We start from the raw sequence: 57671 nt of genomic DNA, 5'->3' as shown, positions 1-57671 counted from the left end.
CGGATGGATTTAAACATAGTGGAACACAATCTACACTGTAAAAACCGCGTTTAAGTACATTTATTTTAAAATAAAAAATCGGTTGACCGGTACGTTTGGCGATTTTTTCAATCCCCAATTGCACCGAACTTGGCTGATGCATAAAAGTAGTCCAGTAATGCGATTCATCTTTTGAAGGTGCCTGATCGTTTCCAAAACTAAATATACTTGGCTTACCTTTGCTGGCCTGCAAAGCACGCATGGTTTGGCGCATGGCAATGAGTTTATTTCCGAACCTGCCCCTAACTTTTTTAAACCAGCTATCGAATACCGGATTGGTTAGAGGTTTATAGATTGGATAATGATCTGCCTGAAAATTGAGCCCGATGCCCAGCGTGCCCCACTCCCAGTTACCATAATGTGCTGCGCAGATCAATACGCTTTCCCCGCGGTCTAAATAAGCCTGAACCTGAGCCTTATTTTTAAAAATGAAACGTTTTTCTACTTCTTCTTTAGAAATGCTGTTCATTTTTACAATCTCAAATATCAGTGAAGCCAGGTAACGGTAAAAACGTTTTTCGATATTAACGATTTCTTTTATTGGTTTATCAGGAAGGGCATTTATTAGATTTTCCCTCACCACTTTCCGGCGGTAGCCGAAAACAAAATAAAGCAGCAGATAAGCTCCATCGGCCAGAATGTATAAAACAGATAGTGGAAACAGAGATAATACGCCTAAAAAAAATATTCCCAAACGGGAAATCCCCTTTTTAATCATACCAGAATTAGTTGAATCGCTAAATTAAAAAGCAACTCAAAAAACTATGCCACAAGAATGTTAGATTTTAATTTTAGACAAATGGATTAGCCTTTAAGCTATCGCATCCATAATATTTCGATCATGTGTAACCACCTTCTGAACTTTCTGTTCTGGTTTGTATTTCCACCTGCGGTGGCTCCACAACCAATAAGCCGGCGCTTCTTTGATCATATCTTCCAAAAAGCGGGTATGCATTTCTGTAATTTCAAATTCAGCAGTTTCTGCCGGGTTTAAACAGATCGGTACACAATCCACCTCGTAATAGCCTCTTTTTAAATGATTTATTTTTAGGTAAAAAACAGGACGGTTGGTTTTTTTGGCAATTTTTTCTACACCCAGCTGGATTGATGATTCCTGGTTTAAAAACATGGTCCAGTAGTTCGACTCATCTTTTGAAGGCGCCTGATCGCTACCAAAAGTAAACATGGTAGCTTCATTTTTACTCGCCTGGATGGCCCTTAAAGTTTGGCGCATGGATACCATATGGTTACCAAATTTGCTCCTCATATTCAGGAACCAGTTATCGAAAGCTTCGCTGCTTAAAGGTTTATAAATGGGATAATGCTGGCCCGAAAAGTTTAAACCTATGGCCATGCAAACCCACTCGTAATTGCCATAATGTGACGAACAGAAGATTACGCTTTCATTATTTTTAAGGTAAGCTTCAACCAGATCGACATTTTTGAATCTGACTCTTTTATTAAGCTCCTTTTTAGAAATGCTTTTCATTTTAATCACTTCGATAAAAAGCGAAGTCAAAAATTTATAGAATCGTTTTTCTATCCCAAAAATTTCGGCAGTGCTTTTTTCAGGAAAGGCATTGGTCAGATTTTCTTTGACTACTTTTCTACGGTAGCCAAAAACATAAAAAATCAATACATAAAAAGCATCTGCCAATCTATATAAAAGAAATAGCGGCAAAAGAGAGAGCACATTTAATAAAAATATACCCACCTTGGATAACCCTTTATTAATCATGATTTGGGATGATTGGTTTGCTTGTTAAGCTGCAAAATTAAAAGCTGCAGGAAAATTAATTGCCATCCAATTGTTAATTTTTTACTCCTGTAAGTTTTATGAAAAAGTATTGACACAAAAGCATCGTTCTGATTAATCATCAAATTGAAAAGCAATAAATTACCCTAAAATCTTATGAGGATTTTATCACTACCTGATGTTCCAACTAATCTTTATTTTAAGAGTTGACAACTTCCAGGCCCTGTTTGTTAACCCGAATAAAACCATCTAAACGCAAAAAGCCCCGATTTACACCGGGGCTTTATTAATCTGTATGAAGTTATGGGTTTAAGCGAACTGCTTTCCTTTAACTTTACGCTCTTGTTCTGTTAAAAAGATTTTACGTAAACGCATACTTGCAGGTGTAACCTCGATATACTCATCAGCCTGGATATACTCCATAGCCTCTTCTAAAGAGAATTTAATTGCAGGTGCAATACGGGTATTATCATCTGTACCAGAAGCACGCATATTGGTTAAAGCTTTACCTTTTACCACGTTTACTACTAAATCGTTATCACGGATGTGCTCACCCATAATCTGACCTTCGTAAACATCAGTTCCCGGATCGATGAAGAAACGACCTCTATCTTGTAACTTATCGATTGAATAAGCTGTAGTTTGTCCTTTTTCCATTGAAACCAATACTCCATTTAAACGACCAGGGATTGTACCTTTCCAAGGCTCGTAAGCTTTGAAACGGTGCGCCATAATCGCCTCACCTGCTGTAGCAGTTAAAACGTTGTTACGTAAACCAATGATACCACGTGCCGGGATTTCGAACTCTAAGTGTTGTAAATCGCCTTTTGGCTCCATAATTAACAACTCACCTTTACGCTGGGTTACCAATTCGATTACTTTACCAGAAACTTCTGCAGGAACATCAACGATCAGTGTTTCGATCGGCTCATGTTTTTTACCATCGATTTCTTTAACGATTACCTGAGGCTGACCTACCTGAATCTCGTAACCTTCACGACGCATCGTTTCGATTAGTACAGATAAATGGAGAATACCACGACCGTAAACCAACCAGGCATCAGGAGAAGCTGTTTCTACAACTTTCAAAGCGAGGTTTTTCTCAGTTTCTTTAATTAAACGCTCTTTAATACGTTGAGAAGTTACTAATTTACCTTCTTTACCGAAAAACGGAGAGTTGTTGATGGTGAACAACATGTTCATTGTTGGCTCATCAATACTGATAACCGGTAATTGTTCTGGTGCTTCAAAATCAGCGATAGTATCACCAATATCAAAACCATCAATACCTACAACAGCACAAATATCACCCGAACTTACTTCTGTGGTACGGATTTTTCCTAAACCTTCGAAAGTATAAAGTTCTTTTACCCTTGTTTTAACGATTTTGCCATCGCGTTTAATTAAAGTTACCGGCTGGTTTTCTTTAATGGTACCACGGTGAACACGACCAATTGCAATACGACCTACGAAAGATGAATAATCTAACGAAGTAATCTGCATTTGTAAAGTACCTTCGTTAATTGGTGCCGGCGGGATGTTGGCCACAACCGCATCCAATAAAGCAAAAATATCTGTAGTTGGTTTTTGCCAGTCGGTACTCATCCATCCTTGTTTAGATGAACCGTAAATTACCGGGAAATCCAATTGCTCTTCAGTTGCTTCAAGGTTAAAGAACAATTCGAAAATCTGCTCATAAACCTCTTCAGGGCGACAGTTTTCTTTATCCACTTTGTTTACCACCACAATTGGTTTTAAACCAAGGGCTAAAGCTTTTTGCGTTACGAAACGTGTTTGAGGCATTGCACCTTCAAAAGCATCGCAAAGTAAAAGTACACCATCTGCCATTTTCAAAACACGCTCTACCTCACCGCCGAAATCCGCGTGACCAGGAGTGTCAATAATGTTAATTTTTACGTCTTTGTACTGAACAGATACGTTTTTAGAAACAATCGTGATACCACGCTCGCGCTCTAAATCGTTGTTATCCAATATCAAATCTCCTGTTTGTTCGTTGTCACGAAAAATAGAACAAGAGTGTAAAATCTTATCAACCAACGTGGTTTTACCGTGGTCAACGTGTGCTATAATAGCTATATTTCTAATCTTTTGCATAAAATGCGCCTCAAATTTGGCGCAAAGATAGTGTTTTGAAATGGAATTTCTACTATATAACTCACTATTTAATGCTATGATAATGTTGCAATTATCTCATTTTTAAACAGAAAGGCGAAGCGCATCATTTTTCAGGTTAATAACTGATTTGAAAAGGATGCCCTGTATAAAACATAATATTTAAATTAGCCAAAAGAAAATGTAAAATCAGAACGCATCTCCTATTCCAAACCCAGATGAAAATCGAGACCCATACTATAAATAATATCAACATTGCCGAAATTATTTCGGAGGAAGTGATCATTAACAATACTGAAGATGGCCTCGATTTATTAGGAAATTTATATTATCAGGGTTTTGATAAAATTATGATTAATAAACAAAATATTACGCCTGATTTTTTCGACCTGAAAAACGGAATTGCAGGAGAAATTCTTCAAAAATTTTCAAATTACCGGGTTAGCCTTGCCATTATTGGCGATTTTAGTGCATTCGAAAGCAAAAGCATTAAAGATTTTATTTACGAGAGTAATAAAGGCAAACACATCAATTTCCTGGCATCAATAGCCGAGGCCTTGCAAAAATTTGCTGGTTAAGCCATTTGACCATGAACTTTGTCACACTGAGCCTATTGAAATGCTTTAAGTTTTGTTATGATAGGTCTTTCGACAAGCTACCATTAACAGCCTCCAATAATAAAGCGTCGTCATCTCGACTGAAACGCAGTGGAATGGAGAGATCTGTCTCGAGATAGATTTCTCGACTTCGCTGCACTCCGCTCGAAATGACGGTATTTTTTGAGTATACGCATTACCCCCCCGTCATTCATATTGATTCGCAACAAATTCAAGCTCAGGATGACAATTCTTTATAAGATTACATTTAAAGATCTCTATTCAACCAATCCTGATATGAAATAACCCCTAAATCAGGCCTGGCCTCACCTTCCAGAATCGCAATAAATTCCAGCGCATGCCCATCAGGATCGTTAAAATAAATGGCTACAGCTGGCATCCAGGCAAAAACCATAGGATCGTGATCGCCGCTTTTAAGAAAATTATAGGGCTGGAGGCTATTAGCTTCTAAAAACTGGACTGATTTATTCAGCACATCTTCCACATCACAACGGAAGGCAAAGTGCCTGATATCGATTTCTGCTTTTGGCTTTTCCCAGATCCCCAGCATGGCTTCCTGTGGCTTACCGATCCAGAAAAAAGCAACCCTCCGCCCCTCTTCATAATGGCATTGTGTTAAGCCCAAAACATTGCTATAAAAATCGACAGATCTTTCCAGGTCCTCTACGTAAATGTGTGTTTCAAATAATCCCTTTATCATGTTATGAAAGTAGGCATAACTAACTGCTGCAAAAAATCATGTTTTTTGATATACTTATCGATAAAATTGATAACCTCACATTAATTTTATTTTCTAGCTTTATTGAATTACGCAATTTTATATAGTAATTATGATAGTTAAAGCCATCGCATTAAGAATGGTAATCGGTTTTGTTCTTGTTGTTTCACCTGTTTATGTTTTTTCTCAAAAAGCATTCGAATACGAATATTATACAGGAAAAACCAAAGATATGACCATTAAACTTTCATTGGCAGACGGATATATTGCAGCCAGTGAAATTAGAACCGTCACTTTTAAGAACAAAAAAGCTTCGCGGTTTTTAACGGAAACAGGTTACGAACAGGCCGACCGGAAAATGAAGTTTTACCACTATTCCGCAGCAAAGAAGGAATTTCCGGATTATTTTATCATAGAAAACATCAGGGATACCTATGAGCAAATACCTAAAGAAATGCGCGGTAAATATTATTTCAAAAATGAGGTAATTCCTTTCACCCTAAAAATTTCTGCAAGCCACCATTAGGGTTACCATTCGTTATTGACTGTATTAATAATTGTTGATTGATAATCATTTATATTAAACAGCATGACTAAAAAGATTCTTCGCTATACCCGTAATTCACTTTTTACACTTATTGGCCTTATCCTCCTCTATTTTCTCTGCGCTTTTTGTTTCTCCCGCATAACAGTCAATAAAAACCCGGTAAACAAACAGGAGATTCCAATCTATATCATGACAAATGGGGTACATACCGACATCGTGGTTCAGGCTGTGAATACAGAAATGAACTGGACGAAAGCAATCAGTTATCAAAACACTTTAGAAGCTGACAGCACTTATCAATACCTGGCCATGGGCTGGGGCGATAAAAAGTTCTACCTCGAAACACCAGAGTTTTCGGATTTAAAATTGAGTAACGGTTTAAGGGCAATCTCGGGACTGAGTACATCGGCCATGCATACCACTTATTACAAGTACATTAAAGAAGATGCGAACTGTAAAAAAATCATGATCAGCAAGGCACAGTATCTTTTATTAATCGGTTATATTTTGAACAGTTTTACGAAAGATGAATCAGGGCGCTTAATAAACGTTAAATCTAACATTCATTACGATATTGGCGATGCTTTTTATGAAGCCAATGGCAGCTATAGTATTTTTAAAACCTGTAACACCTGGGCCAACGGCGCTTTAAAAAGTTGCGGGCAACGAAGTTGCCTATGGACCATTTTTGATACGGGTATTTTTTTGAAGTATGAGTAGAAGTGCTCGTCCTTCTCGACTAGAGCGCAGCTCCCCTCGTACCGTCATTTCGAGCGGAGTGCAACGTAGCCGAGAACCACGTAAGTGCTCAGCGAAGCTAAATCTATCGAGACAGATTTCAGTGGTTCGTCACCTTGATCCGATAGCTCTCAGATTTATTTCAGGGTCTTCATGCAAGATTAGATCTCTCCGCTCCACTGCGTTCCGGTCTAGATGACGTTATCTATTTACTAAACCTCGAACGCCCAATCTAAAAAAGCAGGCATCACACTTTCCCAGGTGGGTACATCATGTTTACCACCAACTCTTTCGTAATAAAAAACATTTTCGGGTTTTTTATAACCTTTCTTAAGGAGTATTTTAACAATATCAATCGTATCATCAATTGAATCGATGATCATATTTTTATTCCGGTCGGCCTTTTCATCTTCTGTACCGGTCATTAACCAGAATTTCATCTCCGGTTTGGTGGCGGTATTTTCAATTTTTGCATGCATAATGCGGTCGGCATCGGTATAACCATCTGCCAGGTCTTTTTTTCTCCACCAAAATGCACCAGAAAAAACACCAATGGCATCAAAAGCGGCAGGATTGTTCCAGGCGATATCAAAAGCAGATAAACCACCTAGAGAGAAACCTGCAAAACCAACCTTACCGGTTATGGGCATCGCAATTTTCTTTTTAACAAAAGGCAGTAATTCTTTAATCACAAAATCATTGTAAAGCTGGGCTTTCGCGCCGCGACCTTTAAAATCGGGTACTTCTGCAACGCCATACTCCATCAGCCGCTCTTCTGATGCCTTAATGGCCACAACAATTAACCTGTGATTTCTTTTGCCATGATGTGCATCTTCCAAAATCCGCCTGAAGTTCATTTTGGCTACATCCTGTCCGTCGTTTAAGAATAAAAGTTCTATTTTCTCATTCCCTAAAATACCTTCAGGTGTATAAATATCTATTTCTACATCGTGCTTTAAATAAGACGATGGTATTTTAAAGTTGCTGATATTAACTTTTACCGATAAAATTGTTGTGTACATCATAATCAAATCCCTATCACATGGCAATCGCCTCGAAATTTCGGGGCAAAGGTACAAATCTCGCTAAACTATTAATTACCAAAGCCTAATTTTTACACTGCGCTTTGATTTTACATCAATTTAGGGCTTAAACAATTCTTTTTACAGATTTAAATTTATACCTTAAGTCATTCAATTTTTATTATGGTTAAAGAAGAACATAAGAAATGGTACAGCCCGAATTTAAGTGGCGAAATCGACATGCTCATCTTTGGTCACGGTGGTATCCCTATTCTGCTGTTCCCAACAAGCATGGGGCGATATTTTGAAAATAAGGATTTCAATTTAATAGATTCTGTTGAGGGGTTTATTAATGAAGGAAAAATTAAGATCTATTGTCCTGATGGCGTTGATAAATTGAGCTGGTACAACAAAAGTATCCATCCCGCAGACCGTGTCAAAAACCACATCTGGTACGACAAATACCTGCTTGAAGAAGTTGCGCCTCTGGCCCGTCAGGAAACCGGCCACAGCAAAATTATTACTGCGGGTTGTAGTTTCGGAGGTTATCACGCCGCAAATTTCGCTTTCAGGCATCCCTGGCTGGTGAGTCACATGTTTAGCATGAGCGGGGCTTTTGACATTTCGGGCCAGCTGGATGGTTTTTACAATGACGATGTGTATTTCAATAACCCCGTAGATTATCTGTTAAACAACAGTAACCCTGAACTGCATTACATGAAAATCGTATTGGGAACAACCGACCGCGACATGTGCCGGCCGGACAATGAGCGTTTATCAGATATCCTCAGTAGAAAAGGCATCGACCACTGGCTTGATATCAGGCAAAATGCCGACCACGACTGGCCGATCTGGAGAGAGATGTTCCCCAATTATATTGCACAGCTTTAGTTTAGTCCTGCATCCCGAGTACTAAATCCAAAGTCAATTTAAACTATAATCACCAAACAATTAAACGATTAACCAGTTAAACAATTAAACTAACATAGTACCAATGAAAAAAATAGGGATTTTATTCGGACAGGAGCGTTCTTTTCCTGAAGCCGTTATCGAAAGAATCAATCAAAAAGCAGTAGATGGTATTACCGCTGAAGCGGTTAAAATCGACAAAATATTTCAGAATGCACCTTTAGGTTATTCGGTTATTATCGACCGCATTTCGCAGGATGTGCCTTTCTACCGTGCATCTTTAAAAAATGCCGCCATTACCGGAACGGCCGTAATTAACAATCCATTTTGGTGGAGTGCTGATGAGAAATTTTTCAATAATGCACTGGCCGAACAAATTGGTGTGCCTGTACCAAAAACGGCTTTAATACCTTCAAGAGAACACCCTACCGGAACCACAGGTGAATCTTTTTCTAACTTAACAATGCCGTTAGATTGGGACGCCATTTTCGAATATACCGGTTTCCCGGCCTATATGAAACCTTACGATGGCGGGGGCTGGCGAGATGTTTATAAACTACATAACAAAGAAGATTTTTTTGATAAACACAGCGGCACACAACAACTGGTGATGCTCTTGCAGGAAGAAATCATTTTCGAAGAATATTTCAGGTGTTATTGCATTGGCGGCAAACATGTACGCATTATGCAGTACGATCCGCGCAACCCGCACCATTTACGTTATGCAACGGAGGGTAAATCGCCTGATCCAAAGCTGCTAAAAACGGTTGAGGAATATACCCTGAAATTATGCCAATATTTAGGCTACGACTTTAACACAGTAGAATTTGCCGTGCGTGATGGCGTGCCTATTGCAATCGATTTTTGTAATCCGGCGCCTGATGCAGATATTAATAGCGTTGGACAGGAGAATTTTGACTGGGTAGTAGAAACCACAGCAAATTATGCAATCGAAAGGGCAAAAGCACAAAAAGACGGTCAGGATAATTTAACCTGGGGTCAATACATAAAAGCTTCTGTTGGCGGTACGCCATTAATTGCGAAAATTGCACCGAAAGCAGCCAAAACGGCAACAATAAAAAAAGTGACCACAACCGAAAAAGCGCCTGCAAAGCCTAAAGAAGCGGCAGCAAAAAAATAATTGGGATTTAAATTCTAATCAATATTAACATGAATGAGTTTACGCTGGGCATAGAAGAAGAATACATGGTAATTGATCCCGTTACCAGAGAGCTTACTTCGCATGACCAAAAAATTGTAGAAGCCGCACAAAAAATCCATAAAGACCAGGTAAAGGCAGAAATGCACCAGGCCGTAGTTGAAGTGGGCACCGGCATCTGCAAAACCACCACCGAAGCCCGTAAAGAAATTTCGCAGTTGCGTTATACTGTATCGCAACTTGCCGGAGAACAGGGGCTGAGAATCGGCGCGGCTGGTACCCACCCCTTTTCGCACTGGGAAAAACAGTTAATTACTGAACATCCCCGGTATAACGAAATTGTTAACGAACTGCAGGAAGCAGCCCGTTCTAACCTGATTTTCGGACTGCATGTACATGTGGGCTTCCAATCGCGCGAGCTGGCCATTCATATTGCCAATCAGGTGAGGTATTTTTTACCACACGTTTTTGCTTTATCAACTAATTCTCCTTTTTGGGAATCGCGGAATACAGGTTACAAATCTTTCCGGACTAAAATTTTCGATAAATTTCCTCGTACAGGTATTCCTGATATTTTTAACAGCATCGAGGATTACGATAACTATGTAAAACTGCTCATCAAAACCAATTGCATGGATAATGCAAAGAAAATCTGGTGGGATATCCGTGTACATCCATTTTTCGATACCGTAGAATTTAGAATTTGCGATTGCCCGATGCTGATTGATGAAACCATGGCTTTTACGGCATTATTTCAGGCATTATGTGCTAAACTTTATAAACTGCGACTGCAGAATATGGAGTTTATCTCTTATTCAAGAGCTTTGATCAACGAAAATAAATGGCGTGCTGCCCGTTATGGAATTGATGGTAATTTAATCGATTTCGGTAAAGAAATGGAAATAAACTGCCGCAACCTTATTTTAGAATTACTCGATTTTGTAGATGATGTAGTTGATGATTTAGGTTGCCGTGATGACATTAATTATGTGCACAAAATCCTAGAGCATGGAACCGGCGCCGACAGGCAGTTGGCTGTTTACCAGCAAACTGGTAACTTTGAGGCCGTGGTAGATTACATTACCACTCAAACACTTATAGGCGCAAAGTAATTTAAAATGGATAAAAGAAGCTTAAAGGTGGCCGTTATCGATATGAATAATGGCGCACCCAATCAGGGCATGCGGGGGATTCAGGAAATTTTATCCCGTTTCAGAAATGAAAACAATATCGGTTTAACCTTTGATATTTTCGATTTAAGGCAAAAAGGTGAAATACCGGGTATTGAGTATGATGCTTATATTTCGAGCGGCGGTCCGGGGAGCCCGATTGAAAGTAAAGGGGAAAAATGGGAGAATGATTTTTTTAACCTCTTAGATCAGATTGAAGCTTTTAATCATGAAAATGAAGACAGAAAAAAATATGCTTTTTTAATATGTCATTCTTTTCAACTGGCCTGTAGAAAATACGAATTGGGCAATGTCACCGAAAGACGATCAAACGCTTTTGGGATTTTCCCGATTACACTGACTGAAGACGGAGAAAAAGATGAAATTTTTAACGGCATCACCAACCCGTTTTTTTCTGTTGATAGCCGCGATTGGCAGGTAATTGAACCCGATTTTGCAGCTTTTGAACGAAAAGGCGCAAAACTTTTAGCCATTGAAAAAGAGCGTAAACATGTTGATCTGGAACGCTGCATGATGTCGATTCGTTTTTCTGATGAAATTATAGGTACACAGTTTCATCCCGAGGCAGACCCGGTAGGCATGAAAATGTATTTGCTCCAGGACGAAAAGAAAAAAGCCATTAGCGATATGCACGGGGAGCAGAAATACCTCGATATGTTAAACAGTTTAGACGATCCGGCAAGGATTGTACTCACACAAAGTATTATTTTACCTAATTTCCTGCAGAAAGCAATCGGAAACCTGCAGGAGGTGTAAACAAATAGCCGTCATTGCGAGGCACGAAGCAATCTTTCTTTCACCAACTCGTCATTTCGACTGGAGCACAGCGGAATGGAGAAATCTATTAAACCATTCTATGATAAACGTAAATAGATTTCTCCACTACGGTCGAAATGACGGTTCTGTTTTGACTAATAAATTGTAAACTAAATACAACTATGGTACCTGCACAGCGTCAAAAATACAACCAACAATTTACTAAAGAAAAGTACAAGACTTTTTTAAACCAGCTTGGCTTAGGCTATCCTCAAATTCCTTTCAGGGTGGCCGAAACACCGGTTTTCGTCCCGAAGGCATTAAAAGAGAAGTTGATTGCGGCTGGAGAAGAAATCATCAAACTGATTAAACAACCCAACTTTAAGGCCCTTACCGAAAAAGCAATTCCAACAGATTGGCATGTTCCAAACGAAAATGAACAACCGCATTTTTTAACCTTCGATTTTGGTATCTGTAAAGATAAAAACGGAGAACTTACCCCAATGCTGATCGAAATGCAGGGCTTCCCTTCGTTATATGGTTTTCAGCACCATTTAGCTAAAACTTTTAAATCCAGTTTTGAGATAGACGACTCCGTGAACTATTTTTTAAATGGTTTTAATGAAGAAAAATATGTGGGGCTGTTAAAGGAAGTGATTATTGGTAAACACCGGCCAGAAGAGGTGGCTTTGATCGATGTAGATGCACTGAATCAAAAAACAGCGATCGATTTTTTCGTCACCCAAAAATTATTAGGCATTAAGATTTTAGCATTAGAAGATATCAAAAAAGTAGGTAAACAGTTATTTTACGAAGAAAACGGTAAACAGATTCAGTTAAAAAGGATTTATAACCGTTTAATCTTTGATGAAGTTGCCGATAATACTGAGATTTTCAAAAACAGTTTCGATCCACGCCAAGAACTTGATATTGAATGGGTAACGCACCCCAACTGGTTCTACCGGATCAGCAAATACACCATGCCATTTTTAAAAAGTGAATTTGTACCCGAAACCCGTTTTCTGAACGAAGTAAAAACCATCCCGGCCGATTTAGAAAACTATGTATTAAAGCCATTATTTTCTTTCGCCGGCATGGGTGTAATTATTGATGTAACCGAGGCAGATCTAACCAATATCAAAGATCCCGAGAACTGGATTTTGCAGCGAAAAGTAAATTACGAACCCGCTGTTCAGGCGCCGGATGGTGGAGTAAAAGCAGAAATCAGGATGATGTATTTATGGCCTGACGGCGGTGAACCACAGCTCTGTATTAACCTGGCCAGATTAAGCAGGGGCAAAATGATCGGTGTGCGTTATAATGCCAATTTCGATTGGGTTGGTGGTACGATTGGTTTTATGGAGGAATAATTCTCCTTTCTTAACCACAGAGCACACAGAAAAAAGGCACAGAGATTAACAAAATAATCTTTCCGTATTTTCTGTGAATTCGTAGCAAAACAAAAAACTATACTAAAAATCTTCAATAACCATTCAGCCACGCAGACACGGATGGCACGGAAAACAATGCCTAAGTAATATCCCTCCGTGTTTTCTATGAATCGTGGCAAAACATCTCTAAACCCGCTCAGTGTACTCCGCGTAAAACTCGGTTTTCTCTGTGGTAAAATACGCAGTAATAATTTACATTCAACTGAACACCAAAACACCAAAAGCCCTTATATTTGTATTATGGATATTCAAACGATTTTAGTCTTTTTACTTTTTGCGGTAGCATTGGTATATGTTGGCCGTTTGGTTTTTAAATCTTTACAGGTAAAAAAAGATGGTTGCGGTGGAAATTGCAAATGTGGCGTAGATTTTTCCGATATTAAGCCCGTAAAAAAATAATATCCCATCTTTATGATCCATCAGTTTAAGGAATACTTTCAATCAAAAATAGAATTAACTGATGAGCAATTCGAGAGCATTTCATCTTCGCTAAAGGTTAAGAAGTTTGAAAAAAACGAGATCGTACAGTTTAAAGGAGATATTTTAAAATATGGTTTTTTTGTTGGCAAAGGACTCCTGAGATCTTATTCTATCGATTCGAAAGGCAAAGAACATATTATTCAGTTCGCACCCGAAAACTGGTTTGTTTCAGATCGTAACCAGATGCATAACGAACCTTCAGATTTTTTTATTGAAGCGATTGAAGCCACCGAAGCGGTTATCGTTCCGGATAATTTTATGAGTGAAGCTTCCCGTAAAGTTCCTTGCCTGCTAGCTTTAAACGTAACCATGCTCCATAATTCTATTCGCTTTATGCAAAAAAGAATCAATATGCTTTTAAGCGCCACAGCTGAAGAAAGATACCTTGATTTTATTAAACTTTACCCCAACCTTACCCTTCGCGTACCACAATGGATGATTGCATCTTACCTGGGCATTACACCCGAATCACTCAGTCGCGTAAGAAAAGAACTCGCCAATAAACATTTCAGACCGTAGAAAATTTGAATGAGTGAATTTGGAATAATTGAATGTTTTAATAAAATCTAACATTTCAACCTCAAAACAAATTAACGAATGTGTGAGTTTTGAATGAATGAATGGGTTCGCGAAGTTCAACATTCCAACTTTTCAACCTTCCAACCTTAAAACAAATTAACGAATGTGTGAGTTTTGAATGAATGAATGGGTTCGTGAAGTTCAACATTCCAACTTTTCAACCTTCCAACCTCAAAACAAATTAATGATTGAATTTTGAATGAACGAATTGTTTCAACATTCAATCAATCTATCCTTTATTCATTCAATCAATTTATCTTTCATTCAATCAATTTATCTTTCATTCATTCAATCCCTCCTTCATTCATTCAATCCCTCTCTCATCCAATCATTTCCAATTACTTACCATACATCAATTCTCAATCAAACCCCGCGCTGTACATTTGTATTGTAAATATTAAACATCTCAAAAAACAAAACATATGGCAACTACAAAATGGACATTAGATCCAACCCACAGCGAATTACAATTTAAAGTAAAACACTTAATGATTACCACTGTAACCGGTAGTTTAAAATCTTTTTCGGCAGAATTAACCTCAGAAGGTGATGAATTTGAAAATGCTGAAATTTCTTTCAAAGGTGATATCGGTTCCATCGACACAGGAAATACCGATCGTGATAACCACTTAAAAAGCGGCGATTTCTTTGATGCTGAAAAATTTGCACACATCGAATTTAAATCAAGCTCAGTAGAAAAAGATGGTGGCGATTATACCGTGAAAGGTGATTTAACCATTAAAGGCGAAACCAAACCTGTAAAATTAACAGCTGAATTTGGTGGTATTGCTACTGATCCATGGGGAAATACCAAAGCTGGTTTTACTTTAAGCGGAAAAATTAACCGTTCTGATTTCGGCTTAACCTGGAATGCTGCTTTAGAAACCGGTGGTGTAATGGTAAGTGAAGAAGTTCGCATTTTAGGCGAATTGCAGTTTGTCAAACAAGCATAGAGCATAGGGAATTTAAGCATGGGGTTATTACTCCATGTTCCATGCACCATGCCTCATTTAACTTGAAGGTAATGGAAACAAAACAAATAAAAGCCGTACTTAAAGCACCTGCACCGTATATGGTTGGTGATGGTTTTAGGGTACACAACTTTTTTCCAAGTGGTTATGAAATTGAGATGAGTCCATTTTTTTTATTGGATTATGGCTCAAAAATCGAATTTTCTGCAAGGAAAAATCCGAGGGGCGTTGGTGTTCATCCGCACCGCGGTTTCGAAACCGTAACTATTGCCTACCACGGTGCCGTTGCGCATCATGATAGCTCAGGCAATAGCGGGGTGATTTATCCGGGTGATGTACAGTGGATGACCGCTGCAAGCGGCGTATTGCATAAAGAATACCATGAAGAAAATTATAGCCTTACAGGTGGTCCTTTTCAAATGGTTCAGCTTTGGATCAATCTGCCTGCAAAAGATAAAATGAGTAAAGCGAAATATCAGGCTATTAAACAGGCCGATATGGCACATTTTGATTTACCTGAAAACGGAGGAAAAATCGAAATCATTGCAGGCAATTATCAAAACATAAAGGGCAATGCAACCACCTTTACTCCCATTGAGCTCTACAACGCGAGGTTAAATAAAGGCGGAGAAGCTGTTTTTAACTTTCCGGAAAATTTCAACACCGGATTTATGGTAATTGAAGGAACGGTGAAAATTAACGGATCTGAAACTGTAACAGCCGATAATTTTATTTATTTCGAACACAAGGGCGAAGATATTAAGGTAGAAGCATTAGAAAATAGTGTTCTGCTAATGTTGAGCGGTCAACCTATTAATGAGCTTGTTGCGCAATACGGACCATTCTTAATGAATACTGAGGCCGAAATCCACCAGGCTATTGAAGATTATAATCAAGGTAGGTTTGGTTATTTAGAGGAGTAATCACAGCAAACGTCCTGCTGAACTTGTTTCAGCATCTACAGAAATTTAAAATATCCAGCCGGCATTTTTAATAAAATTTGCCGGCTTTTTTGTGTCTGCTTAAAAATACAACCAAAAATAGTATCTTAGAATAAACTAACGATCACTCATCCCAGCCGTTTCATTTCATCATTCATCCAATCTTCATATTCGTTAGTGACTTTTGATCATAAATCAGAACAGAAAAATGTCCGGAAAACAAATATTTCAAACTGAGACTAAAAGAAGATGGAATACCTTTACCTGGATAAGCCGCACCTTCTTTTTAGTTTTCATCGTCGCAATCATCTGCGTAGTGTACACCCTATCATCGGTACAGGCACCTAATTTACCTTTTATTGATACGAATACCCCTTTAACCCAAAAACAGTTAGATAAGTTAAAGAAATCGCAACAGTATAAGGATTTTACGATTGAAAAATCGAAACTTCAAAAAATCAAAAAAGACCGTGACCACCGAATTTTAACCCATCGTGGCAATAGCAAGCGCATTAATATGGCTTTTTATGTTAGCTGGGCAGGAAGCAAAGATGCATCCATATCAGATTTAAAACGCAATATCAGTCATTTGGATATGGTGGCAACAGAATCGTTCTTTTTAAACGGTGATTCTATTGTTGATAAAGTAGATACAGCTGCATTGAAAGTAATCCATAACGGCAAAAAATCAGCTATCGCGGTGGTTTCAAATTACAATAAAGATCATTGGGATGGTGCGGCGGTAAGGCGCCTGTTAAACGATCAGCCAGCACAGCAAAAATTAATTTACGACCTGATTGCAATCACCAAAAAATATGGATATAGTGGTATCAACATAGATTTTGAAGAGCTTAACCTTGAAAACAGCGATAGCTTTAACAATTTCATGAAAAACCTTTATACCCAGTTTCATGCAGAAAAACTGATTGTTTCTCAGGATATTTCTCCCGAAAACGACGATTATAAACCAGAAATCCTTCAAAATTATAACGATTACATTGTGTTAATGGCTTACGATCAGCATACCGATCAAAGTAATGCCGGTGATATTTCGCATCAGGAATGGGTAGAAGAAAAGCTGGATGATATCTGTAGCAAAGTCGATGCAGATAAGGTAATCCTGGCCCTGGCCTGCTACGGTTACGATTGGCCACAAAACAGCATTGGCAAGCCCGTTACCTACGAAGACGCCATGATAAAAGCGGTTAATTACAAGAGCAAAATTAATTATAACCCCGAATCTGCTAATCTGAATTATAGCTATAATGATGGAAGCGGCATTAAACATGAAGTATATTTTACCGATGCAGCTACTTATTTTAACTTAATCCGCAAGGCAGATGACTGGGACATTGCAGGTATTGCCTTATGGCGCTTAGGATCGGAAGACAAACGTTTATGGTCTTTCATCTCCAACGACCTTAGTTTGGATACTTTAAAGAAAAAACCTTTCGATTTACGGAAAATTGCGTCACTAAACATGGGCGGCATTTCTTACCTGGGCGATGGCGAAATATTAGATTTAATTTCTACCCCTACCCCGGGCAGCGTAAAATTTACTTTAAATAAGGATAATTTTTCTATTGCCGATCAAAAATACATCCGCCTGCCTGAGCAATATGTAATTAAAAGATTTGGAGAAGCAGATAAAAAAATCGCTTTAACCTTTGATGACGGTCCCGATCCGGTTTATACCCCACAGGTATTAAGCATTCTAAAAAAAGAAAAAGTGCCCGGCTGTTTCTTCGTGGTGGGTATTATGGCCGAGCAAAATATGGAACTGTTAAGGCAGGAATACAATGATGGTTATGAAATTGGGAATCATACTTTTTTCCATCCCGACATGTCGGCTATTGGCCCACGACGCGTAAAATTTGAGCTTAATGCCACACGACGCCTGATTGAAGCCGTTACAGGCCACAGTACCATCCTGTTCCGTGCACCGTTTAATGCTGATGCCGAACCTCAGAACATTTCTGAAATTTTACCGGTTGCACAAAGCCGTAAAGAGAATTACATCAATATCGGCGAATATATCGACCCTGAAGATTGGGAACCTGGAAAAACTGCCGATCAGATTTTTAATGAAGTGGTAAAACAGCATGAAAATGGAAACATCCTTTTGTTGCACGATGCAGGAGGAAACCGCGAGGCTACTGTTGCTGCTCTACCAAGAATTATTAAATTTTTCAAATCAAAAGGCTACACATTTACCACCGTAGGCGATTTAATGGGTAAAAAAAGATCAGAATTAATGCCTGCAGTTAAATCTACTGCCAATAGCGGCTTTACAGGTTCGGGAGATTATTTCTTCATTAATTTCTTTTACTACGGAAACATGGTTTTAAACATCATCTTCTCTGTAGCCATAGTACTGGCCATTTTAAGAACCATTTTCATTGCCTATCTGGCCATCAGGCAGCGAAAAAGAGCAAAACGCAACATCGGAAAACTAATTGCAAATCCTTCAGAGAAAGTGAGTATCATTATTCCCGCTTACAATGAAGAGGTTACCGCTGTACAAACCATTAACAGCCTGCTAAAAACGACTTATCCTGATTTCGAACTGATTTTTGTGGATGATGGATCAAAAGATAAAACTTTCGAAATTATTAACGAAAATTTTGGCAATCATCCGCAGGTAAAGGTTTTCAGAAAAGAAAATGGAGGTAAAGCTTCAGCTTTGAATTTTGGTATTTCAAAGGCCTCTGCAGAATTTGTAATCTGTATTGATGCCGATACCCAGTTAAAAAATGATGCCGTTACCGAATTGATGCGTTATTTCTACAGTGAAAAAATTGCTGCCGTAGCCGGAACAGTTAAAGTTGGAAATGCAAAAAATATCATTACTAAATGGCAGTCTATCGAGTACATTACGGCTCAGAATATGGATAGGCGGGCATTCGATCTCTTAAATACCATTACCGTGGTTCCGGGGGCAATCGGTGCTTTCAGAAAAAATGTGATCATCGAAATCGGTGGTTTTACTGTTGATACCCTTGCTGAAGATTGCGATTTAACCATGCGCATTTTAAAAGCAGGTTATAAAGTTAAAAACTGCGATACTGCCATAGCTTATACAGAAGCACCGGAAACCGTAAATATGCTCTTGAAACAACGTTTCCGCTGGAGTTTTGGGGTAATGCAAAGTTTCTGGAAAAACAGAAAAACGCTGCTTAACAAGAAATATGGCTATTTTGGAATGGTAGGAATGCCAAATATTTTAATTTATCAGATCATTTTACCATTATTTTCACCATTGGCCGATCTTTTTATGCTGATTTCTTTAATCAGCGGCTTATTTTCGTTAAGTGCCATTAATAACTTAACCTTAACGGGCTTTTCGGGCATTTTAAGCCTGCATAACGGTTTTGGTCAGGTGCTGTTTTATTACATCATCTTCATTGTGGTAGATATGTTTTTCGCGGCCATTGCCTTTCGCATGGAAAAAGAAAAATACACGAATTTACTTTACATTTTTCCACAACGTTTTTTCTGGAGACAGTTGATGTACGTGGTGTTATTCCGTTCGTTCAGGAAAGCAATTAAAGGAGAACTGGAAACCTGGGGAACGATAAAAAGGACAGGTAATGTGAAAGAACAGGTGAGCTAATATTTAAATGAGAAGTCAGGTTAAATAGCCAATATGTTATAAAACCTGACTTCTTTTTATTTATTTATCTGCTAATTTTTCTCTATCAAACAAACCGCATAAGCAACTACGCCTTCTTCTCTACCAATGAAACCCATTTGCTCATTAGTGGTTGCTTTAATCGAAATATCTTCTGTAGAAATACCAATTGCATCAGCAATGTTCTGTTGCATGGCAGGAATGTGAGGATTAATTTTTGGTGCTTCCAAACAAAGCATTGCATCAATATTACCAATCTGCCATCCTTTTTCGGCCAATAACTTAACGGTTTCTTTTAATAAAATTAGGCTACTGATGCCTTTCCAGCGATCATCGGTATTTTTAAAATGGAAGCCGATATCGCGTAAATTGGCGGCACCTAAAAGGGCATCGCAAATGGCATGAAGCAGCACATCGGCATCAGAATGTCCATACGCACCTTTGTGGTGATCTAAAGTAACCCCGCCAACCACGAAAGGATGCTGATCTTTTAACTGATGTACATCGAACCCGAAACCTACTCTAATTTTCATGGAAATCTTGATTAATTGTTTAAATGCGTTAATCAGTAAATGCAGCTTAACAAGCTAAATTACCTTTTAACAATCTTTTTGTCGCCAAAGTTAAACAATAGACCAAAACGAAGGGTATTTGCAAGCGGGCTTGTTTGCGCATTTGCAATTAAATATGAGAAATCGATATTGAAAACGTTGTATTTTAAGCCTAAACCCAGGGTAAAATAGCGGCTATCGCCTTTCATCGGACTTTGGTAGTTGTAGCCTGCCCTAACAGCAAATTGTTGATTATACCAATATTCCACACCCGTTGATATTCCAACTTCTTTCAATTCTTCTTTAAAGCCACCAGGTGCATCGCTAAATGAACCAAAAATACCAGATGGTACCGAACGGTTAGGATCTTTACCGCTCACAATATTATTGTTCGAATCGTATATAGGTTGTGTAGGTACCAGCAGTTTATTAAAATCGAGTGCAAATGTCAGGGTACTAAAATCGTCCATGGTGAAGGTAGATGCCCCTCCCAATTTAAAATTGGTTGGCAAAAAGAAATTCTCTCCGCCATCAGAATAGCTCATTTTTGTTCCGATATTCGAAATATTGGCGCCCGCCGAAAGAATGGTCTGTTTGCCAAAAAGCGTTGTCGATGTTTTATATAATCCGGAGATATCAACCGCTACCGCATTTCCGCTGTGCACCTGCCCTGAAGAAGAAAATTGTCCGGATGCCAGGTTTGAATTGATGTACCTTAAGGACGTTCCCAAAGAAAACTCCTCACCAAAACTACGGGCAAAAGAAACGTCGAAAGCGAGTTCGCTTGGATTTGCAATTCCTAAATCCTGTTGATTGATATCGGTAAGCTGAATTGAACCCAATGAGAAATACCTCAATGAAGCACCAATGGTATTACGGTCGTCTAACTTATAAAAACCACTTAAATAAGCAAGGTTAATATCGGGCACCAGGCTTTTTAACCATGGACTATAGGAAACAGAAAAACCATAGGGTTTATCCAGAAAAGCAAGTTTTGAAGCATTTATACTGGCAGAATTTACATCTCCTGCAACGGCTACGCCGGCATCACCCATTGCTCCGGCACGGGCATCGGGGGTAATAAGCAGAAATGGAACTGCAGTTATGATATTGTTTAACTCACTGCCATTGGGTTGTGTATTATTGCCTATAACCACTTGGGCATTTGTTTTACCAAACACCAAGGCCATTGAGAGTGCAGAAAAAGCAAGTTTACTGATGTACTTGAAATTCATCCTTTAAAGGTACGTAATTTTAGATCCTGGTGTTTAGCAATAAATGAGATATACTCTGTAACGTAAAACCAAAACTTATATTTTACCAAATTACGAATTCTAATATTATTTACTAATTAAACCTACGATTTTTACATAGGGGTGTGACAGCCTAAATCATAAGCAACAAATTTATAGCCACTTAGCCAATTAATAAACTCATTTCGATCTTTATTAATAAATTTATTGTTTCAATTCAGGAGTGGTATTACCAAATCCATAAACCAAATATGGTTAATTTATTCGCAATCTTATAACTGTTCTCAAATTATGTTATTTATCAGTAATTTGTAATGCCCGCTAAAACTGCTTAAAGGTATTAACCTGATAGGATAAAGATTTATTAAACCAAACGGATACAGCACAAATGCTACGGCCATTTTCATCATCCGTCAAAAGCGATCTTCACCTTATTAATTATATTTATATGGCTTATTTATAATTATTTAGCTAAAATTTCGTTTAAAAAACACATAGACACAATACGATATAAAATAATACGTTTAGGCTTAAAAATATAATCGATATTTTATTGTCACATAATTTATATATTCATTTAAAATTTGTTTAATTTTATCGTCTGAATTGCCTGTTGGCGATATTTCCAATGTATTATATGAAAAAACTATTACTATATTCTTTTGCCTGTTTATCATTAGCCGCCCTGCTTTCGAGTTGTAGCTCAAAAAGCGGGAACAGTTCTAGTAAAACGGGTATTCCTTATGCAGACAGGAAAAGCAAAAATAACCAGTCTGGCGCTTTTGCTGTAGCTACCAAATACAAAAGAGCACCGGGACCAGGTCTAATCCCGATTGAAGGCGGGGTTTTGGTAGTTGGTGGTAGTGCCATCGAAGTACCTGGTGTTGAGCCAAATATCTACAACTATAAAAGGCAGGTTACCGTTCCGTCTTTTTACATGGATGAAACTGAAGTATCGAATACCGATTGGCTGGAATACTTACACTGGATCAGGTATAATTTCCCTGAAGACCGTGAATATTACTATAATGAACTTCCTGATACTTTAGTTTGGCGCCAGGCATTATCATATAACGAACCTTACGTAGACAACTATTTAAGGCACCCGGCTTACCGTGATTATCCTGTGGTAGGTGTTTCATGGGAGCAGGCTTCACGCTATTGCGAATGGAGAACATCCAGAGCGAACGAATTCATTTTACGCGAAAAAGGAATTTTAACTGATTATAAAACGCTGGCCGGCAACGGAAGAGGAAACAATAACAACGCAACTGCGGCCGCTACGCCAAAACCAACAAACCCTTTTAATACTGATGCCTATTTAAACAACCAGTATGATGATAAAGGTAAAAATGCACCTATTGATTACAACACCAAAGCAGGTGCAGCTACTTCAACCGCTGGAGGAACAGCAGCTGCAGGAGGTAGAAATAATCAGCCAAGGAGAACTGCGACACTAGAAGATGGTGTAATTATGCAGCCTTACCGTTTACCAACTGAGGCTGAGTGGGAATACGCTGCTTTAGGCTTAATTGGCAATACAGAATACGAAAACGTTAGCCAGAATAAAATTTACCCATGGAACGGGTTAGGTGTGAGTTCGGCTAAAAAGAAAACCAGGGGTATGATCCAGGCCAACTTTAAAAGGGCTCCCGGAGATTATATGGGTGTTGGTGGTTCACTGAATGATAAGGGAGATTTAACTGTTCCGGTTATTCAATATGCGCCAAACGATTTTGGCTTGTACAACATGGCCGGGAACGTAAACGAATGGGTTAATGATGTTTACAGAACAGCTACATTTACTGATGCTGATGCTTTTAATCCATACCGTGGTAACTACTTCACTAATAAAAAGTTAGAAGATTCGCAAAGTGGAAAAATTGCTTTAGATAAGTATGGCAATCCGATCAAGGAAAATGCTTATTCAGGAAGAAAACAAACCTGGGCAGAAAAACAGGCACAAGCTAAACGTTCTGATTCGATTTCGAAATCTACAGATCCGCAAGCTGCAGTACCTGCAACTTCTTATCAGGCCGATCAAAGGGGTTATCGTGATAACCAAAAAACTCTGCTGAACGAAGAAGGTGTAACCTTGGTAAATGATAAATCGAGGGTTTATAAAGGCGGCTCATGGAATGATATGGCTTACTGGTTAAATCCGGCAACACGTCGTTTTATGCAACAGGACGAATCATCTGCTGAAGTAGGCTTCCGTTGTGCCATGACTATGCTTGGTGCGCCAGAGATCAGTACTGCAGGAAAAAGAAACTTTAAAAATCCGCCTCAGAGACCTTACAGGGTGAGCAGAGGTAAATAAATTAAAAAGGTCCCGAAGTTATCGGGACCTTTTTTTATGTGTTGTATTAAACCAGATTCTTCATCTCGTCTGAAACGCAGTGGAATGCCTGCCCTTACAGGTGGGGAGAGATCTAGCTCAAGTTAGATTTAGCTTCGCTGAGCACTTACGTGGTTCTCGGCTACGCTTCACTCCGCTCGAAATGACGTATGGCCTATTTAAACTGCACCAATATCTGATTCTTCTCTACCTTATCTCCCTGTTTAACCAGTACCTTTTTAATTACTCCATCTGTTGAAGATTTTAAAATATTCTCCATTTTCATCGCCTCTAGGATCAGGAGATTATCTCCTTTTTTCACTTCAGCATTTTCCTCTGCCAGTACTTTTAAAACTAAGCCCGGCATAGGTGCTTTAATTTCGGAAACTTTATTAGAAGTTAAATTATCCAGTCCTAATTGCTTTAGTAAAACATCAAACTGATCTTCTATGCTGATTTGATAAATGTTTCCATTGACCTTTATTTTGCAGGTTTTTTCGGCTCTGCTTATTTCAACCAGTTCTGTATTAAAAGATCTGCTCTGATATAAAACATGGGTATTCGAATTGCCCAATGTACTTAAATCAAGTTGAACGGCCTCCCCATTTACAAAAAGGGCTGAATCCTTTTGCTCAATTTCGAATAAAAACTGATCGTTTACTTTTACTTTGTGCATGGCTTATTGAGTTAAGGCATATTGAACAAGATTTGCGCCCATTTTAAGCGCTTTTGTCCGCGTTTCTTGCGTATCTTCTGGATAAGTACCAAAGTCTTCCCAACCGTTCCCTAAATCGCATTCGTAGGTATAATAACAAACTACTCTACCCTTATAAATCAGGGCAAATCCTTGCGGACGTTTATTATCGTGCTCATGAATTTTTGGCAAACCTGCAGGAAACTTAAATTTCTGGTTATAAATGGCATGATTGGCAGGTAATTCAACAAAGCTCAGTTCAGGGAATACCTTTTTCATTTGTGGCCTGATAAATTTATCAAGACCATAGTTATCATCAATATGGAGAAAACCGCCACCGGCAAGATATTGTCTTAAATTTTTCACTTCCTGATCGCTGAAAACCACATTTCCATGCCCCGTCATATAAATAAAAGGGTAATTAAAAATTTCTTTCGATCCCACTTCTACAATACTTTCTTCGGGATAAAAATTAGTTTTGAGGTTGGTGTTGCAGTACGAAATTAGATTAGGCAGCGCTGTGCGGTCTGCATACCAATCGCCACCACCACTGTATTTTAATTTCGCCATCCGATAGGTAGGTGGAAAAGCGCTAAAAGACCAAAGCAAAAAGCTGAAAGCAAATAAACCCAAGCTAAAAGCTAAAAGCCTCGCTCCTTTTGAAAACTGAAAAGTGGAAATTGAAAACTTCAAACTGACTATCGGTTAAGGTAATTGATTTCAAAACAAACAGCTAATGCAGCAGTTTCAGTGCGCAGCCTGTTATCACCTAAAGTTAGTGCTTTAAAGCCTTTGTTCAAAGCTAAATTAACTTCTTCTGGTGTGAAATCTCCTTCGGGACCTATAAGTATAAGGTATTTTTGATGTGGTGCTACCAATTTTGAGATATATTGTTTCTCTCCATTATCAATGCAATGGGCAATTAGTTGTTCGCCTTCGAAAGGCTCTTTTAAAAAAGCATCGAAAGAAATGGCATCATTTAATTTAGGATGGTAAGCTTTTATCGATTGTTTTACTGCAGAAGTAATCACTTTGTTTAAGCGATCTTCCTTTACCACCCTGCGTTCAGACCGATCGGTAATAATTGGGGTAATTTCATCAATTCCCAATTCGGTGGCTTTCTCTAAAAACCATTCAATCCGATCGATATTTTTGGTTGGCGCAACTGCAATGTGCAGATAATGATTTCGTTTGTGAAATTCCTTTTCAACCTGTAAAATTTTTAAAGCAACTTTTTTGGGGTTATCGGAAGTAATTTCTGCCGTGTAAAAACCACCTTTACCATCAACCAGGTTTATTATGGAACCTATACCAAGCCGAAGTACCCTAACGCAATGTTTGCTTTCTTCTTCGTTAAGGGTATAAGTATTTTGGGTGATATCTGGCGTGTAAAAAATATGCATCGTTGAAATTAGTGATTATCAACCATATCTGCTTTATTGATCACCAGTTCTAACTTGATGGTTTCGATATTCTGCTCTGTTTTTTTAAGAATTGTAAACAGGTAACCATATGATTCGTTGCTTTCGCCAACTTCCGGAATACGTTCAAAAACATGAGAAACCAATCCACCTACAGTATCAAAATCTTCATCTTCGGGTAAATCGTGTGGCAAATGTTCGTTTACATCATAAACCGTTGCAAATGCATTTACGATAAATTCATTATCAGAAACTTTTTCTACCAATGGTTTTTCCTCATCGTATTCATCCTGAATTTCACCAACAAGTTCCTCTACAATATCTTCAAGGGTAACCATACCGGCCGTTCCGCCAAACTCATCCAAAACAATGGCAATCTGTATGCGATTACTTTGCAGTTCGCTCATCAGATCGTTAATTTTTTTGGTTTCCGTTACGAAATATGGTTTACGGATAATATCATTAACTGTCCAGGTTTGATTGCCGGCAGCCACTAATGGCAGGATATCTTTTGCGTGGATAATACCCACAATTTTATCCATTACATCGTCGTAAACAGGTAAACGCGAATAGCCTTCTTTAATAATGGTATCGATTACTTCTTCTTTTGGTGAAGTTAATTCGATACCGGAGATTTTGGTTCGCGGTACCATGATATTTTTTACCACGCGCTCGTTAAAATCGAACACATTTTTAATCAGTTCGTGCTCATTGTTATCCAATGCACCACTTTCTTTACCCTGATCGAGCAAGTACTGCAATTCTTCAGTACTGTGGATTGATTCATGCCCCGCCGAAGTATCGATACCAAAAGGTTTTAAAATAATAGCCGCCAAACTGTTCAAAGTCCAGATAAACGGACGGAATACCACATAAAATAACTGTAGTGGTATAGAAACAAAAAGTGTGGTGGCTACCGGCCTTTGTATCGCAAATGATTTTGGAGCCAATTCGCCAAACACAATGTGCATGATGGTGATTAAAGAGAAAGCCACAATGGTTGATGCGGTATGGATCGAAGCATCGCTTAAACCCCACTGCAAACTATCGAAAAGATTTTTAAAGATAGTATGCATAACGCCTTCACCCACCCAACCTAAGCCAAGTGATGCAAGCGTTATGCCTAGCTGTGTGGCGGCAAGGTATCCATCAAGATTATGGATAATCCCTTTGGCCATTTTACCTACACGGCTGCCTGATTTTGCTTTAATTTCTATTTGTGATGCACGAACTTTTACAATGGCAAACTCTGCTGCCACAAAAAATCCATTTAACAGTACCAAAAACAAGGCGAAGAACAAACGCCAGCCAACCGAACCTGTATCCGGCTCCTGTAAGGCTGCCAAAACTACATTTGCTGGGGGTAATATTGTACTTAACGCTGAATTTAAAAACAAACAGACCGTGGGTAAATCCATTAAGCTAATTCTCTAAATGTTGTGTTATAAAGTTCTATGCTTTCTTTAATTACTTTATGTGCATAACGAACACCAAGTAAATGTTCGATGGTTACATTTTTATCTTCTAATGCTTTATAATCCTGAAAGAAACGAACAATTTCTTTCATTTGGTGTGGAGGCAACTCATCTAAATCGTTGATGTAGTTTACCGACATATCGTGAGCGGCAACAGCGATAATTTTATCGTCCTGTTCTCCATTGTCAACCATATGCATTACACCAACTACCTTCGCTTCGATTAAGGTCATCGGATATACATCCACTGAACAAAGTACTAAAATATCTAACGGATCTTTATCATCGCAATAAGTTTGCGGAATAAAGCCATAATTTGCCGGATACATTACTGATGAAAAAAGAACCCTGTCTAATTTAATCAGACCTGATTCTTTATCTATTTCGTATTTTGCTTTTGAACCTTTTGGAATTTCAATAATTGCGTTTACAATTTCCGGAACGTTGTGTCCAGGGGATACGCTATGCCACGCGTGATGATCGTCTTTTGCCATTTTTAATTTAAATCTGTTTTATCCTCTTCAGGACCTTTCACTACTTTACTTTTTACAAAGGTAATTAATAAAGGTATAGTTGTAATAAGGATAAAGCCAATAATAATATATAATAAATAATCGGTAATTTCTTTTTCGAACCTTCTGCCTAAAAAATAACCCAGTAAAGTCAGGGAACAAATCCAAAGCACACCGCCAACAATGTTGTAAAGGGCGAACTTTTTAAAGTCCAGTTTTACCACACCAGCAAAAATCGGTGCAAAAGTTCTTACAATCGGTACAAACCTGCCCATTATTAATGCAAAGGCACCTTGTTTGTTATAATAATCTTCAGCAGCCTTTAAATAGCGTTTCTTAAAAAAGAAACTGTCTTTTCTGGTGTACAATACGGGTCCTGTTTTTCGTCCGAACCAGTAACCGGTAAAATTGCCTGAAACTGCTGCTACACATAAACCTGCCAAAAGCACGGCAATATTAACATCCAGCTTGCCGGTTGCTACAAACATACCAGCCAAAAACAGCAAATAATCGCCAGGGAGAAAAAAACCAAAGAACAGGCCTGTTTCTGCATAGATTACGAACATGACGAGATAGAAACCGCCCTCCCTCAATAATTTTTCGGGGTCAAGTAGTTGATGCAGGTTATTCCAAAAATCGTGCATATTCAATTATTCGTAAAACTACAAATAATTATTAAACAACAGCATACCTATATCAGGTTTAAAATAATTGCAGGGTAAATACCTAAAATAAGTGTGATTACTACTGAAACCAATAATACAACTTTATACTGTACCGGAGTAGAAAGCTCTGTTTCTGCACCCTCTTTAAACCAAACGGCCACAATTACCTTAAAATAATAATAAAAACCAACCAGGGCGTTTAAAATGGCAAATGCAACCAATAAAGTCTGATACTCGGTCATTACATTTAAGAACATCAGGTATTTCCCGATGAAACCTGCGGTTAATGGAATACCAGCTAAAGAAAGCATGGCAACAGTAAGTGATAAAGCTACTAATGGATTTTTCTTACCCAAACCATTAAAACTTTCGAAGCTATCGCTACCGGTTTTCTGTTTAACGAGGATCAATACGGCAAAGGCGATGATTGATGCAAAAGTGTAAGCAGCAGCATAAACCAACACATTGCTGCCCGAATTTTTGGTTAATACGATCAAAGAAAACAACAAGTAACCCGCATGAGAGATACTTGAATAAGCCAGCATGCGTTTGAAATTCTTTTGGAACAGGGCGGTTACATTACCAATAAATAAGGTTAAGCAAACAATAACGATTAAAGGTGCAACCCAGAAATCGTGAAGTGGCGCAAGTGCACCGGCAAACAACCTTAAAAAGGCAGCAAAACCAGCAGTTTTAACTACAGTACTCATAAAAGTAGTGATCAAAGATGGAGAACCTTCATACACATCTGGTGTCCAGAAGTGGAAAGGAGCAGCACCAACCTTAAAGCAAAGGCCAATCATCATCAGGATCACTCCCGGATAAAATATCGGCGAGACTGAAGTGGTGTTGTTAACCAGGTAGGCCTGGATTTTATCTAAATCAAATGATCCTGTTGCGCCATAAATCAGCGTGATACCAAACAACAAAAAGCCTGTTGAAAAAGCACCCATCAGGAAATATTTCAAAGAAGCTTCGTTAGAGGCAAAATCCTTTTTACGGATACCCGCAAGGATATATAAACTCACCGACATGATTTCCAAACCAACAAATAGCATGGCCATGTTTTTATAAGATACCATCATAATCATCCCCGCAAGTGCGAAAAGGATTAAGGTATAATATTCGGCTATGTTATCGCTTTTGGCGTGGAAATAGTTTTGCGTTAATAAAAAGATTAAAAGTGTACCCACAATGCAAACACCTGAAAATGCGAGGGCAAAATTATCAGTCTGCATCATTCCGAAATGAACAGCATTGCCGTTCCAGGCGCAGAAAGTAAATCCCAGTGCAGTAAGTAAGCCAACAACGGTAAGTGGTAGTAATGCTTTATTTGCCTTAAACAAACCTGCATAAAGCACTATAAAAGCTGTTATACTAATGGTTATAATAATATTCATTGCTTAATTTACTGTGTTTAATTTTTGATTTACCTGTTCTAATAAATGTTGTACAGATGCCTCTGTTAAGTGCAAAATTGGTTTCGGATAAACACCCATAACAATAATTAATGCACAAATGGTATAAAGAACCAATTTTTCCGTTCCTCTAATATCGGTGAAAGTGATGGTTAAACTGTTGGTTTGGCCAAGCATTACATTCTGGTACATGCGTAACATGTAAACGGCACCAAAGATGATGGTTAAACCGGCTATGGCGGCTGCCCAGATACCGTAATTGTAAACGCCCATTAATAATAAGAATTCACCTATAAATCCGTTTGTTCCTGGTAAAGCCACAGTTCCTAAAACGATAATCAGGAATGCAATGGCCAGTTGAGGCGCTACTTTGGCAATTCCGCCCAGCTCTTCAATTTTATTTGTTTTTACGCGACTGAAGATGATATCCAGAACGAAGAACAAACCTACTACGTTAATACCGTGACTTAACATCTGCACCATTGCACCTTGCATCCCCTGTTGGTTAAACGCAAAAATACCTGCTGATATTAATCCAACGTGGGCGATGGATGAATAAGCGACCAAACGTTTGGCATCTTTTTGTGTAAAAGCAATTAGCGACGCATAAACAATACCAATGATTGACAAAATGATGGCCAGCTGTCCCCAATCATGAACGCCTGCCGGTACAATTGGCAATAACCATCTGATTACGCCATAAATACCCATTTTCAACATGATACCTGATAACAACATGGTTCCTTGTGCAGGAGCTGCTGTATAAGTATCGGGCTGCCAAGTGTGGAATGGAAAAATCGGCATTTTGATGGCAAAAGCAATAAGGAATGCCCAGAAAATCCATCCTTGTTGTGCACTATCTAGGTTTAAAGCGTAGAATGCCTGAATATCGAAATTGTGTGCCGGGTTTTGAAGGTACAGGTAAATGATACCCATCAACATAAATAATGAACCCGCAATAGTGTACACAAAAAATTTCATGTTAATGCGGATCCGGTCCTTTCCTCCCCAGATGGCACAGATAAAGTAAATCGGGATTAATGCGGCTTCCCATCCGATGTAGAATAAGAAAGCATCTAAAGCAGTAAATACCAATAATAAACCCGTTTGCATGAACAAAATCAGTGCATAAAATGCAGCCGGATTTTTATAATCATGTTTGTAACTTGATAAAATGATAATCGGAACCAATAAATTGGTAAGCAGTACCACAAGCATGCTAATGCCATCGATACCCGCATGGAAATTGATGCCTAAGTCAGCAATCCATGGCAAATTAACCTCAAACTGGGTATTTGCATTAGGAATGAAATTACAGGCGACAACCAAAGTCAACACCAAAGAAACCACCGAAAATATGGTAGAAACTATTTTAGCCGACTTACCAGTAAATGCTGTAATGATTGCACCTACAAGCGGAAGAAATATAAGTAGTAAAAGTTGTTCCATTATTTAATTTTGAACCCTTTTTATATGTAATAAAATGTATATGCAAGCAATGCGATGATACCGAATACCATCATAAATATATAGAAACCTACGTTTCCACTTTGTAACAAACGCACACCTTTACTGGCTTCGTTTGTGCTCCATCCCAATCCGTTCACAATTCCATCGATAAATTTGTTATCGATAATCCTGTAAAAGAATTTCGATAATGCATCTAAAGGTTTTGTGATGATGAAATCGTAAATTTCATCCAGGTAGAATTTATTGTATGATAATTTCGCCAGTGCAGAACGTGGTGCTTCATCAGCAACAGGAACGCGTGCCCCTTTTACATACCGGCCATAGGCATAAAGTAAAGCAATGATAGCAGCAACCACCGAAGTAGCCATTAAAGCTAATTCCGTTGAATGGCTTAAATCCAGTTCGTGTTGTGCAACGCCTGCTCCAGATAACCAATGAGCCAACCACTCGCCTCCGCCAAAAATATGCGGGAAGTTGATTGCTCCACCAATTGCGGCAAGAACTGCTAAAATAATTAAAGGCAAGGTCATCGCTGTTGGCGATTCGTGTACATGGCTTTCTTCGTGGTGTGTGCCGCGGTATTTTCCGGAGAAAGTTAAAAACATCATTCTGAACATATAAAATGCCGTTAAGAATGCAGTTAATACTCCAACTCCCCATAAAATCGGGCTAGCCTGGAAAGCGTGAGCCAAAATTTCGTCTTTAGAGAAGAAACCAGAGAATGGTGGTAAACCTGCAATGGCAATGGTACCGATCATCATGGTTAAGAAAGTAACCGGAAGTTTTTTCCTCAATCCACCCATGTGGCGCATATCCTGCTCGTGGTGCATGGCATGAATAACCGAACCTGCTCCTAAGAATAATAATGCTTTAAAGAATGCGTGGGTTAATACATGAAAGAATGAACCTGTATAAGCACCAACGCCAAGACCTAAAAACATATATCCCAATTGAGATACAGTTGAATAAGCCAAAACTTTTTTAATATCAGTTTGGGTTAGGGCAATAATTGCAGCAATTAAAGCTGTTGCTGCTCCAATAATTGCAATAATGTGCTGGGTAAGTGGCGCAAGATCGAATAATATGCTCGAACGGGCAATCATATAAATACCAGCGGTTACCATGGTTGCCGCGTGAATTAAAGCTGAAACAGGCGTTGGTCCGGCCATTGCATCGGGTAACCAGGTAAATAATGGTAATTGCGCCGATTTACCGCAGGCACCGATAAACAATAAAATGGTGATTAAAACTAAAGTATCATTTCCCGGTAACAGGTTAGCTGCCTGAGGGAAAACTTTAGCAAACTCTACACTGCCAAAAGTAGTGAAGATTAAAAATACGCCTAATAAAAAGCCTAAATCGCCGATGCGGTTCATTACAAAAGCTTTTTTAGCAGCTGATGCATAAGCACTGTTGGTAAACCAGAAACCAATTAACAGGTACGAGCATAAACCTACACCTTCCCAACCGATAAACATCACAATGTAGTTTGAGCCCAACACCAATAATAGCATGAAGAATACAAACAAGTTCAAGTAAGCGAAAAACTTACCAAAACCAGCATCATCGTGCATGTAACTGGTAGAATATAAATGGATCAGGAAACCAATTCCGGTAATGATCAATAACATGATCGAACTTAAAGGATCTACCAGGAAAGATAACGGGATGTGCAATGTACCTGCACTGATCCAATCGAATAAAAATACTTCGTGAGCTTTTTGTGTGTCGCCTTGTAAACTAAAGAAAATAACTACGCTGATGATAAAGGAAGCCAGGATTACCCCACTCCCGATGATGCCAACAAGTCCTTTAGATAAAGAGTTTCTGCTTAGTCCATTAATTACAAACCCTAAAAAAGGAAGTAACGGAACCAACCAAATCAATTGTTCTATTGTCATTCTTATTATATATTTACCACTTAAGGCGATTTAAAACATTAATATCTATCGATTTCGTATTGCGGTAAACCATTACGATGATGGCTAATCCTACTGCAACTTCTGCAGCTGCCAAAGCCATAATGAAGAATACGAAAACCTGTCCTGATGGGTCGTTGCTGTGAACCGAAAACGCGGTTAAAAGTAAATTAACGGCATTAAGCATCAGCTCAACCGACATAAAAATTACGATGGCATTTCTGCGGGTAAGTACACCAATTACGCCAATAGAAAAAATAATGGCACTTAAATAGATGTAGTGGTTTAGCGGAACGCCTGCTGCTTGTGTGAATAAATTTTCCATTATGCTTCTACCTCATCTCTTTTAGATAATAAAACGGCTCCTACCATTGCTGCCAATAGTAATAGAGATGATAATTCGAATGGTAATAAAAATGGCCCAAAAAGCTCTTTACCTAAATTTTCTACCAAACCTAATCCCGGGTTTTTCAAAATCAACGGACTGTTAATGCTGGCCGATTTTAAAGAACCAATTAAAGTTATTACCAAACAACCTCCGGCAATTAAGCCGACTATTTTAATTAGTGGAGATTTACTTGGCTCAGTTTCATTATTCAGGTTAAGCAACATCAGTACAAAAAGGAAGAGTACCATTATTGCCCCCATGTAAACGATAAAGTTTACTACTGCCAAAAACTGTGCATTTAACAACACATAATGAACAGTGAAAGTGAAAAAGGTAAGAATTAAGTACAATACGCTATGGATCGGATTTTTTGCAAAAATCACCAGCAGCGAAAAGATGATACTTAATGTGGCTACGAAATAGAATACTTGTGTACTCATTAATTTGTTATTTTTATACTCCCCGTTTATTGCGGGGCACGAAGCAATCTTATTAGTTTTACGTCTATCGCATTAGGATTGCTTCGTTCCTCGCCATGACGGACTGATCTAATTATTTTTTCATTTCTAATGGAGCTTCTACCAGCTTATCTTTTCCGTAAATAAAATCTTTACGTAAATAATCGGCCGGAACAATCGGTCCATCCAGGTAAATTGCCTCTTTAGGGCAGGCTTCCTCACATAATCCACAGAAAATGCAACGCAACATGTTGATTTCGTATGTTGCAGCGTATTTTTCTTCGCGGTATAAATCTTTTTCTTCAGGCTTACGTTCTGCAGCAATCATGGTGATGGCCTCTGCAGGACAAGATAAGGCGCACAAACCGCAGGCAGTACAACGCTCTTTTCCGTTTTCATCGCGTTTAAGCGAGTGCATACCCCTAAAGTTTGTAGAGAATTCGCGTTCTACCTCAGGATATCTTATTGTAGCCTCTTTTTTAAATAAGTGACTGATGGTAATGCCCATGCCTTTAACAATTGCCGGCAGGTACATCCGTTCCATAAAGCTCAACGGCTTTTGTTCCAGTACTTTTTTCTTATTACTTAATGATTCCATAATTAAAACTTCTCAATAATCGCAATCACAACACCTGTTATTATAATATTGGCAATGGCCAAAGGGATTAAACCTTTCCAACCTAAATTCATCAATTGATCGTAACGGAAACGAGGGATTGTCCAGCGTACCCACATGAAGAAAAAGATGAACATTACAATTTTCAAAAAGAATACCCCGGTACCTATCAGTGGTGCCCAGGTTGGGCCCAAGTGTGCCGCAACGTAATCCATCCCAGGATAGTTATAACCGCCCCAATATAAGGCTGCCATTACTGCTGAGGATACAAACATGTTGATATATTCCGCAAACAGGTAAAAACCCAATTTCATTGACGAATATTCCGTATGATAACCACCGATTAATTCAGTTTCACATTCCGGTAAATCGAATGGCGCACGGTTGGTTTCGGCGAAAGAACAAACCATAAAGATTAGAAATCCAAGTGGCTGATATAATACATTCCATCTCCAGCCATGTTGCTGATCAACGATTTCCTTTAAGCTTAAAGTGTTGGTCATTAAAAGCAAAGCGATGATCGATAATCCCATCGCAATTTCATAACTGATATTCTGTGAAGCTGCACGGATGGCACTTAACAAAGAATATTTGTTATTGGATGCCCAGCCACCGATCATTACACCATAAACACCTAAAGAAACTACACCAAAGATGTACAAAACACCTACATTGATATCTGCAACCTGTAAAGAAACTGTTTTACCTGCAATTAAAACCGGGCTGCCCCAAGGAATAACAGCTGTACCAATACAGGCACAAAGCAGTGCCAAACCAGGACCTGCGATAAATAAAAACCGGTTAGATGAAGTTGGAATAATTTCTTCCTTCATAAACATCTTTACACCATCGGCCAAAGGCTGTAAAATACCAAAGGGGCCGGCTCTATCTGGTCCTAAACGATCTTGTAAATATGCAGCTACTTTACGTTCTGCATAAGTAGAATACATGGCAATAACTAAACTGATGCCGAAAATTACAGCTACCACGATAAATTTTTCTATAACAAAAGCGCTATCCATTAGTATTTAACTGTTTTATGTAATTCAATTTCATTTGCAGCCTGTAAAGCCTCATTTGGCTGAATTACATGCAAAGGTTTTAATGTTTCGTAGTGGTTTGATGCAATTACCGAAGTATCATCAATATGGGTTGGGTGTTCGATTACCCAATCAGCAGTTGCTTTTTTATCAAAGCGGCAGGTATTACAGATAAATTCTTCAACCTCACCAAACTGATCTTTACGTGCTGTAACACGCAAAACATCTGCGCCTTTATACCAAAGGGTTACTTTACCGTTGCATTTTTCGTGATCGCAATCGCGGTGAGCATCAACTGGTTTGGTAAACCAAACACGGTTTTTAAAACGGAAAGTTTTATCTGTTAAGGCACCAACAGGACAAACATCGATAACATTTCCAGAGAAATCATTATCAACAGCTTGTTGAATATACGTTGAAATTTCAGAGTGATCGCCACGGTTTAAGATACCATGAACACGTTTATTGGTAATCTGATCGGCAGTGAAAACACAACGGTAACACAAAATGCAACGGTTCATATGCAACTGAATCTTATCACCAATATCGATACGTTCGAAAGTACGGCGCTCAAACTCATAACGTGTTTTTTGCAAGCCATGCTCATAACCTAAATTCTGAAGATCACACTCACCTGCCTGATCGCAAACAGGGCAATCTAAAGGGTGGTTAATCAACAAAATTTCAACAACACCTGCACGTGCCTCCAAAACCTCCGGAGAAGTAATGTTAAGCACTTCCATCCCGTCCATTACCGTGGTACGGCAAGATGCCACCAATTTTGGCATAGGGCGTGGATCTTTTTCCGAACCTTTAGTCACTTTTACAATACAGGTACGGCATTTACCGCCACTGCCTTGCAATTTAGAATAATAGCACATTGCTGGCGGAACAATATCCCCTCCGATCTGCCTTGCAGCATTCAGAATGGTTGTTCCATTGTCAACCTCTACTGTTATCCCATCTATCGTAACCTTAACTTTTTCACTCATGGTTAATGATATTCTTTTTATTTTTTCTACTTCAACCGTCATTGCGAGGCTAGAAGCAATCTTTTTATTTATTATTTCTCTTTCGAGATTTTGTAGCCAATTTGCTTTCTTGGCTGTGCTTTCTGCTCCAATAGTTCATCAAAATATCTGAAGATCACTTCAATGTTTTTATCCTGATTATCTACTTTCTTTTTTATCTTTTCTACTTCTAACCTGATCTCTGTATTACTTAAAACCATTGTTCTAAGCTGCACAAATACATCAATAATTTTAATACTTACTTCTACCGCCTGTTTGCTTTTTAAAACATTTGATAGTTGCAAAATACCATGTTCACTAAATGCAAATGGTAGGTACTTTGAGTATTTTCCTTGTTCTAAGGTCACAAAATGTGACCTTAGAACTTCGTTTTCTTCTTTTGTTAATTCGAACATAAAATGATCCGGGAAGCGTTCTATGTTTCTTCTAACCTGTTCTTTTAATCGTTTAGTATCAACACCAAAGAGTTCTGCCAAATCCGAATCCAACATCACCTTAACTCCCCGGAAAAGATATATTTTATTAATAATTACTTCGTTTGGGACAATTACGGATGTTAATTCTTCTTTCATTTACATATTCTTAGTGTTAAGTTAAACTTTCTTAAGGTCACAAAATGTGACCTTAAGATTTATTTCCTTGCTTTCGTTTCGTGGCGACACGAACCAACGCGCTTTTATAAATTTTGATGAATCCTAAGGTCGCAATTTGCGACCTTAGGATTTTATTCCTTGCTTTCGTTTCGTGGCATCACGAACCAAGGCGCTTTTATTTTTCTTCCGTTACCGGAGCTTTTTCAATCGGCGTTGCATAATTTGCGATACCGTAATTTTGGCTCTGGCTTTTAACCGGTTCTTTAATGTGCCATTCAAATTCATCCCTGAAGTGACGGATGGCACTGGCTACAGGCCAGGCTGCTGCATCACCCAGCGGACAGATTGTATTCCCTTCAATTTTACGTTGGATATCCCACAATAAATCAACATCTTCCATTTTACCATGGCCGTGTTCGATTTTATGCAACACTTTTTCCATCCATCCGGTACCTTCACGGCAAGGTGAACACTGTCCACAGCTTTCGTGGTGATAAAAACGGGTGAAATTCCAGGTATTTCTAACGATACACTGATCTTCATCAAAAGCAATAAAACCACCTGACCCCATCATGGTACCAGTAGCAAAACCACCTTCTGATAAAGACTCGTAACTCATTAAACGAGGCTCACCATTGGCATATTTTAAAGTTAAATTAGCAGGCAAAATAGGCACCGATGATCCACCTGCAACTGTTGCTTTTAAGCGTTTGCCATTGGCAATACCACCACAATATTCGTCAGAGTAGATAAATTCTTCTACCGGTAACCCTAATTCGATTTCGTAAACACCTGGTTTTACTAAATTACCAGATGCAGATATTAATTTTGTACCTGTACTTCTACCGATACCGATTTTTGCATATTCATCGCCGCCATCGTTTATAATTGGTACAACTGCGGCGATCGATTCTACGTTATTTACTACCGTAGGGCAGCCATATAAACCAGCAATTGCCGGAAAAGGTGGTTTAATACGTGGATTACCTCTTTTACCTTCAAGTGATTCTAACAATGCAGTTTCTTCGCCGCATATATAAGCACCGCCACCTGGCTGAACATATAATTCTAGATCGTAACCGGTACCTAAAATGTTTTTGCCTAACCATCCGGCAGCTTTAGCCTCAGCAATTGCTTTTTCTAAAATGCGGATCTGCGGCATCATTTCGCCACGCACATAGATATAAGAAACCTTTGCTCCTAAAGCAAAACTCGAAACAATCATTCCCTCAATTAAAGCGTGAGGGATGTATGTCATTAAATAACGGTCTTTAAAAGTCCCTGGTTCAGACTCATCAGCATTACACACCAGATAACGTGCAACACCTTCAGGTTTGGCCAGAAAGCTCCATTTCATTCCCGTTGGGAAACCCGCACCCCCGCGACCGCGTAAGCCTGACTTTTTAACTTCTTCAACAATCTCTTCAGGTGTTAAAGTTTTCAGGGCTTTTTCCACAGCACGGTACCCGCCTTTTTGGCGATAGACTTCAAGCGTGTTGATGCCTGGTACGTTTATATGCTCAAGTAACAGTTTTCGAGACATTTTAATTAGTCTAGAGTCTATAGTCTGTAGTCCATAGTCATGAGTCAAAACGACTCTCGACTTAAGACTTTCGACTTAGGACTTATTTTTCAAATCTTCAATCAATTTATCTACACTTGCTTCGGTAAGGTTTTCGTAGAAAGTATATTCAGGGCTAATCTGCAATACCGGGCCGAAACCACAGGCAGCTAAACATTCAACTCCTCTAAAGCTGAATAAACCATCAGCTGTAACTTCACCTTCTTTAACCCCCAGCTTGTTTTCCAGGTGGCTTAATATTTTTTCGGCACCAACCAGGCAACAAGGGCCCGTACGGCAAACCTCTAAAGCATATTTACCCTGTGGCTTTAAAAAGTACATGGTGTAAAATGTAGCTACCTCATAAACTTCAATGGGCTGAATATTTAAATATTCAGCAACCTTATCCATTGCTGGTGTACTGACCCAAAGGTATTCTGCCTGTACCAGGTGTAATAATGGCAACAAAGCTGATTTGTGCTTGCCTTCAGGGTAACGGCTTTTAACTTCATCAAATTTGGCCAGCAATTCTGATGAAAACACTACAGGTGTTTGTTCTTCTACTTTAAGCATCTAATTCTCCTGCAATAATATTCATACTACTCATGTTGATAATGGCGTCAGACAATAACATGCCCTCACTCATTGGTGCAAACATCTGGTAGTTTATAAAACTTGGTCTGCGGAAGTGTAAACGATATGGTGTACGTCCTCCATCATTAATCAGATAGAAACCCAATTCACCATTTCCGCCTTCAACAGCGTGATAAACTTCTGCTTTTGGTGCATCAATCTCACCCATCACAATTTTGAAGTGATAGATCAATGCTTCCATATTGTTGTAAACTTCTTGTTTTGGAGGAAGGTAAAATTCAGGAACGTCAGCGTGGAAAATTCCTTTTGGTTCTGATTTTATTTTTTCAAGTGCCTGCTCAATAATGCGAACGCTTTGCCACATTTCTTCGTTACGTACAAGATACCTGTCGTAAATATCACCACTTGTACCTACAGGAACTTCGAAATCAAAATCCTGATAAGAAGAATAGGGATCGCTTACACGAACATCATAATCAACCCCTGTTGCACGTAATAATGGACCAGTCCAGCTATATTCTAAAGCAGTTTCTTTCGTTACTTCTGCAACTCCAGCCGTTCTGTCGATAAAAATACGGTTACGTGTTAAAAGGTTTTCGAACTCTTTTAAAGCTACCGGGAATTCTTTTAAAAACTTATTGATCTTCGCAAAGGCAATATCATTGAAATCTCGTTCAAAACCGCCAATACGACCAATATTTGTTGTTAAACGTGCACCACAAACCTCTTCAAAAATTTCGTAAATGTGCTCACGGAACTGAAAAAGGTAAAGGAAAGTAGTAGTTGCTCCGGTATCCTGACCAATAATCGTGTTACAGATAATGTGATCGGCAATACGCGAAAGCTCCATTACGATTACCCGGAGATAATCGACACGTTTTGGCATTTTAATATTCAACAACTTTTCAACCGTCATGTGCCAGCCCATATTATTAATAGGCGATGAGCAATAATTTAAACGGTCGGTTAGTGGTGTAATCTGATAAAATGGGCGGTGCTCGGCAATCTTTTCGAAAGCGCGGTGAATGTACCCAATAGTAGAAACGCCGCTTACAATACGCTCGCCATCTAATTGCAGAACATTTTGAAAAACGCCGTGGGTTGCAGGGTGTGTTGGACCTAAGTTTAAGGTTACCAGCTCACTTTGCGGATCGTTATCTGTAAATACCGGATGGTTATGATTCATAGTTTACCTTCCAAAAAATTCGTCTTTTTTATCTACCCTGTTCGGATCTTCCAATGGATATTGTTTCAACATCGGGTGCACACCTAAATCATCCATATTTAAAATACGGCGTAAATCCGGGTGACCTTCAAATTTAACCCCGAACAGATCGTAAGTTTCGCGTTCCATCCAGTTGGCACCTTTCCAAACAGTTGTTGCAGTTGGGATAGTTGGGTTCTGTTCAGAAATAAAAACTTTAACCCTGATCCTCACCTTTTCTACCATGTTGTGCAGATGATAAACAACGGCAATACCATGATCTTTGCCAGGGTAGTGAACAGCGGTGATATCAGTAAGGAAATTAAATTTTAATTCTTCTTTGAGATGCGAAAGCACACTGATGATCACATCTTTATAAGTTACAATGGTTAGCAAACCATAAGGTTCAGAAACGGCAGTAACTTTTTCGCCAAACTTTTCAGTCAGCTTAACGTGGATATCATTATTTAGCGTCGTTTCTTCCATTATTTAATGCCGTATTGACCTAAAAGTTCTTTGTAATAATCAGAATTTCTTCTTCTGCCCGATTCATTTTTCACTAAATCCTGAATACGCTGAAAACCATCTAAAATGGCTTCTGGTCTTGGCGGGCAGCCCGGAACATAAACATCAACCGGAATCACCTCATCAATACCTTGCAATACCGAATAAGTATCAAAAATACCACCGCTACTTGCGCAGGCACCAACCGCCATTACCCAACGTGGCTCTGCCATCTGGATATAAACTTGTTTTAATACCGGAGCCATCTTTTTAGCGATAGTTCCCATAACCATTAAAACATCGGCCTGGCGGGGAGAAAAGCTTAAGCGTTCTGCACCGAAACGACCTAAATCGTAATGAGAACCCATGGTTGCCATAAACTCAATTCCGCAACAAGACGTTGCGAAAGGCAATGGCCATAATGAATTTGAGCGGGCCAAACCAATCACTTTATCTAAAGAAGTGGCAAAATAGCCAGGTCCTTCGGTTCCTGGAGGCGCATCAACTATATTAATTTCACTCATGTTTATAAACAAAAAATGCTCATCCCTTTGCAGAATGAGCAACAAATTTACAATATTTTAAAGGCAATTAAACTAGCTTTACCAGATTTAGAACCTTTCTAAATAACTTGAAGGGATTGAAGATAGTGTAAGTGATACACATTTCAGTTTGCAGTCGGCATTCAGCAGTTACCAGTTCTAAAATGCGAGCTAAAAACTGAAAATTGTCAACTGAAATTCAGAACTAATTAGTTCCAGTCTAACACTTTTTTCTTGATGACATAGATAAAACCTAGCAATAGTGTACCCATGAAGATAAACATTTCGATCATCCCATCCATTTTCAATGCACGGAAATTAACTGCCCAGGGATACATGAAGATTACCTCAACATCGAAAAGCACGAATAAGATGGCTACAACGAAATATTTGATAGAAAAGGGCTGACGGGCATTACCTACCGATTTAACACCAGCTTCAAAGGTTTCTAATTTATCGCTTGTTTTACGTTTTGGACCAAGAAAGTGGGTAGCAACCAATGTAGTTACCACAAAACCTAAAGCAACAATTACTTGGAAAATAATTGGTAAAAAATCTATAGAGGAACTTTGCGCTTGCATAATTTTTATTTTGTGATGCAAAAGTAAAAGAAAAAGGCAGAGTAACCAAACTCTGCCTTTTCTAAATTATTTAACTTTTTAATTATTTGCCTTTAGCTTTTGCTTTAGGGGCAGGAGCAGGCGATTGTAATTCTTTCAATCTAGCTGCAGCATAAGTATCTGCAGGATCTAAAGCCAAACTTTTTGTAAAAGCATCAATTGCTTTCGCTTTGTCTTTATCTGAATACCAGGCACCAATGTTATTGTATGACTCAGACAAGTTAGTTTTATTACTAGCTACTTCTTCAGGTTTTACCAGACTAACATATTTTTCGAAATATGGTATGCCAGTTCCCTTTGGATTGGTTTTATCATCAATCAAATTTGCAATTCTACCTCTTGTAAAATAACCTAAAGCAAAATCAGGAGAAACTTTATTTAAATGACTTAATGCTGAATCCGCTTCAACTAAAGCTGCAGTATTAAATGGCTTTTTCTCTTTTTGAGCGATGTAAGCTTCATAAAATCTAGTTTGACCTAAATAGTAATAGTTAGTAAGTGATCCTTTTCCGTTAGGGTTATATTTAATAGCCATTTGGAAAATTTCAGCTGATTTAGCATATTTTTTAGCTTTCATTAAAGATAATCCAGCCTCAGCCAATGCATCTGCATTTGTAGAATCTATTTTAGCAGCTTCAATGATGTTCATTACAGCTAAACTATCCTGACCAGCCTGCAACTGAGATTTACCTAAGTACAGATAATCGTTACCTAAAATTTTAGATTTATCTTTTTCTTTGGCAAAAAATTCAGTCATATAAGTTAAGGCCTGAGGATAATTTTTATTCTCATAAGCTGCCCATCCTTTTAATCTTGAAACCACAATCCCTTTAGGATCATTTGCCGGAACTTGTAATGAAGTAGCAACCTGCTCTAAAGTTTTGAAATCTTTTGCATAAAATAAGAACTGAGCATAACGCAATTGAGACTCCAAAGATTTATCAGTTAAATCCATGTATTTTTTGTAGTTCTCGATTGCTTTTGTTGCTTTTTCCTTATCGGTACCAAAGCTACTCCACTGTAAGTATAACTCACCTAACTCGCGGTAAGCAGGACCATAATTTGCATCAGCTGCAATTACATCCTGTAATTCTTTTTCACCTTCCGGAAAAGCTCTCGACTCTTTGTACATTTTACCGATCTGAGTTTTAGCCCTTCTGTTGTTAGGGTCAACATCACTAACGCGCATGTATGGACCTAATGCTTCAGAATTTTTCTTTTGTAAAGCGTATGCATCTCCAAGAGCCAAGAAAACTTCTGCATCTTTATCTTTCGAATCTAGCTCATCCGCTTTAGTAATGTTGGCTAAGGCGTTGGTAAAATCAGGTTTAGATACATCATCACTAGGTTTATCCTGCGCTAAATAAGCTTTACCGATGTACAAATAAGTTTTGTAATCTTTTGGGGCCAAAGCTACAGCTTTATCAAAATTAGTTTTTGCAGAAGTTGGATTGTTCGACAACATATCTGCTTCACCTAAACCAATCAGGTTTAAGTTGTTTTTAGGATCAGCGGTGACACCTTTGGTAAATACGGCTCTTGCAGAGTCGATATAACCGGTTTTCAAATAAACCAAACCAAGATTGTAATAATTATTACCATCTGATGCTTTTGAGCTCACCAATGATTTAAGCACTGATGATGCTTTTTGGTACTGTTCAGCGTCAATGGCTTTTTTCGCGTCATTTAAATCTTGAGCAAAAACTGCAGAACCCATCAACACCAAACCTACATTTAAGGTTATTGCTTTCTTTAAAATTTTCATCGGATATTCTGTTTTTTTATTTAATAAAAATGAAGTGTCTCTTTAGATTTACTTCGTGGTTCAATTTATAATTTTTTAATTTAATTTTACTTCGTCAGGTTAATTTCCCTCGGCATTAATTTGTGTGGGCCGAGTCCAGATTTAAGTACAATCAATTGCCCTCTCTGACTTCTTAACCATGTTGCAAATCCTGTGCCTAAACCATCTCTTCCTTCGCAATCTATAATATTTATATTTCTCAAGAAAGGATAAACACCATTAATCAAATTATCCTGGGTTGGCTTATAAAACTTGTCATCGCCAGGTCTGCCCTTCAAATTCTTCACTCCTAATACCTTTATTTGAGAAAGATACTCACTTACTCCGGTATTTTTACCCGTAATCCAATTTACGCCCAAAATACCAATAAAATTTTTATCCTCAGCAATAAGTTTAATTACTTCGTTGCTTGAATTTTTAGAATAAACACCTGTAGCTGGAAACTGACTGATATGAGCCAGTTCTTTAAAATATTGAAAGGTACTTGAATAAGCGTTATCAAAGACCAATTTCTTATCTGATTTTTTTCCCTGTAATATATCAATAACCTCTTTAACGTTAATTGTACTATCAATATTGCCCTGATTGGTAATTAAAGCAATACCATCAATGGCAAAACGTGAAGTATTAATTTTAATATTACGCTGGTTATAATATTTTTCTTCTGCTTTGGTTAATAACCTTGGTAAAACAATTACCCTTACGCTATCATTCAAAAATGCAGGCAATAATTTTTCTTCAGGTTTAACTGTTGCCTGAAATTTTGCATCTGGATAATCCAGACTAAAAATATCGATTTGGTCCTGAACAATCGGCCCAACACTTTCATCGACCAATATTTTTAGGGTACCGCTTGTTCTGGTTTCTTTAACTGCATTTGCCTTGTTTTTGCGTTTGCAGGATACAAATAAAGCTAATACACAAAATACTAAAAGGAAATTTTTCATTGAAATGATTAGTCGCGCCTACCCAGGCTTAAAAGTCTTACAAAAGCATAAATAATTAAGAAGATACCCATTGCGATGCGGCCCCATTGCGGAATAGTGCTTAAACGAAGTGCAATTGGCTCGTAAAATATAAATGCGAAGCCTAATACCACATAAAAGACAAACATGATAAGGCCTAAAATGAGCAAAAACCGCTGTTTAGGCGATTTTTGCTTAAAAATATCAAAATTTAACATCTACTATTAGTTCAATGTAAAGTTAACGTTGATGTTGTATTTTACCCTTACCGGCTTACCATTTTGGATACCTGGGTTCCAACGTGGACTAGCTTTTAATACACGGATAGCTTCTTCATCAGTTCCGCTACCCAAACCACGGGTAACCTGGATATCTGTTAATTTACCATCTTTTTCTACAACGAATGATAAAAATACTTTACCCTGAACGTTGTTTTCTTGTGCCATTGGCGGGTATTTAATTGCTCCTCCTAAGTATTTATAGAATTTTGCAATACCTCCCGGATATTCTGGTTGTTTCTCGATACTAACAAAGTCATAAACTTTATTATCATCAACCGCAACTGCAGCTTCTCTTTTTGGTCCTTCACCTACCGGTTCAGCGATAACAATATCAGCCGTTGGATCACCTTTGATATCTCTCTGACCTGGATCAGCTTCTTTCAATTTTTCAACTGTAGGTGGTTCATCACGAACCTCGATATCAGGTTTTACAATTGGAGGTGGCATTTTCACCTGGTCAACCTTTGGTGGCGGTGGCTCTACCGGTGGCGGTGGAGGTGTTTCCGGGTTTACCGGTGGTGGTGGAGCTAAAATTACTTCCTGTGCTTTTACCTGATCTTCCTGCTGATCCATTGAACCTTTGATAAGGCTATAGATTTTTGGAGAGAAAAATAAAACAAGAAAGATAATAGATCCAATAATTAAGGCTTTAGTGGTGTTGGCACCATTGGTTTTACGCAATTGGTATGCACCATAGTTTTTGTTTTTATCGGCAAAAACCACTTCAAGCCATTCTTTTCTGAATATATCTAACTTCGACATAACTATTGGTTTTACTGATTATAAAATTCCTTTTTCTTTCATGAACTGTTTCTCATTGTCAAGGATATTATCATCATCAATCTGACGAACCTTTACTTTAAGAATTTCCAACTCATCCATCATATCTACAAAGTTTTGGAATGTAGATCCTGATGTTGGTTTTACCAGTACAACAAAGTCTCCGGCAACGCCTGAGGCATCAGCTGCTTTTCTATTTTTAACAATAGCATCTTCGATTTGTGAACCTGATTCTATCGTTGGTGCACTTTCGCCAGCTACTCCCATGTACCATGCAACTTTATCGCTTTTACCCAATAAAATTGTCATTGTTTTACTCGCTTTAAGCTCTAATCTGTTTTCAGGTAACTTTTCATTTTTATCCGGCTTTGCAATATCCATCGCTTGTGGCGTAGAGATTACTGTTGTTAAGATAAAGAATGTTACCAAAAGAAACATTAGATCCACCATCGGAGTCATATCAACCCTTGGGGTGGCTTTCTTCCCGCCTGTGTTTAATTCTGCCATTTCTTATTTCTTTTTAGCTTCAGAGTTGGTAACCAATAAAAACTTGTTTACACTTTGTTTCTGAAGTACATCAATAATCTTTTTAACTACCGGATATTCTTCTTTGGCATCACCTTTAATACTGATACGCATATCCTGATTATTAATCTCCTTAGTTGCTTTACGGGCATTTAAAACCCATGAATTTAACTGATTATCAGTCGAATCTGAAGGTATTCCAGGTTGAACCCCTGGTTTCATACGGTCAGCACCATTCATAGCAATAAGCGATTTTAAACTCTGGATAGGAACACCAAAACTTGAGATCCCTGAGAATCTTGCGATTTCTGTAGGAGTGAACGACAATTTGTATTGTTCGCCCATCAGTTCTAATGTTCTCGCTCTTACTTTTGTACCTGCTACTTCGAAGAAAACTTTCCCCTGCCCGATGGTTAAAATCGCATTGTTTTCTACCGGTACCTTAAACTCATAAGTTGAGGAAGGTGTAGAAACGGCTAGTGGTTCTGGTTGCCTCGCTGTAGCAGTTAAGATGAAGAAAGTAAGTAACAATGATGCCACATCACACATGGCAGTCATATCTGTTACTGTACTTGTTCTTTTAACTTTAATTCTAGGCATAATATTTTTTACTAGTTTTTAATAATGATGATCTTTTTTCCGGTTTTCCATAAAGCCGGTAAAAATTTTTTCAAAATTCTTATTTATGCGAACTAGCGTATGTTTGAACGATGCTGAAACCAGCCTCATCGATTGCGTAAGTTAACTTGTCAATTTTAGAAGTTAATACGTTGTACATGATAATTGCCACAGTAGATACCAAGATACCTGTTGCAGTGTTGATAAGTGCCTCAGAGATACCTACCGCTAATGCCGACTGATCCGGAGCACCAGAGTTTGCTAAACCGGCGAATGCACGGATCATACCTGTTACTGTACCCAATAAACCTACCAATGTACCGATTGATACCAAAGTTGCAATAACAGTTAAGTTTTGCTCTAACATTGGCATTTCTAAAGCTGTAGCTTCTTCAACCTCTTTTTGGATGGCAACGATTGATTGCTCAACATCCATGTTGGTATCAGCTTCAACTTCGCTGTATTTTTTCAAACCAGATTTAATTACGTTAGCAACTGAACCTTGTTGTTTATCACACTCAGCTTTTGCAGCCTCGATGTTACCTGCGCTTAATAAACCTTGTACTTTGCGGATGAAAGTATCTAAGCTAGATTTTCCACTTGCTTTACCAATAACGATGAAACGTTCGATAGAGAATACAATTACCACTAATAGTAATCCAACTAAGATTGCTACGATAGGGCCTCCTTTGTAAGCTGTTCCAAGATAGTTACCAGGTAATGGTAATTTCTCTCTGTCACCATCGATAAAGTTACTTCCTTCTCCGAATACGAATCTCCAAACACAGAATCCAATAACGATACAGATTGGAATAACGAATGTTGCAAATACGTTTGAAGCACTAGAAGAGCTCTCTTTTTTAACAGTTGTTGGTTTTGGTGCGTTTGCCATTTTTTTTGAAATTTTAGTTTTAGTTCTTGTTTTTAATTTTTAGCTGTTTTTTCTTATTGTAATACACTCAACGTTTCTTATCCGAAATTGTTGCGAAAAACAAATTTATAAATTGATTTTAAATTACAAATTAATAAATCAATAAGCAATTAAATCGTTACTTAGAATTTAGTTTCGGTAAACCACATAGGGCGTATAACAAAAAAATTGCCCCAGCCGAGGCAATTCTTTCACAATAAAAACTAAAAAAAAATCGAATTGCAAATTTTTCGCTCAAAAAATGCATTTTAAAGTGCATTTAACATAATTTTAACGCTTCGTGTCTGCTTTTTGGTACTTTTGTCAGTTCGAACTGCTTAAAATTTTCTGCAAAGGCATCTGCCAGCTGATAAGCTTTTAAAAAATATTCTTCCTGATTATTCCATGTTTTAGACGGATCTAAAATATCATCGGGCACCCCCGGACAAATTAACGGCATCATTAATTTAAATACATGATGTTGTTTATAATAGTGGTGATTTAAATCTCCGTTTAAAGCCGCTTTAATCATGGCACGGGTATAACTTAATTTCATCCTTTTACCAACGCCATAGGCTCCCCCACTCCAGCCTGTATTTACCAGCCAAACGTGTACCTGGTGCTTTTTCATTTTCTCTCCTAATAAAGCAGCATATTTTGAAGGATGCAAGGGAAGAAAAGCTTTTCCAAAACATGCCGAAAAGGTTAACTGTGGCTCTGTAACACCGGCTTCTGTGCCCGCAACTTTAGCGGTATAGCCGCTCATAAAGTGAAACATGGCCTGTTCTACGTTTAGTTTGGATATTGGAGGCAATACGCCAAATGCATCGGCAGTGAGGAAAAATATATTTTTTGGTACGGCAGCTACAGAAGGCAGGATGGCATTATCGATATAATCTATCGGATAGGCTACACGGGTATTCTCTGTTTTATCGATATTGGAATAATCAACCTCTTTTGTGCCCGGGAAAAAATTGATATTTTCTAATAAGGAACCAAATTTTATGGCCTTAAAGATCTGAGGTTCTTTTTCTTCGGTTAAATCAACACATTTTGCATAACAGCCTCCTTCGAAGTTGAATACAGAATCGTTGCCCCAGCCGTGCTCATCATCGCCAATTAAACCGCGTTCTGGATCGGCAGATAAAGTAGTTTTTCCGGTTCCGGACAGGCCAAAGAAAATGGCGGTATCTCCATCTTTACCTACATTGGCCGAACAGTGCATAGAAAGTGTATTTTTATATACCGGAAGGATGAAATTAAGCACAGAGAAAATTCCTTTTTTAATTTCTCCGGTATAACCTGTGCCACCGATCAGGATCATTTTTTTGGTAAAATTGATGATAGAGAAGTTTTCCTGACGGGTTCCATCAACAGCCGGATCGGCCAGAAAACCCGGAGCGGCAATAATGGTCCATTCGGGCTGGCTTATTAAGTGCTCTTCATCAGGACGGATAAATAAATGATGAGCAAAAAGATTCTGGTAGGCCGTTTCGGTAATTACACGGATGGAAATCGCATAATCCGGATCGGCACAAGCTGAAGCATCGCGTACGTAAATTGTTTTGTTGCTAAGATAACTGGTCAGCTTATTAAATAACTGGTCGAATTTTTCGGGACTTATTTTAATGTTTACATCGCCCCACCAAACCTGGTCTGCGGTTACATCATCGCACACGATAAATCTATCTTTAGGCGAACGTCCGGTAAATTTCCCGGTATCAATGGCCAGCGCTCCTGAGGCGGCCATAGTACCTTCATTATTTAATAATGCATCATCAATTAACTCCTCTGGAGACAACTGGTACTTTACAGCAATGTTCCCGCCGAGATTTAAGTAGCCTAAATCTGGCGCTTGCAGTTTCTTTTTGCTCATAACAATAAGTTAGTTAGTGCAGCAAAGGTAAAGACTTATATAGCACAAAAACGAGTTTTAAAACGTAATTTTTTACATATTGTAGCAAATACACTATGATATAAATATTTAATAATCAATCAATTAAGATATAAATTTAAATATAAAAAAATTTAAAAATATACACTAAGTAAATTAAGGTAAATGGTTTTAGTGGATTTAAATTGTTCTGAATACACGGCCTATATTGGATTGAGGAGGCTATGTTTAGATTCAGGTTTGTTGTTTCCAATTGTAATAACCTGCAACTGTTTTTGAGTTTATCAAAACTACCTCGCCCGCAGGCACCCTCCGAAAAGAATCGGAGCAGGCGCTCCAAAGGAGGGGAATAATTAGGCGCCGGAAAGGCAGGTAACATAAACAGCAGCACAAGCCGGAGTTAATTAAACCTGATAAAAGCGGCAGCTCCCGATTGCAATGGCCTTTAAAAACATTACCAGCATCGGGACTACAGCGGTTAGCAGGGCTGAATTATCGGGAGGAATAATGAAGGATCTTTTCGAATTAACAAAAACCACCCCGTCCTGCAAGCACCCTTCGAAAAGAATCGGAGCAGGCGCTCCAAAGGAGGGAATAATGCGGCTATTTCATTTACTTAAACGTTTTAATAGAAATTTCGAAATAAAATTGAAAAAACATTTGCATTTTAAAAAAATAATCTTCTACTTTACGGTGTACAAAGTACACGAAGACAAGATGAAATTTAACACTTCAATTATTACAACGATTATTATTACCACCGGTATAAACCAGCGGGGCTAATTTGTTGTAAGTTGAAAAAACATAAAACACAGAAAGCGTCCCGATGAAAATCGGGACGCTTTTTTTTTTAAACCCATGCTGAATGAAACCTGTACAAACGAGCATTTTAAACTACAGATGAAGACAGTAACAAACAGCTAAAACCAAAATAGACTAATGAAAGTACTTAAATTCGGCGGCACATCCGTAGGTTCGGCCGAGAACATTAAAACCCTCTTACGCCTGGTTGGCGAAGAAAAACAGAAGAATAGTCCGGTAGTTGTATTATCGGCAATGAGCGGTGTAACCAATTTGCTAACGGATATGGCTGAAATGGCCGAGCGTGGCGAAGATTATGATGCACATTTAAAAGAAATTGAGGCAAAACATTTTGCTGTAATCCGTTCGCTTTTACCGGCAGCTGCCCAGAACCCGGTGTTTACACGTTTAAAAATCTTTTTTAACGAGCTTGAAGATTTATTACAGGCGGTTACCAACCTGCGTGAGCTGAGTTTACAAACGAAAGACCAGATTGTAAGCTATGGAGAACGTTGTTCTACTTTTATGATCAGCCACATTGCCTCGCAAAGTTTGGGTGATGCACTTTATGTAAACGGATCGGAATTGATTAAAACCGACAGTAACTTCGGTCAGGCGAAGGTTGATACGGAGCTGACTGAAATGCTGATCAACAATTTTTACCAGGAAAATAAAGACAAGGTTCTATTTGTAACCGGTTTTATTGCCAGCAATGCGGCAGGCAGGGTAACTACATTAGGTCGTGGGGGTTCTGATTATACTGCAGCAGTTTGGGGTGCGGCCTTGAATGCTGAAGAAATAGAAATCTGGACGGATGTAAACGGCATGATGACAGCTGATCCGAGGATCGTTAAAAAAGCTTTCTCATTGCCTGAATTAAGCTATACTGAAGCTATGGAACTGAGCTATTTTGGCGCAAAGGTGATTTATCCGCCGACGATGATTCCGGCTTTTATGAAGAAAATCCCGATTGTGATCAAAAACACTTTCGAGCCTGACTTTGCGGGAACCTATATCAAAAGCGATGTAAAAGCTTCGAGTTTACCGATAAAAGGAATTTCTTCTATCGATCATATCAGCATTATCAACTTAACCGGTAGCGGTATGGTTGGTAAGGCCGGTTTTAGCGGGCGATTATTCTCGCTCCTATCGCGCGAGCAGATTAATGTGGTGCTGATTACCCAATCCTCATCAGAACACAGCATTACCTTTGCGGTTAAACCAACAGATGCTTCGCAGGCCATTTCTTTAATCAAAAAAGAATTTGAGCTTGAACTGGATGCAAAAAAACTGGAGTTGCCGGAAGTTGAAAATAACCTGGCGGTATTGGCTATTGTGGGTGAAAACATGAAACGCACTCCCGGCATGAGCGGACGCCTGTTTAATGCATTAGGCCGTAATGGTATTAACGTGAGGGCTATTGCCCAGGGTTCGTCAGAATATAATATCTCGGTGATCATCAGTAAAGATGATTTATCAAAAGCAGTTAATGCGGTGCACGATGCTTTCTTTACCGACCTGAAAAGAACATTAAATATTTTTTGCTTAGGCACAGGAAACATTGGTAAAACTTTATTCAATCAATTGAAGGAGCAAATGCCTTTCTTAGCGGCAAATAACGATTTGCAGGTTAAGGTTGCGGGCATCAGTAATACCCGTAAAATGATCTTTAACGCGGATGGTTTATCGCTCGAAAAATGGGAAAACGAATTAGATGCAAATGGCGAGACAGCAGATTTAGCAACTTTTGTAGCCAAAATGAAAGCTTTAAACCTACCGAATTGCGTTTTTGTGGATAATACAGCAGCAGAGGCGCCAATCGAATTTTATCAGGACATATTTGAGAGTAGTATTTCGGTTGTAACCTGCAATAAAAAAGGGAACTCTGCAGATTTTGCACAATATAAATCGTTCAAAGATACCGCACGTAAATTCGGGGTCGATTTTTACTACGAAACCAATGTAGGCGCAGGTTTACCCATTATACGTACGCTAAAAGAATTAATGATGAGCGGTGATAAGGTAGCGCGAATTGAAGCCATTTTATCAGGAACGATTTCTTACATCTTCAATAACTTTAAAGGTGAAGCCGGTTTTTATGAAACGGTAAAAGAAGCGCAGGAATTGGGTTATACCGAGCCAGACCCTCGTGATGATTTGAATGGAAAGGATTTTATGCGTAAAATGTTGATCCTCGCCCGCGATGCAGGTTATCCTTTAGAAGCGAACGATGTAAAAATCGATAACATTTTACCGGAAGCCTGTTTAAATGCCGCCACTGTAGAAGATTTTTATTCGGAACTACAAGCTAATGCGGCCTACTTCGAGAATTTGAAGCAAACCGCAGCCAGCGATGGAAAAGTTTTGCGTTACATCGGCAAGTTAGAAGATGGTAATGTAGAAATCAGCCTTCAAATGGTTGATGACAATCATCCTTTTTATATGCTATCGGGAAGCGATAATATTATTTCTTTCACAACAGACCGGTATAAATCACGGCCATTGGTAGTAAAAGGTCCTGGCGCAGGTGCCGAAGTTACTGCCGCCGGTGTTTTTGCCGATATCATTAATGTAGGCACTTTAAACAACTAATCTGATGAATCCGGTTTTAGCGCAGAAAAATGAAATCCTAAGCCTGGTTAATCAGGCCATGACTGATTTTGAAAGCATCACAGAAGAAACATGGAACGACAAGCCTCAGCCTGCAAAGTGGTCCAAAAAGGAGTTATTGGGTCATCTGATCGATAGCGCATCGAATAATATCCGCCGGTTAATTGTCGGACAATATGAGCAAGGCGTTAAAATCGTTTATCATCAGGATGAATGGGTTAGCTATCAAAATTATCAGGAAACTGATATTAGTGAGGTTAAATCCCTCTGGAAATTATTGAACTACCAGATTAGCCGGGTAATTGAAAATATCCCGGATGAAAAGCTCCAAAATACCTGCGATACCGGAAAAGGAAAAACAGCACTGCACACCCTTGCTTATTTTATTGAGGATTATGTTGTGCATTTAAAATATCATTTAAACCAAATAATGGCATAATGAATATATTAGGAATCGAAAATTTAGGTGCGTTTATCTTAACTGCAATTATAGTGGTTATTACGCCCGGTGTAGATACCATAATGGTTTTAACAAGAAGTATTTCCAAAGGGAAAAATTCAGGTTTATATTCTGCCTTGGGTGTGAGTTTAGGTTTGCTTGTGCATACTTGCGCGGCTACATTCGGCCTATCTCAAATTTTATCAAAATCGGCTATTGCTTTTAGCATAGTTAAATACCTGGGTGCGGCCTATCTTATTTATCTGGGCTACCAATCTTTTACCAACAAGGCTAAACAAGTTGAGATAAAACCCGTTGAAAGTAAAGTTGCAGGAATGAAGCAAATGTTTTTTACAGCGCTTTTGAGCGATATTTTGAATCCTAAAATAGCCCTTTTCTTTCTTGCCTTTTTACCCCAGTTTATCAATAGCAAAGAGATTAATAATCCAGTCCCCTATTTGTTGCTTGGTCTTATTATTTTCTTCATTACCTTAATCTGGTGTTCATTTTTAGCATTAACAGGAAGCAACGTAGCTAAGCACTTTAACCGAAATAAAAATATCGAGATCTGGATGAACAAAACTTCAGGGGTAGTATTTATTCTATTGGGGCTAAAAATAGCCTTAACTAAAAAATAACATTTAAGTTTTACCAAACAGCCAATAAGGCAATCAGTATTAAAGATGCAAAAGAATATAAATGATAATGAACTAGCTCCGGCAGATTTAGAAGTTGGCACTTCTATCCGGGTATTTGCACCCGCAACTGTAGCAAACGTTGTTTGTGGTTTCGACGTACTGGGCTTCGCCGTAAACGAACCGGGTGACGAAGTGGAAATGCGTTTTACCGATACGCCAGGAGTAGTGATCAAAAGAATTACCGGCGATGACGGCCGTTTACCCTTAGATGCTGCTAAAAATACGGTAAGTGCCAGTGTGCAACATTATTTAAAACACATCGATCGTTTGGATGTGGGCGTAGAAATTGATCTCCACAAAAAAATGCCCATTGGCAGTGGTTTGGGCTCGAGCTCTGCCAGTACTGTTGCAGGTTTATTTGCCATCAACAAATTAATGGGCGATTTATTAACCGCTACTGAACTGGTTCCTTTTGCCATGAAAGGTGAGGAACTGGCTTGTGGTTATGGTCATGCTGATAATGTTGCTCCTGCTTTATTGGGTGGTTTTGTGCTGATCAGAAGTTACGAACCACTCGATGTAATCTCGTTGCCAACGCCTGCCGGAATGTATGCCGGCATAGTTTATCCCGAAGTTGATGTACCTACCAAAGATGCGCGACAGATGATCCGCAGTAAGGTTGCGTTAAAGGATGCAGTTACCCAATGGGGAAATGTGGCAGGTTTGGTAAGCGGGTTGTTTATGAATGATTTCGACCTGATTGGGCGCAGCATGAAGGATGTATTGGTAGAACCTACCCGTTCGATCCTGATTCCTGGTTTTGAGGAAATGAGAAAACTGGCGATGGAAAATGGCGCAATCGGGTTCGGAATTTCAGGCTCGGGACCATCTGTTTTCGCATTAACGAAAGATGAAGAAACGGCCAGAAGAATAACCAAATCACAACAGCAACATTTACACAAAATAAATATTAACAGCAAAGCTTTTGTTTCTCCGGTAAACGCGGAAGGACCTAAGGTTATGTAATCATGGAAAATGTAAGATGGAAAATGGACTTTGCAAGTCGGTTTTCCATCATCCATATAACATTTTCCATCATACCTCTTAAACAATGAAACTATACTCAACCAACAATAAAGATTTACGTGTTTCTTTTAAAGAAGCCGTTTTTAACAGCATGCCGCAGGATAAAGGCTTATATATGCCTGTAGAAATTCCGCAGCTTGAAGCTGATTTTATCCAGAACATAGAGAACTATACTTTACCCGAAATTGCTTACAAAGTAGCCTCTATATTATTAAAAGAGGAGATTCCGGCTGAAGACCTAAAGGCTTTAATTGATGATGCCATTAACTTTGAAGCTCCGGCGGTAAAACTAGATGATAAAACCTTTGTTTTGGAATTATTCCATGGTCCATCTTTAGCCTTTAAAGATTTTGGCGCACGCTTTATGAGCCGTGTAATGGCTTATTTCTTAAAGGATGGCGAACAGTTACTGGATGTTTTAGTCGCGACTTCGGGCGATACCGGCGGAGCAGTAGCTTTAGGTTTCTTAGGCGTACCTAATACCAGGGTTACCATCCTTTATCCGGAAGGAAAAGTAAGTCCGATACAGGAACTACAGTTGACCACCAATGGTGAAAACATCAGGGCCGTAGAAGTGAAAGGCACTTTTGATGATTGCCAGGCCCTTGTAAAACAAGCTTTTGCAGATGATGAACTGAATGCAAAATTCCGGTTAACTTCTGCTAACTCAATTAACATTTCGAGGTTGATCCCGCAAACATTTTATTATTTCAACACTTATGCCCAACTGAAAAGACAAGGTTTCAACCATGTGATATTCTCGGTACCAAGCGGGAACTTTGGCAACATTGGTGCAGGTTTACTGGCTTACAAATTAGGGTTGCCTGTTAAACAGTTTATTGCAGCAACCAATGTGAACGATACCGTTCCGCGCTTTTTAGAAAGTGGTGTTTACGAAACCAGGCCATCTACACAAACCTACTCAAACGCCATGGATGTTGGTGCACCAAGCAACTGGGTCCGCATTATGGATTTATTCGATCAGGATATTGAGGCCATTAAAAACGTGGTTACTTCTTATCGCTTTACCGATGATGAAACATTGGAAGGCATCAAAGAAATCGATAACAAATTAAATTATGTGGCTTGTCCGCATACTGCGATTGCGTATTTGGCAATTGAAAAATACAGAATCGAAAATCCATCTGATGGAAGTGCTGCTGTTTTCCTTTCTACTGCACATGCCTGTAAGTTCCCTGATATTTTCCCGGCAGAAATCGCTTCTAAAATAGAAATCCCGGAGCAGGTAAGAGCTTTGGAAAGCAAACCCAAACATGCAGATCAACTGGGGGTGGATTTCGAAGGGTTTAAAAGTTATTTGCTTGAGGGTTAAAGTTAGTCGGGATTTATAATCCCGACTCTTGAGCTAAGGATTTTTAATCCTTATTAAACCTATTAATTATGGCTTTCAAATATTCTGTAACTGATCAAAACGATATTTACTTTATCACTACTACAGTAGTTGGATGGATTGATGTATTTACGCGGAAAGAGCTTGCTCAAGTGATTATTGAAAGCCTTAATTATTGTCAATCAAAAAAGGGATTAATCATTTATGCCTGGTGTTTAATGCCCAGCCATTTACACATGATTGTAAGTGCTGAAGAAAATTATAGACTTTCTGACATTATCAGGGATTTTAAAAAGTTTACCTCTAAAAAAATTATCAGGACAATTGTTGAAATTAAGGAAAGCAGGGAATGGCTTTTAGATAAGTTTTCATTTGCCGGACGAACAAATATCAAAAACAAAGAATACAAATTCTGGCAGGATGGCTTTTATCCAATTGCTTTATATTCAAACGAATTTAAAGATC

At 38.6% G+C, this 57671-nt stretch carries 55 protein-coding genes (2 of these 55 only partly in view); 20 read left to right on the top strand and 35 right to left on the bottom strand.

Annotated features, from left to right (window positions below; translation table 11 throughout):
• The 3 genes from ACTJKC_RS10565 to typA all read right to left on the bottom strand — a co-directional run.
• Positions 1-757, bottom strand: partial view of a lysophospholipid acyltransferase family protein gene (locus tag ACTJKC_RS10565; RefSeq protein ID WP_440791721.1) — the 5' portion only. The gene continues 158 nt to the left of window position 1, outside the view; 757 of the gene's 915 nt are visible here — the first part of the coding sequence; it begins with the start codon at positions 755-757; the stop codon falls past the left edge of the window.
• 93 nt (positions 758-850) lie between these two features.
• Positions 851-1777, bottom strand: coding sequence for a lysophospholipid acyltransferase family protein (locus tag ACTJKC_RS10560; protein ID WP_440791719.1), 927 nt, complete (start codon positions 1775-1777; stop codon positions 851-853).
• A gap of 327 nt (positions 1778-2104) precedes the next feature.
• Complete coding sequence (gene typA, locus ACTJKC_RS10555) at positions 2105-3910, bottom strand: translational GTPase TypA (protein ID WP_344852114.1); 1806 nt, start codon at positions 3908-3910, stop codon at positions 2105-2107.
• A gap of 236 nt (positions 3911-4146) precedes the next feature.
• Between typA and ACTJKC_RS10550 the strand changes: the two genes are divergently transcribed.
• Positions 4147-4506 (top strand): DUF4180 domain-containing protein, encoded by a 360-nt coding sequence (locus ACTJKC_RS10550; RefSeq protein ID WP_440791716.1) that lies wholly within the window; start codon positions 4147-4149, stop codon positions 4504-4506.
• Positions 4507-4792: 286 nt separating this feature from the next.
• Here the strand turns inward: ACTJKC_RS10550 and ACTJKC_RS10545 are convergent, their stop codons facing one another.
• The gene (locus ACTJKC_RS10545) at positions 4793-5245 is read right to left on the bottom strand and encodes a VOC family protein (RefSeq protein WP_440791714.1); all 453 of its coding nucleotides are present in this window, start codon (positions 5243-5245) and stop codon (positions 4793-4795) included.
• A 130-nt stretch (positions 5246-5375) separates the two neighbouring features.
• On the opposite strand from ACTJKC_RS10545, the gene ACTJKC_RS10540 reads away from it, so the two are divergent.
• Positions 5376-5789 (top strand): hypothetical protein, encoded by a 414-nt coding sequence (locus ACTJKC_RS10540; protein ID WP_440791712.1) that lies wholly within the window; start codon positions 5376-5378, stop codon positions 5787-5789.
• A 63-nt stretch (positions 5790-5852) separates the two neighbouring features.
• The gene (locus ACTJKC_RS10535) at positions 5853-6530 is read left to right on the top strand and encodes a TIGR02117 family protein (protein ID WP_440791710.1); all 678 of its coding nucleotides are present in this window, start codon (positions 5853-5855) and stop codon (positions 6528-6530) included.
• 230 nt (positions 6531-6760) lie between these two features.
• On the opposite strand, the gene ACTJKC_RS10530 is transcribed toward ACTJKC_RS10535, so the two are convergent.
• Entirely contained in the window at positions 6761-7573 is an 813-nt protein-coding gene (locus tag ACTJKC_RS10530) for an alpha/beta hydrolase (protein WP_440791708.1), read from the bottom strand.
• Between the two features lie 180 nt (positions 7574-7753).
• Here ACTJKC_RS10530 and ACTJKC_RS10525 point away from each other — a divergent pair, with 180 nt between their 5' ends.
• The 10 genes from ACTJKC_RS10525 to ACTJKC_RS10480 all read left to right on the top strand — a co-directional run bounded on the left by ACTJKC_RS10525 (position 7754) and on the right by ACTJKC_RS10480 (position 19619).
• Entirely contained in the window at positions 7754-8461 is a 708-nt protein-coding gene (locus ACTJKC_RS10525) for an esterase family protein (RefSeq protein WP_344852118.1), read from the top strand.
• A gap of 103 nt (positions 8462-8564) precedes the next feature.
• Positions 8565-9620: an ATP-grasp domain-containing protein gene (locus tag ACTJKC_RS10520; RefSeq protein WP_440791706.1), complete on the top strand. Its 1056-nt coding sequence runs from the start codon at positions 8565-8567 to the stop codon at positions 9618-9620.
• A gap of 29 nt (positions 9621-9649) precedes the next feature.
• Positions 9650-10750: a carboxylate-amine ligase gene (locus tag ACTJKC_RS10515; protein WP_440791704.1), complete on the top strand. Its 1101-nt coding sequence runs from the start codon at positions 9650-9652 to the stop codon at positions 10748-10750.
• Positions 10751-10756: 6 nt separating this feature from the next.
• Entirely contained in the window at positions 10757-11584 is an 828-nt protein-coding gene (locus tag ACTJKC_RS10510; RefSeq protein ID WP_440791702.1) for a type 1 glutamine amidotransferase, read from the top strand.
• A gap of 182 nt (positions 11585-11766) precedes the next feature.
• Positions 11767-12954, top strand: coding sequence for a hypothetical protein (locus ACTJKC_RS10505; protein ID WP_440791700.1), 1188 nt, complete (start codon positions 11767-11769; stop codon positions 12952-12954).
• A gap of 321 nt (positions 12955-13275) precedes the next feature.
• On the top strand, positions 13276-13434 hold the full coding sequence (locus ACTJKC_RS10500) for a FeoB-associated Cys-rich membrane protein (RefSeq protein WP_082458743.1): 159 nt from the start codon (positions 13276-13278) through the stop codon (positions 13432-13434).
• Positions 13435-13446: 12 nt separating this feature from the next.
• Positions 13447-14034, top strand: a complete 588-nt coding sequence (locus tag ACTJKC_RS10495) for a Crp/Fnr family transcriptional regulator (protein ID WP_344852122.1) — start codon at positions 13447-13449, stop codon at positions 14032-14034.
• A gap of 482 nt (positions 14035-14516) precedes the next feature.
• Entirely contained in the window at positions 14517-15047 is a 531-nt protein-coding gene (locus ACTJKC_RS10490) for a YceI family protein (RefSeq protein WP_344852123.1), read from the top strand.
• A 71-nt stretch (positions 15048-15118) separates the two neighbouring features.
• Complete coding sequence (locus tag ACTJKC_RS10485) at positions 15119-15988, top strand: pirin family protein (RefSeq protein WP_440791697.1); 870 nt, start codon at positions 15119-15121, stop codon at positions 15986-15988.
• Between the two features lie 226 nt (positions 15989-16214).
• Positions 16215-19619, top strand: a complete 3405-nt coding sequence (locus ACTJKC_RS10480; RefSeq protein ID WP_440791695.1) for a glycosyltransferase — start codon at positions 16215-16217, stop codon at positions 19617-19619.
• A 71-nt stretch (positions 19620-19690) separates the two neighbouring features.
• Here the strand turns inward: ACTJKC_RS10480 and ispF are convergent, their stop codons facing one another.
• Together ispF and porV are read right to left on the bottom strand one after the other, a co-directional pair.
• Complete coding sequence (gene ispF / locus ACTJKC_RS10475) at positions 19691-20170, bottom strand: 2-C-methyl-D-erythritol 2,4-cyclodiphosphate synthase (protein WP_344852126.1); 480 nt, start codon at positions 20168-20170, stop codon at positions 19691-19693.
• Between the two features lie 59 nt (positions 20171-20229).
• Positions 20230-21423, bottom strand: coding sequence for a type IX secretion system outer membrane channel protein PorV (gene porV / locus ACTJKC_RS10470; RefSeq protein WP_440791692.1), 1194 nt, complete (start codon positions 21421-21423; stop codon positions 20230-20232).
• Between the two features lie 655 nt (positions 21424-22078).
• On the opposite strand from porV, the gene ACTJKC_RS10465 reads away from it, so the two are divergent.
• Positions 22079-23761, top strand: coding sequence for an SUMF1/EgtB/PvdO family nonheme iron enzyme (locus ACTJKC_RS10465; RefSeq protein WP_344852128.1), 1683 nt, complete (start codon positions 22079-22081; stop codon positions 23759-23761).
• Positions 23762-23954: 193 nt separating this feature from the next.
• Here ACTJKC_RS10465 and ACTJKC_RS10460 read toward each other — a convergent pair whose 3' ends face one another.
• The 28 genes from ACTJKC_RS10460 to pckA all read right to left on the bottom strand — a co-directional run bounded on the left by ACTJKC_RS10460 (position 23955) and on the right by pckA (position 50263).
• Positions 23955-24455: an acetyl-CoA carboxylase biotin carboxyl carrier protein subunit gene (locus tag ACTJKC_RS10460; protein ID WP_440791690.1), complete on the bottom strand. Its 501-nt coding sequence runs from the start codon at positions 24453-24455 to the stop codon at positions 23955-23957.
• A 3-nt stretch (positions 24456-24458) separates the two neighbouring features.
• On the bottom strand, positions 24459-25043 hold the full coding sequence (locus ACTJKC_RS10455; protein ID WP_344852130.1) for a DUF4159 domain-containing protein: 585 nt from the start codon (positions 25041-25043) through the stop codon (positions 24459-24461).
• Positions 25044-25171: 128 nt separating this feature from the next.
• Positions 25172-25876 (bottom strand): 16S rRNA (uracil(1498)-N(3))-methyltransferase, encoded by a 705-nt coding sequence (locus ACTJKC_RS10450; RefSeq protein ID WP_440791688.1) that lies wholly within the window; start codon positions 25874-25876, stop codon positions 25172-25174.
• Between the two features lie 8 nt (positions 25877-25884).
• Positions 25885-27312 (bottom strand): hemolysin family protein, encoded by a 1428-nt coding sequence (locus ACTJKC_RS10445; protein WP_440791686.1) that lies wholly within the window; start codon positions 27310-27312, stop codon positions 25885-25887.
• The gene (locus ACTJKC_RS10440; RefSeq protein WP_025146339.1) at positions 27312-27863 is read right to left on the bottom strand and encodes an inorganic diphosphatase; all 552 of its coding nucleotides are present in this window, start codon (positions 27861-27863) and stop codon (positions 27312-27314) included. The genes ACTJKC_RS10445 and ACTJKC_RS10440 overlap by 1 nt, the downstream gene beginning before the upstream one ends.
• Before the next feature lie 2 nt (positions 27864-27865).
• Positions 27866-28525, bottom strand: a complete 660-nt coding sequence (locus tag ACTJKC_RS10435) for a DedA family protein (protein ID WP_344852133.1) — start codon at positions 28523-28525, stop codon at positions 27866-27868.
• 47 nt (positions 28526-28572) lie between these two features.
• Positions 28573-29946, bottom strand: coding sequence for an NADH-quinone oxidoreductase subunit N (locus tag ACTJKC_RS10430; protein WP_344852134.1), 1374 nt, complete (start codon positions 29944-29946; stop codon positions 28573-28575).
• Positions 29947-29949: 3 nt separating this feature from the next.
• A complete protein-coding gene (locus tag ACTJKC_RS10425) occupies positions 29950-31413 on the bottom strand; it encodes a complex I subunit 4 family protein (protein ID WP_440791682.1) in 1464 nt (487 codons plus the stop codon).
• 20 nt (positions 31414-31433) lie between these two features.
• Positions 31434-33335: an NADH-quinone oxidoreductase subunit L gene (gene nuoL / locus ACTJKC_RS10420; RefSeq protein WP_440791680.1), complete on the bottom strand. Its 1902-nt coding sequence runs from the start codon at positions 33333-33335 to the stop codon at positions 31434-31436.
• A gap of 13 nt (positions 33336-33348) precedes the next feature.
• Positions 33349-33678 carry an NADH-quinone oxidoreductase subunit NuoK gene (gene nuoK, locus ACTJKC_RS10415; protein WP_025146334.1) on the bottom strand — a complete coding sequence of 110 codons (330 nt, stop codon included), beginning with the start codon at positions 33676-33678 and terminating at the stop codon, positions 33349-33351.
• Positions 33678-34181 (bottom strand): NADH-quinone oxidoreductase subunit J family protein, encoded by a 504-nt coding sequence (locus ACTJKC_RS10410; protein WP_440791678.1) that lies wholly within the window; start codon positions 34179-34181, stop codon positions 33678-33680. The genes nuoK and ACTJKC_RS10410 overlap by 1 nt, the downstream gene beginning before the upstream one ends.
• Positions 34182-34293: 112 nt before the next feature.
• The gene (locus ACTJKC_RS10405; protein ID WP_344852137.1) at positions 34294-34797 is read right to left on the bottom strand and encodes a NuoI/complex I 23 kDa subunit family protein; all 504 of its coding nucleotides are present in this window, start codon (positions 34795-34797) and stop codon (positions 34294-34296) included.
• A 2-nt stretch (positions 34798-34799) separates the two neighbouring features.
• Positions 34800-35837, bottom strand: a complete 1038-nt coding sequence (gene nuoH, locus ACTJKC_RS10400) for an NADH-quinone oxidoreductase subunit NuoH (RefSeq protein WP_440791675.1) — start codon at positions 35835-35837, stop codon at positions 34800-34802.
• Complete coding sequence (locus ACTJKC_RS10395) at positions 35837-36847, bottom strand: 2Fe-2S iron-sulfur cluster-binding protein (protein WP_025146330.1); 1011 nt, start codon at positions 36845-36847, stop codon at positions 35837-35839. Before ACTJKC_RS10395 ends, nuoH begins: the two co-directional genes overlap by 1 nt.
• A 71-nt stretch (positions 36848-36918) precedes the next feature.
• Positions 36919-37458, bottom strand: coding sequence for an ORF6N domain-containing protein (locus tag ACTJKC_RS10390; protein ID WP_440791673.1), 540 nt, complete (start codon positions 37456-37458; stop codon positions 36919-36921).
• A 196-nt stretch (positions 37459-37654) separates the two neighbouring features.
• Positions 37655-39022 (bottom strand): NADH-quinone oxidoreductase subunit NuoF, encoded by a 1368-nt coding sequence (gene nuoF, locus ACTJKC_RS10385; protein WP_440791671.1) that lies wholly within the window; start codon positions 39020-39022, stop codon positions 37655-37657.
• 75 nt (positions 39023-39097) lie between these two features.
• Positions 39098-39613: an NADH-quinone oxidoreductase subunit NuoE family protein gene (locus tag ACTJKC_RS10380; protein ID WP_086548873.1), complete on the bottom strand. Its 516-nt coding sequence runs from the start codon at positions 39611-39613 to the stop codon at positions 39098-39100.
• On the bottom strand, positions 39606-40820 hold the full coding sequence (locus ACTJKC_RS10375) for an NADH-quinone oxidoreductase subunit D (protein WP_344852140.1): 1215 nt from the start codon (positions 40818-40820) through the stop codon (positions 39606-39608). The genes ACTJKC_RS10380 and ACTJKC_RS10375 overlap by 8 nt, the downstream gene beginning before the upstream one ends.
• A gap of 3 nt (positions 40821-40823) precedes the next feature.
• On the bottom strand, positions 40824-41324 hold the full coding sequence (locus ACTJKC_RS10370; RefSeq protein WP_440791668.1) for an NADH-quinone oxidoreductase subunit C: 501 nt from the start codon (positions 41322-41324) through the stop codon (positions 40824-40826).
• Entirely contained in the window at positions 41324-41866 is a 543-nt protein-coding gene (locus tag ACTJKC_RS10365; protein ID WP_039472971.1) for an NADH-quinone oxidoreductase subunit B, read from the bottom strand. The genes ACTJKC_RS10370 and ACTJKC_RS10365 overlap by 1 nt, the downstream gene beginning before the upstream one ends.
• 227 nt (positions 41867-42093) lie before the next feature.
• Complete coding sequence (locus tag ACTJKC_RS10360) at positions 42094-42465, bottom strand: NADH-quinone oxidoreductase subunit A (RefSeq protein WP_025146323.1); 372 nt, start codon at positions 42463-42465, stop codon at positions 42094-42096.
• A gap of 82 nt (positions 42466-42547) precedes the next feature.
• Complete coding sequence (locus ACTJKC_RS10355) at positions 42548-44269, bottom strand: tetratricopeptide repeat protein (RefSeq protein ID WP_344852143.1); 1722 nt, start codon at positions 44267-44269, stop codon at positions 42548-42550.
• Between the two features lie 86 nt (positions 44270-44355).
• On the bottom strand, positions 44356-45255 hold the full coding sequence (locus ACTJKC_RS10350; RefSeq protein ID WP_440791665.1) for a PstS family phosphate ABC transporter substrate-binding protein: 900 nt from the start codon (positions 45253-45255) through the stop codon (positions 44356-44358).
• A 242-nt stretch (positions 45256-45497) separates the two neighbouring features.
• Positions 45498-46316, bottom strand: coding sequence for an energy transducer TonB (locus tag ACTJKC_RS10345; RefSeq protein WP_344852146.1), 819 nt, complete (start codon positions 46314-46316; stop codon positions 45498-45500).
• Between the two features lie 18 nt (positions 46317-46334).
• Positions 46335-46841, bottom strand: coding sequence for an ExbD/TolR family protein (locus tag ACTJKC_RS10340; RefSeq protein WP_025146312.1), 507 nt, complete (start codon positions 46839-46841; stop codon positions 46335-46337).
• Between the two features lie 3 nt (positions 46842-46844).
• Complete coding sequence (locus tag ACTJKC_RS10335) at positions 46845-47459, bottom strand: biopolymer transporter ExbD (RefSeq protein ID WP_344852147.1); 615 nt, start codon at positions 47457-47459, stop codon at positions 46845-46847.
• A gap of 79 nt (positions 47460-47538) precedes the next feature.
• The gene (locus ACTJKC_RS10330) at positions 47539-48369 is read right to left on the bottom strand and encodes a MotA/TolQ/ExbB proton channel family protein (protein WP_108197404.1); all 831 of its coding nucleotides are present in this window, start codon (positions 48367-48369) and stop codon (positions 47539-47541) included.
• 298 nt (positions 48370-48667) lie between these two features.
• A complete protein-coding gene (pckA, locus tag ACTJKC_RS10325; RefSeq protein ID WP_440791661.1) occupies positions 48668-50263 on the bottom strand; it encodes a phosphoenolpyruvate carboxykinase (ATP) in 1596 nt (531 codons plus the stop codon).
• A 957-nt stretch (positions 50264-51220) separates the two neighbouring features.
• Between pckA and thrA the strand changes: the two genes are divergently transcribed.
• The 6 genes from thrA to ACTJKC_RS10295 form a co-directional block, all read left to right on the top strand.
• Positions 51221-53674 carry a bifunctional aspartate kinase/homoserine dehydrogenase I gene (gene thrA, locus ACTJKC_RS10320; protein WP_440791659.1) on the top strand — a complete coding sequence of 818 codons (2454 nt, stop codon included), beginning with the start codon at positions 51221-51223 and terminating at the stop codon, positions 53672-53674.
• 4 nt (positions 53675-53678) lie between these two features.
• Positions 53679-54131, top strand: coding sequence for a DinB family protein (locus tag ACTJKC_RS10315; RefSeq protein ID WP_440791657.1), 453 nt, complete (start codon positions 53679-53681; stop codon positions 54129-54131).
• Positions 54131-54769 (top strand): LysE family translocator, encoded by a 639-nt coding sequence (locus ACTJKC_RS10310; RefSeq protein WP_440791655.1) that lies wholly within the window; start codon positions 54131-54133, stop codon positions 54767-54769. The genes ACTJKC_RS10315 and ACTJKC_RS10310 overlap by 1 nt, the downstream gene beginning before the upstream one ends.
• A 45-nt stretch (positions 54770-54814) precedes the next feature.
• On the top strand, positions 54815-55795 hold the full coding sequence (locus ACTJKC_RS10305; protein ID WP_440791653.1) for a homoserine kinase: 981 nt from the start codon (positions 54815-54817) through the stop codon (positions 55793-55795).
• Between the two features lie 85 nt (positions 55796-55880).
• A complete protein-coding gene (gene thrC / locus ACTJKC_RS10300) occupies positions 55881-57188 on the top strand; it encodes a threonine synthase (protein WP_440791652.1) in 1308 nt (435 codons plus the stop codon).
• Positions 57189-57256: 68 nt separating this feature from the next.
• On the top strand, positions 57257-57671 hold the 5' portion of the coding sequence (locus ACTJKC_RS10295) for an REP-associated tyrosine transposase (RefSeq protein WP_440791651.1). 128 nt of this gene lie beyond the right edge of the window; only the first 415 of its 543 coding nucleotides appear in the window; its start codon is at positions 57257-57259; its stop codon lies off the right edge, out of view.

Origin of the sequence: Pedobacter sp. 22226, assembly GCF_052045455.1 — a bacterium.
Classification (GTDB): domain Bacteria; phylum Bacteroidota; class Bacteroidia; order Sphingobacteriales; family Sphingobacteriaceae; genus Pedobacter; species Pedobacter jeongneungensis.
Note: the sequence above shows the minus strand (reverse complement) of the source record. Positions and strands in the feature narration are given on the sequence as shown.

Coding starts and splice junctions, on each gene's coding strand:
- ACTJKC_RS10340 (WP_025146312.1), bottom strand. CDS start 46,841: ATGGCAGAATTAAACACAGGCGGGAAGAAAGCCACCCCAAGGGTTGAT.
- ACTJKC_RS10315 (WP_440791657.1), top strand. CDS start 53,679: ATGAATCCGGTTTTAGCGCAGAAAAATGAAATCCTAAGCCTGGTTAAT.
- ACTJKC_RS10480 (WP_440791695.1), top strand. CDS start 16,215: ATGTCCGGAAAACAAATATTTCAAACTGAGACTAAAAGAAGATGGAAT.
- ACTJKC_RS10430 (WP_344852134.1), bottom strand. CDS start 29,946: ATGAATATTATTATAACCATTAGTATAACAGCTTTTATAGTGCTTTAT.
- ACTJKC_RS10460 (WP_440791690.1), bottom strand. CDS start 24,455: ATGCACAAAGTAAAAGTAAACGATCAGTTTTTATTCGAAATTGAGCAA.
- nuoK (WP_025146334.1), bottom strand. CDS start 33,678: ATGGAAAATTTATTCACACAAGCAGCAGGCGTTCCGCTAAACCACTAC.
- ACTJKC_RS10425 (WP_440791682.1), bottom strand. CDS start 31,413: ATGGAACAACTTTTACTACTTATATTTCTTCCGCTTGTAGGTGCAATC.
- ACTJKC_RS10390 (WP_440791673.1), bottom strand. CDS start 37,458: ATGAAAGAAGAATTAACATCCGTAATTGTCCCAAACGAAGTAATTATT.
- pckA (WP_440791661.1), bottom strand. CDS start 50,263: ATGAGCAAAAAGAAACTGCAAGCGCCAGATTTAGGCTACTTAAATCTC.
- ACTJKC_RS10380 (WP_086548873.1), bottom strand. CDS start 39,613: ATGCTTAAAGTAGAAGAACAAACACCTGTAGTGTTTTCATCAGAATTG.
- ACTJKC_RS10335 (WP_344852147.1), bottom strand. CDS start 47,459: ATGCCTAGAATTAAAGTTAAAAGAACAAGTACAGTAACAGATATGACT.
- ACTJKC_RS10560 (WP_440791719.1), bottom strand. CDS start 1,777: ATGATTAATAAAGGGTTATCCAAGGTGGGTATATTTTTATTAAATGTG.
- ACTJKC_RS10520 (WP_440791706.1), top strand. CDS start 8,565: ATGAAAAAAATAGGGATTTTATTCGGACAGGAGCGTTCTTTTCCTGAA.
- ACTJKC_RS10535 (WP_440791710.1), top strand. CDS start 5,853: ATGACTAAAAAGATTCTTCGCTATACCCGTAATTCACTTTTTACACTT.
- ACTJKC_RS10540 (WP_440791712.1), top strand. CDS start 5,376: ATGATAGTTAAAGCCATCGCATTAAGAATGGTAATCGGTTTTGTTCTT.
- ACTJKC_RS10405 (WP_344852137.1), bottom strand. CDS start 34,797: ATGGAATCATTAAGTAATAAGAAAAAAGTACTGGAACAAAAGCCGTTG.
- ACTJKC_RS10330 (WP_108197404.1), bottom strand. CDS start 48,369: ATGGCAAACGCACCAAAACCAACAACTGTTAAAAAAGAGAGCTCTTCT.
- ACTJKC_RS10485 (WP_440791697.1), top strand. CDS start 15,119: ATGGAAACAAAACAAATAAAAGCCGTACTTAAAGCACCTGCACCGTAT.
- typA (WP_344852114.1), bottom strand. CDS start 3,910: ATGCAAAAGATTAGAAATATAGCTATTATAGCACACGTTGACCACGGT.
- ACTJKC_RS10450 (WP_440791688.1), bottom strand. CDS start 25,876: ATGCATATTTTTTACACGCCAGATATCACCCAAAATACTTATACCCTT.
- nuoF (WP_440791671.1), bottom strand. CDS start 39,022: ATGTCTCGAAAACTGTTACTTGAGCATATAAACGTACCAGGCATCAAC.
- ACTJKC_RS10550 (WP_440791716.1), top strand. CDS start 4,147: ATGAAAATCGAGACCCATACTATAAATAATATCAACATTGCCGAAATT.
- ACTJKC_RS10435 (WP_344852133.1), bottom strand. CDS start 28,525: ATGCACGATTTTTGGAATAACCTGCATCAACTACTTGACCCCGAAAAA.
- thrA (WP_440791659.1), top strand. CDS start 51,221: ATGAAAGTACTTAAATTCGGCGGCACATCCGTAGGTTCGGCCGAGAAC.
- ACTJKC_RS10545 (WP_440791714.1), bottom strand. CDS start 5,245: ATGATAAAGGGATTATTTGAAACACACATTTACGTAGAGGACCTGGAA.
- nuoL (WP_440791680.1), bottom strand. CDS start 33,335: ATGACAATAGAACAATTGATTTGGTTGGTTCCGTTACTTCCTTTTTTA.
- nuoH (WP_440791675.1), bottom strand. CDS start 35,837: ATGGATAGCGCTTTTGTTATAGAAAAATTTATCGTGGTAGCTGTAATT.
- thrC (WP_440791652.1), top strand. CDS start 55,881: ATGAAACTATACTCAACCAACAATAAAGATTTACGTGTTTCTTTTAAA.
- ACTJKC_RS10455 (WP_344852130.1), bottom strand. CDS start 25,043: ATGGCGAAATTAAAATACAGTGGTGGTGGCGATTGGTATGCAGACCGC.
- ACTJKC_RS10465 (WP_344852128.1), top strand. CDS start 22,079: ATGAAAAAACTATTACTATATTCTTTTGCCTGTTTATCATTAGCCGCC.
- ACTJKC_RS10530 (WP_440791708.1), bottom strand. CDS start 7,573: ATGATGTACACAACAATTTTATCGGTAAAAGTTAATATCAGCAACTTT.
- ACTJKC_RS10360 (WP_025146323.1), bottom strand. CDS start 42,465: ATGCAAGCGCAAAGTTCCTCTATAGATTTTTTACCAATTATTTTCCAA.
- ACTJKC_RS10345 (WP_344852146.1), bottom strand. CDS start 46,316: ATGTCGAAGTTAGATATATTCAGAAAAGAATGGCTTGAAGTGGTTTTT.
- ACTJKC_RS10525 (WP_344852118.1), top strand. CDS start 7,754: ATGGTTAAAGAAGAACATAAGAAATGGTACAGCCCGAATTTAAGTGGC.
- ACTJKC_RS10505 (WP_440791700.1), top strand. CDS start 11,767: ATGGTACCTGCACAGCGTCAAAAATACAACCAACAATTTACTAAAGAA.
- ACTJKC_RS10510 (WP_440791702.1), top strand. CDS start 10,757: ATGGATAAAAGAAGCTTAAAGGTGGCCGTTATCGATATGAATAATGGC.
- ACTJKC_RS10350 (WP_440791665.1), bottom strand. CDS start 45,255: ATGAAAAATTTCCTTTTAGTATTTTGTGTATTAGCTTTATTTGTATCC.
- ACTJKC_RS10355 (WP_344852143.1), bottom strand. CDS start 44,269: ATGAAAATTTTAAAGAAAGCAATAACCTTAAATGTAGGTTTGGTGTTG.
- porV (WP_440791692.1), bottom strand. CDS start 21,423: ATGAATTTCAAGTACATCAGTAAACTTGCTTTTTCTGCACTCTCAATG.
- ACTJKC_RS10310 (WP_440791655.1), top strand. CDS start 54,131: ATGAATATATTAGGAATCGAAAATTTAGGTGCGTTTATCTTAACTGCA.
- ACTJKC_RS10495 (WP_344852122.1), top strand. CDS start 13,447: ATGATCCATCAGTTTAAGGAATACTTTCAATCAAAAATAGAATTAACT.
- ACTJKC_RS10500 (WP_082458743.1), top strand. CDS start 13,276: ATGGATATTCAAACGATTTTAGTCTTTTTACTTTTTGCGGTAGCATTG.
- ACTJKC_RS10395 (WP_025146330.1), bottom strand. CDS start 36,847: ATGAGTGAAAAAGTTAAGGTTACGATAGATGGGATAACAGTAGAGGTT.
- ACTJKC_RS10375 (WP_344852140.1), bottom strand. CDS start 40,820: ATGAATCATAACCATCCGGTATTTACAGATAACGATCCGCAAAGTGAG.
- ACTJKC_RS10365 (WP_039472971.1), bottom strand. CDS start 41,866: ATGAGTGAAATTAATATAGTTGATGCGCCTCCAGGAACCGAAGGACCT.
- ACTJKC_RS10370 (WP_440791668.1), bottom strand. CDS start 41,324: ATGGAAGAAACGACGCTAAATAATGATATCCACGTTAAGCTGACTGAA.
- ACTJKC_RS10440 (WP_025146339.1), bottom strand. CDS start 27,863: ATGGCAAAAGACGATCATCACGCGTGGCATAGCGTATCCCCTGGACAC.
- ispF (WP_344852126.1), bottom strand. CDS start 20,170: ATGAAAATTAGAGTAGGTTTCGGGTTCGATGTACATCAGTTAAAAGAT.
- ACTJKC_RS10445 (WP_440791686.1), bottom strand. CDS start 27,312: ATGGATTTACCCACGGTCTGTTTGTTTTTAAATTCAGCGTTAAGTACA.
- ACTJKC_RS10515 (WP_440791704.1), top strand. CDS start 9,650: ATGAATGAGTTTACGCTGGGCATAGAAGAAGAATACATGGTAATTGAT.
- ACTJKC_RS10305 (WP_440791653.1), top strand. CDS start 54,815: ATGCAAAAGAATATAAATGATAATGAACTAGCTCCGGCAGATTTAGAA.
- ACTJKC_RS10490 (WP_344852123.1), top strand. CDS start 14,517: ATGGCAACTACAAAATGGACATTAGATCCAACCCACAGCGAATTACAA.
- ACTJKC_RS10410 (WP_440791678.1), bottom strand. CDS start 34,181: ATGAGTACACAAGTATTCTATTTCGTAGCCACATTAAGTATCATCTTT.